Genomic DNA, 44,480 nt, shown 5'->3' with positions numbered 1-44,480 from the left:
CCTCACCTGGACGCGCGAGACCATCGATGCCGAACTCGCAGCACTGCTAAGCAGGTACGGCGCCGATTTTCAAATCAATTTTTCCTGAACACTTATCACCGCGACTACTACGCGGCATTTCTGATCGACCCGGCCGGCAATCGCGTCGAGGCCGTATGTCATGCCCCTACTAACCCCTAACTTAAGCCGCTACCTCACACCCCGCCAGCTCCAACACGGCCTGCGCCCTGTCGTGCAGATCGCCGCCAGCCAACGACGCATCCGGCGACCTGACCCACGCGGCGATCCTCAACGTCGCGCCGCCATCCGCCGGATAATCCGCAACCGACACCACCGGTGCAAGCGTCGAACCGCTCAGCACGCGCGGCTCGTCGGCCACGAGTTTCTGCAGTTGCCCGATCGCCGCATCCACGTCCTTGCGCTGCGCGAGTTCCACCTCGACCTCGATGCGCTGTGTGCCGCCACAGCTGTAGTTGATCACCGGATTGCTCCAGATCTGGCTGTTCGGCACGAACACGATGTTGCCGTCGCCGCATCGAAATCGGACCAGCACTACGAAGTGGCAAGCGAGAAAAGCGCCAGACACGCGGTGCATCGCGGTGATGCGCTAGAGCGTCTCAAAGATTGAGATGCACGGTCTGCACCTCAGTGCTGCGCGCCACGCCCGGCGCGATTCGGCGACGCTACACGCCGCGCGGCAGCGCTGCCTCGATGAACACCGCGCACAACGCTTCCATGCCCTTCGCGTCCTCCTCGTCGAAGCGCGCGACGACCGGGCTATCGACATCCCACACGCCGATCAGCGTGCCGTCGGGCGCGACGAGCGGCACGACGATTTCCGATTGCGACGCCGAATCGCATGCGATATGGCCGGGAAACTCGTGCACGTCGCGCACGACCTGGGTCTGACGGGTTTGCGCGGCCGTACCGCAGACGCCCTTGCCGAGCGCAATGCGCACGCACGCGGGCTTGCCCTGGAACGGGCCGACCACCAGTTCGCGGCCGTCGTGAAAGTAAAAGCCGGCCCAGTTCAGATCGTTCAACGAATGAAAGACGAACGACGAGAAATTCGCGGCGTTGGCGATCCAGTCCGTTTCGCCGGCCAGCAGCGCGCGCGCCTGCGCGACCAGTTCTTCATATTGCGCGGCTTTGGGCAGATGCGAGGTGGGGGAAACTTCGAACATGACGGCGTCCGTGATCAGAGCGGGATGGAAAGCGGTAAGGGGTGAAGTGTAAAGCAAGCGCAATCCCCGCGCGCGGGTGTCGAACGCTGTGACACGCGCCGCGCGTCTACGCTCGCCGTCCACCTCGGTTCTCGACTATCCCTTCCTAGTTTCTATCTTAATATAATCAATATTCATTTCGCATTAGCTTAAATCGAACGGGTTTTTTGTCGACTCTATTTTTGCTATATTACCGGCCGTGTCTTTTGCCTATAACTCGTCACGTCAGAACACACGCGACGCGTTAGGTCCCGCAAATACCGGAGACATGATAGCGGTAGCAGAAAAAATGATGCTTAATGTGATGATTACCCCGCGTGATCGCAATGGCCGAAAGATAGGTCCCGCGAAGATAAGCCGGGGACTAATGAGCCGCCGTCAACGAGAATCCGCGCCCTTCCGGCAGTCGGCACAATGACAGGCCACAAGCTTTTTTCGTATGTGGCTCTCACGCTGACCGCCTCGGCAAGCGTGTGCGCGGCACAAACACCACCACACGCTACGATTAATGATTTCATCGGCAATTGGGTCGTGACCGATGTAGTTGACTATGCCGATATTTCTGGTGGCATCCCCGAAGCAAAACGGATTCTCGGCATGACGATGACAATTACGCCGCAATCAATGAGCTTCGACAGTGAAACCTGCAAGCCCAACACAGGTTTTACCGTCAAGCGAATTGACACGCTTTCGGCGTTGAAGAAACAGTTCGACCTTCGCGTGAATGAAACCGGGTTGCCCGCTACCACCGTTGTCGTAGATAGCGACAATTGTTTTGCGATCTTCCGGATGGACGCTCACAGGATTGTTTTTGGATGGGACGGGATCATCGTTCGCGCCATCCGCGATCAGTGAGAGCTCGTTGAGTACCCGTCCCAGAGGCCCGGGCCTTTTACTGATCGACCCCAATAATCACGCTCGACGCCTTGAAAACCGCCGTCGCCGCCTTGCCGCTCGCGAGGCCGAGGCGCTCGACGCTGTCGTTCGTGATGATCGCCGCGATCTGCGCGCTGCCGGCACTGATCGTCACTTCCGAATTGACGGCGCCCGTCGTCACCGCCGCGACGGTCCCTTCGATGCAGTTGCGCGCCGACACCTGCTGCCTCGCGACATCGACCATTACGATCACCGACGATGCCTTCACGAGCGCAAACGCCTGCTTGCCGGTCGCCAGCCCGAGCGACTTCGCGCTGCCGTGCGTGATGATCGCGACGACCTCGAGACCGTCCGGCGTGCGCAGCGTGACTTCGTCGTTGACGGCACCGTGCTTGAGGTCGATGACTTCGCCGCTGAACTGATTGCGTGCGCTGGTTTTCATGGCGGACTCCCTGGCGATTGTCGCGCGTGGCGACGCGCGGGTGGACGGATGAAGCGAGTGTAGTCGAAGCCGCGCGCGCCGCCGCCAAACATCCGATGCGCCGTGCGCATCGCCGACACCGTATCATCTTGGCCGTGCACCTCATACGCCGAATCTTTATGCCCGTCGCCGTTCTCTCCCGCCGTGCCTGCCGCGCCGTCGTGCTGTGCGTCGCCGTCACGACGCTCGCCGCGTGCAGCACGCCAACGCCGCCGCGCGGCACGCACGCGTTCGTCGACAACGTCACGCTGTTTTCGCTCGCCCATTACGACCAGAACGTCGATCACTGGCTCGATCCGAACAGCCCCGACTACGATCGGCCGTTTCTCAGCGCCGCCGAGCAGCGCGCACATTTCGACGCGCTGTTCGCGCGCTACTTCGGCACGGGCGAGAACGCGCCGTCGCCGTGGAATCCCGCCTGGGTGACGACACGCGTGCTTCGCGAGCAGGGCGAGGACATTGCCGCACTGCAACAGCGCCGCATCGACAGGTTCGACAACACCGGCAAGCGTGGCGGCATCATCGGTTACGGCGAAAACTTCCGGCCGCACGACAAGGCGTGGATCGACGCGATCGCGCGCAACATCAACCTCGCGCAGTTCACGCAAACGCCGGTCTATCAGCCCGAGCGGCGCGCGATCGCGACCGGCAACCTGATGGTGCGCGAGTTGCCTACCACCGATCCGTCGTTCTACGACCATCGCCTGGCCGGCGAGGGTTATCCGTTCGACAACCTGCAGATCTCGGCGGTGCGGCCCGGCACGCCGCTCTATGTGCTCGGTAGCAGCGTCGACGGCGCGTGGCATTACGTGCAGACGCCCGACGTGCAGGGCTGGGTGCGCAGCGACGGCGTCGCGTTCGCCGACGATGGTTTCATCGATCAATGGCGCGCGGCGGCCGGGAAGTCGCTAGGCGCGGTGATCGTCGCGTCGGCGGCGGTCAACGACAGCCACGGCGTGTTCCGCTTCGCTGCCCCGGCCGGGACGATGCTGCCGCTGGTGGCGGGTGTCTCGGCATCGCCAGCCGCGACCGGCACCAATGCAGGCACACTCCAACTCCTCGTTCCCGCGCGCGACGTCGACGGCCGCGCGCTGATCCGCACCGCGTCGCTCGACGCCACGCAGATCACGCCGATGCCGCTCGCCGCGACGCCGCGCCATCTCGCCACGCTGTTGAAGGCGCTGATCGGCCGGCCGTACGGCTGGGGCAATAGCGGGCTCTACAACGACTGTTCGTCGGAACTGCAAAGCATCTTCGCCGCGTTCGGCGTGTGGCTGCCGCGCCATTCGTCGACGCAGATGAGCGCCGGCCGCATGGTCGATCTGTCGGAGTCGACACCCGCCGAACGGCTCGACTATCTGGCGCGGCATGGCGTGCCGCTGCGCACGCTGATCTACATCGGCGGCCACGTGATGCTGTACCTCGGCAACACGACGCGCAACGGCGCCACGGTCCCCGTCGTCTATCAGGACGTGTGGGGCCTGCGCCCGGCCGACAACAGCCGGCGCGCGGTCATCGGCGGCTCGGTGATCCTGCCGCTCGACGAGCGCATCCCCGAGGACGCGACGCTGCAGTCGCTCGCCGCGACGCCCACGTTCCAGATCAGCATCCTCGGCGCGCCGGCGGGCAGCACGGCGCCGTCCGCGCCGCCGGCGGACGAGGACAATCCGGCGGGATAAATGGCGGGCCGCCCTCCCCCGCGCCTGAAAATATTTTTTTCGGAGTGTCGATCCGACGGTGACCAACTCGTCGTAACGTTGAAGACCCAGCTCACGCAGCCGGTCTTTCCCCTGAGGAACCGTTACTTCAAGGAGTCACCGTCATGTCCAGTGCCGCAGCCAAACCGATCCCGGACGGGATGCACTCGCTCACGCCGTACCTGATCTGCAAGAACGCCGCCGAAGCGATCGCGTTCTACACGAAAGCCTTCAACGCCGTCGAACAGATCCGTCTGCCGGGCCCCGACGGCAAGGTGATGCACGCGACCCTGAAAATCGGGGACTCCATGCTGATGCTGACCGACGAATGGCCCGAGCACCAAACCTTCGGCCCGAACACGCTGAAGGGCACGCCGGTCACGATTCACCACTACGTACCGGACGTCGACGCGAGTTTCAAACAGGCGGTCGACGCGGGCGCGACCGTCACGATGCCCGTCACCGACATGTTCTGGGGCGACCGCTACGGCCAGGTCAAGGACCCGTTCGGCCACAGCTGGTCGCTCGCGACGCACAAGCGCGACCTGAGCGCCGAGGAAATCCAGCAGGCGATGGCCGCGATGGACTGTTCGTCCCAAGAGAAGAAGTGAGCGGCCGATGGGCGTCGGGCAATCGCACGCCCACGCCCACCGACACCAGTCCCGAAGGAGCAACGTCATGCAGAAAATCGCGCCGTGCCTGTGGTTCGACGGCAACGCGGAAGAAGCCGTGGAGTTCTACACGTCGGTGTTTTCGGCGTCGCGCATCGCCACCACGCTGCACGCCACGGACGCCGGCCCAGGACCGGCGGGCAAGGTCGTCGCCGTCACCTTCGAAATCGAAGGCCAGGAGTTCATGGCGCTGAACGGTGGCCCGCAATATAAATTCACGCCGGCCATCTCGCTGTTCGTGCACTGCGACTCGCAGGAGGAAATCGATCGCTACTGGTCGAAGCTGCTCGACGGCGGCGGCGAGCCGTGGGCCTGCGGCTGGCTGCGGGACCGCTTCGGCGTGTCGTGGCAGATCGCGCCCAACGTGCTGCTGCAGATGCTGCGCGACCCGGATCGCGCAAAGGCAAGCCGCGTGATGGCGCAGATGATGAAGATGGTCAAGCTCGATATCGCGCCGCTCGAACGGGCGTATCGCGGCGAATAGGACGGCGGCCAGCGGGCGCCCCGCCTCGCCCGCGCGATCTTTTGATAGGATCGGTCTCGACCCCAATACGGCGAGACAACCACGGTGCGCGTCAACCATCAGGCCTTCTTCTGCTCGCTGTTCATCGCGCGTCTCGCCGATCAGATCCTGCTCTTTCTGGTGCCGCTCGTGGTGTTTCAAACGACGCGCCAGGTCTCGTGGTCGGGGCTCGCGTTTTTCATCGAAACGCTGCCGCGCTACCTCGTGTTCCCGTTCTTCGGCGCGCTCTGCGACCGCTTTCCACCGCTGTGCCTGATGCGGCTGAGCCAGGCGGTGCGTGCGCTCGCATGCTTCGGCGGTATCGCCGCATATGCGCTGTTCGGCGGCATCGGCTGGCTGATCGCGCTGTCGGCCGCGTGCGGCGTGCTGACGAGCCAGGGGCTCGTCGCGCGCGAGGTGATGCTGCCGCAGATCTTCAGCACGCAGCAGATCCAGAAGGTGCTCGCGTATTCGCAACTGGCCGATCAGCTCGGCTTCGTGCTGGGGCCAATGCTCGCCGCGTTGCTGCTCGGTGTGTGGCATTGGGAATGGGTGGTCGCCGCGACCGGCGTGCTGTTTCTGTGCGCCGACGCCGCACTGTTCGTCTGGCAGCGACTGAGCGGCTTTCGCGCGCCTTCGCCGGTGTCCGCTCGATCGCTCACGCCCGCCGCTCACTGGACCACGCCGCTGCGCATCGCGCTCGATCACGTGTGGACGCTGCCGGGCCTGAAGAAGGTCATCATGCTCGCGGCCGCGGAGAACCTCGTCATCGGTGTCACGCTTGCGACGTCGGCGGCGATGGTGACGGGTTTGCATGCGCAATCGAGCCGCTACTACGCCGGTCTGCAAACGGCCGGCGCGCTCGCCACGGTGCTGGTGCTGCTGACGGTTGCGCGCGCCGGATGGCCGGCGCGCGTGCTCGGTCTCGTCGCATTCGTGACGATCTGCGCGGGCGGCGTGATCGCAGGCGCGAGCGCGTCGCCGTGGGGCTATGCGCTCGGCTTCCTGCTGATCGTCGGCTTCGACAAGATGTTCAACGTCTACATCCGCAGCGCGCGTTTGCAGATCATCCCGCCCGAGGACTACGGCAAGACCATCGGCGTCGCGATTCTGCTGAACAACCTGACGCAGCCGCTCGCCGGCCTGCTCGTCGGCGTGTTCTCGGCGCGCACCCAAACCGGCCCACTGATCGTCGCGCTGTCGCTGACGATGGGCGGCATCGGCGCGGCGGTATCGATCGGCTCGGCGCTGCTGCGCCGCAGGCGCGCGTGGGCGCTCGAAGACTAACGGCGCTTCGACGCGCGACGACACGCTCGAAGTTACCCACAGTTTTTGTTGGCAAATCTGTGCATAACTTCCCGGAAAAATCCGCAAGCCTTTGATACGCCTGTCGTTTTTTCGTCTGCATCGAAGGTGCGGCAGCGCACGGAGTTTTACCGGGGTTCATGAGCGGCCGGCTGCGCGCAGACCGTCGTCAGCGCCGTGCGCATGCGAAGAGTTTCATCAGATTTACACGCCCGTCGGCTAAACCCGGCACGCTGTAATTCGTGACAAAAATGTCACGTTCTATTGCAGCGCAATTAGCCGCATTTCTGCTTAAGAATTCACGAAAAGAAACGATCCACACATAGCCTGAATTTTTTGTATCGATGACAATGGGTCTGCATGCCCTGACGCAATCGGGGCCCACGCTTCCGCTTAGGATAAGGTAGTGAGTCAATTCGATGTGAACTCGATCCGAATATCCGCCGCAAATCATTATTAACAGATATAAATCGTTAAATCCTGATCTGCTAAATTCAATTTAAATCACATTTGTCAAATGCGTCCGGAGTACCGCATCTTTAACCAAATGCTTCGGCGAGCGCAGCAATTACGGCGCGAAACCGGCGCCGTGCCCGCGGACGTCGGCCCCGCGCTACGCGAAGACGCGGATGCTGCCGGCGTGTCGCAGGGACGGCGGCGCGCGCTGCAAACGCTCTCGGGGCTTGCGATCGCCGCGCCCGCGGGCTGGCTCGCGAGCCGCTTGCCGTGGCAGATGTGGACCGCAGAATTCCACACCGCGACTGGCGAACTGGACGACGTGCTGCTGGCGGACGGCACTCAGATCACGCTGGGCAGCGCGAGCGCGATCAACGCCGCGTTCGAGGCGAACGTTCGGCGCGTCGATCTGCTCGGAGGGGAAATCATGGTGCGGCCCGTGATCGATGTTGGCGGCGCACCGGGCGCCCGAACGACTCATGCGCCTTTGCTCGTGCAGACGGCCGAAGGCGTCGTCGAAGCGCGCGGTGCGCAGTTCAGCGTGAGGCAACGGGATGGTTTCATACGCGTGGCCGCGTTTCGCGGCGACGCGTTGGTGAGGCCGGCATCGGGCGCGGCGCTGGTGCTGACGCAAGGACAACGGTGCACGCTGACACGCTTCGGCGTCGCGACGCCGCAAGCGCTCGACCCGCGCGAGGCGATGTGGACGCGTGGCCTGCTCTACGCGAACAACATGCGTATCGCGGATCTCGTCGACGAACTCGCGCGCTATCACGCCGGCGTATTGCGCTATGCCGACGACGTCGCCGATCTGCGCGTGTCGGGCATCTATCAGCTCACCGATACCGACGCGACGCTCGCGCTGCTGCAGCGGACCTACCCGATCCGCTTGCGCTCGATCACGCCTTACTGGACCCTCGTCGAAGCGCTCGACAGCGCGAGAATCTGACGCTCAGGCCGCGACGGCCTGCGTCAACGCGAACCCTTGCTCGCCCTGCTCGCCGCCCAGCGCATCGAGCAGATCGCGCAGCATGCGGTCGAGCTCGGCCGTCATCAGCGCGACGTCGGAATCGAAGCGCTCGTCGTCGTTCTGCGCGGTCGGGTCGCTCGCTTCCTTGAGCACGTCGAGCGGCGCGACGCGCTTGATCGTCAGCGACGGCGTCAGCACGAACGACACGCGATCGTTCCACGTCATCGCAAGCCGCATGCATTGCTTGCCCGCCTCGATGTGGCGGCGCATGTCTTCGGCGTCCAGCGCATGCCCGACATAGCGCACCGTCGCGTTGCCCTCGGCGGGCGAACGCAGCTCGGTGTCCTGATCGAGCGTGAAACCCGCCGGCGCGTCGCCCTCGAGCAGCCAGCCGGTCATCGCCGCGACCGGCGACTGCGCGACGCGCACCGTCATCAGCGGCAACTGGTCGATCGACTTGACGAGCAGACCGCGCACATCGTCGGCGAGCGCCTGCGACGCCGCGTCGATCACGAGCCAGCCATTCGTGCAATCGATCCACACGCGCGTATCGCGGCGGATGCTGAACGCGCGCGGCCGCAGTTCGTCGGTGACCTGCTCCTTCAGGTCGCGCATCTGCTTGCGGCCCGGCTTGAAGCCCTGCTGCTCCTCGAGCTCGGCCGCGCGCTCGCGCGTGACCTGGGTGACGACCGACGCGGGCAGCAGTTTCTTCTCGGCACGGAACGTCAGCAGCATCTGACCGTTCATTGCGTAGACCAGCGAGTCGCCGTCGCGCGGGGGCGCCCAGCCTTGGGCCTGCATCTCGATGCTCTGGCCGGGCGCGAATGCGTACGGCGCGAGCCACTTCTGCATCTGTTCAGGGTTAACGGACCACGGCGCGGGCAGACGGTGCAGCTGAAGGTTTTTGAACCACATGAGCGAAGTCGGATTTAGGCAAAGCGCAGCATTTTATCCGAGGAGAACCAGCCGGGGCGTTCTGGCGGACGCGATCCTGCAGACCGCCTAATTTCAAAAATTAAACGAAAATCTCTCCAACTGCGGCCCAATTATCAAAACGTCGCCGATCTCAGCACAATGCGCTTCATCAACCCACTTCCCAGGAGCGCCGCCATAGTCGAAGCGGTCATGGTTTGGCCGTAGCCGGCCGCCCGCGCGTTCTGGCGGCAAATCACCTACACTTTTGGACAGGACAGACCCAGACGGAGGCGGTCATGGCCGACCAAACCGCAAGCTGGCAGACGGTGCAATACGAGGGCTTCGAGATACACGTGTCACCTGTCGCGAAGGATCCGCCCGACCCGGCGCATGCCGCCGATGCGGCCGCGAAAAACAGCCGCTACACGTATCTAGGCTACGTCTGCCATCCGGGCGCCAACCCCCAGCTTCCCGGCCAAGCGGTGCCGTTTCACGCGGACGGCGAGGAGAGCTTCGCGAGCCTCGCCGACGCGCTCTACGAAGCGGTGCACGTGGGACGCAGCATCGTCGACGGCACGCATCCGGATCTGACGGTGCTGCCGCTCGTAACGCGCGGCGTTTGACACACGCAGCGCGTCAAGCAGCCGTTTTCGGCTCGCCGCCCGTCAGCCCAACGCGCGCTTGATGCGCGACTTCAGCAGTGCACGGCGCAGCCGGCCGGTGCGCTCGGGCTCGCTGACCGCGAGCGCGCCGTCGATGGCGGTGCCGCGGCGCAGGTAATAGCGGTCGAAGGTCGCCTGTGTCATCCCCCACTTGTTGAGGAACTGGCGACGCCCGTCGTTCTTCACGATCTTGCCGGTGCTCTTCTGCTGGAAGTGATAGACGAGACTGTCGCCGACGCCGACGAACACGCGGCAGCCCGCGTCCCACAGCTTCATCGAGAAATCGTTGTCGCTGCTCATGCCGGGGCTCAGTTCGCTGCTGTAGCCGCCCACCTTGAACCACCAGTCCCGATGCACGAGCGTCGGCGGCCACGTCGCGCCGCGCCAGTCGGCGCGCACGAGACCGACCGCGGCGGCGACCAGCTCGTCGGCGCGAAACGCCTGCGCATCGCGGCCGAAGTCGCGCACGACCACGCATGGATTGCCCGAATCGACCGGCTCGATCATCGTGCCCGACAACATGAACAGGTTGTCGGCCGGCATCTGCGCGAGACGCTTGACGAGCGCGTCGTCCCAGCCGGGGCAGCAGTACATGTCGTCGTTCATGTAGACGATGTAGTCCTGCGTCGCGCGCGCCGCCGCGATATTGACCGCGTGGCAGATGCCGATATTGCCGGGCGACGCCGTGTGCTCGATGCCCTCGTCGCGCACCCACGCGAGCGTGCCGTCCGAACCGTCGTTCACGTGCACGATGAGCTGGTGCGGATGCGTCGAATGACGGCGCAGGCTTTTGATCACGAGGCGCAGATAAGGCAGGTTGTTCCAGGTCGGGATGATGATTGAGAACATCGAGTCGGTCCGTTGAGCTGGGCGCGGGGCGCGGCATGCGCCGCGCCCCGGCCATGAATGTCGCGCGATTGTACCGCCCCCGCCTGCTCGCACGACAGACGCCGCCCGCGCCCGCCCCACCCGCATGCCGCGGACCAGCGGAACCTTCCCGCGTGCGGCAGCAAGCATTTCGCAAGGAAGCGCATGGTTATAATCCGGATCGCTCTACCGTCTTGATAAACTCAAATGGTCCGGCACCCCCTGCAATTTCACCACCGGAACGGTAGTGTTTTCATCGATAACGTAGACCTATGATTTTTGCTTCCAGTCTGGTCTGGCTCACGTCGGCTCTGCTGTTTCTCGCGCCCGCGGTCAATCTGATGTGGCGCGGCGGCACCGGCTACTGCTTTTTCGCGCTCGTCGCGCTCGCGCTCGGCGCGGCCATCGTCAACCGGCGCATGCCGGGCTATTTCTCTGCGTTGCGGACTTACCGCTGGTTCACGATCGGCATGCTCGCGTTCGTCGTCGGGATCGGCGCGCAGCAGTTGGTGCTCGGCTACTGGCTGCCACGCGAATTCGACAATGCGTCGCGTTTCGTGCTCGCGCTCCTGGTGTTCCTGCTGCTGCGGCAATTGCCGTCGCGCAATCTGCGCACGATCGGCTGGGGCTGCGCGGCCGGCGCGCTCGCGGTCGGCGCATGGGCGTTCATCGATCAGCCGCCCGGCGGCTGGACCGACGCGAACCGGCTGAACAACTCGTACACGAACGCGATTCCGTTCGGCGATACCGCGCTGCTGCTCGGGTTCCTGTCGGTGTTCACGCTTGGCTGGGACAATCCGCGCGACTGGCGCGTGCTGGTGCCGCGCGTGCTCGCGCTGGTGTCGGGCGGCTACGCATCGTTTCTGTCGGGCTCGCGCGGCGGCTGGGTCGCCGTGCCGGTGTTCGTCGTGCTGCTCGGCATGCAGTACCACTGGTTCACGCACAAGAAGCGCCTGCTGATCGCGACGCTCGTCATCGTGATCGGGGCGGGCGGTCTGTTGTCGACCGAACGGGTTCAGAAGCGCTTTGCCGAGGTGCCGAACGACGTGTCGATGATGCGCAAGGGCGAGGACGACACGGCCACCGGCCTGCGCCTGCAACTGTGGAACGCGTCGCGGATGATGTTCGAGCGGCATCCGGTGTGGGGCGTCGGCAAAGGCCATCTGGTCGACGAGCTCGGCGTGATGGCGAAGCGCGGCGAAGTGAAGGCCGAGATCGTCAACGAGCGCGCGCATAGCGACTTTTTCTCGACGCTCGCCGAGATGGGCGCGGTCGGCGTGATCTGCCTGTTGCTGTTCTACTACGGGATCACGGTGTATTTCTGGCGACACCGGCATGCGACCGATCTGGCGATTCGCGCCGCGTCGTACGCGGGTCTCGCGGTCGCGGCGAGCACGGTGATCTTCGGGCTCACTATCGACGTGCTGGTGCCGATGATGGTGGCGGTGCTGCTCGCCTCGCTGGTGGCGACGCTGCTGGCGGTGATCGATGCACGCAAGCGCGAGTTGCGAAGCGAAGCGCGGACCCCGCCGGCGCCAGCCGCGGTCGTGCGCGAGACGCAGCCGCGCGATTGATTTTGATTTGACGAGAAGCGGCAACCCGAGCGCGGAGCGCCGCCCTCATCCCCGCGTGAACACCTCGTAAAGCGCCGCGACGTGCGCGTCGACGCTCGGGTCGTACACGAGGCTGTCGCGCGGCGTCGCGATGCGCGCGGCGCCGCTCTTCACGCGCTCGACCGCCTGCTCGATCGCGCGCTCGAAACTGCCCGCGGTCTGCCGCGAGAACTCGATCTTCGCGGCACCGGTCACGGTCTCCGCCGAGCCGACGTTGTCGGCGATCACGAGCGGCGTGCCGCACATCACCGACTCCACGCCGACGAGCCCGAACGGCTCGTACGCCGACCCGACGACCGTGAAATCGGCGGCCGCGAACAGTTTTTCGATCTCCTTGCTGTAACCCGCGTAACGAATTGTGTCGCCGGTTTTCGGCACCGGGCGTCCCGCGACGACGAGGCAGACCGGCAGCGTCGTGCGCGAGAAAAACGCTTCGAGCAGCGGATAGCCCTTGCGCTCGTGACTCGTCGACGAGAACACGAACATCACGCGATCGTCGGGCACGCCGAGCTGGCGGCGCACGGCCGCGCGCGCGGCGGGGTCGAGCGGCCGGAAGCGTGCGGTCTCGACGGGCGGATAGAGCACGTCGATCCGCGCGGCCGGCACGTCATAAAAACGCTGCAACTCGCGGCTCATCAATTCCGAATGCGCGACGATCGAGCGCGCCCGCGTGTAGACGCGCCGCTCGAGCTCGATCTGCCATTCGTCGCTGCGGCGCGGCGCGCGGCCCGCGGCTTCGAGCGAACCCGGATGCGTGCCGCCGCACAACGCGACGTCGGCATGCGTCGAGTGATTGATCGAGAACACGCACGCCGGACGATGCCGCTTCAACCGCTGCTTCAGACGCCAGTCGAACGCGAGGTTGCGCAGCTTGCGCGGCGCCCAGCGTACGTCGAGCGGCTGCGCATCGATCCACGCGGCCTCGGGCAGCGCGCGGTCGATCTCGCGCGCGAACAGCGTCGGGCGCAAACCCATGCGATGCAGGCCGGCGATCACGTCGCGCGTGTAGCGCTCGGCGCCACCGCTGTTCTTCAGCGCCTGGGCGGTCAGCGCGATGTCGGTGAGGGGGCGGCGGTTCGGGTCGAGGGCTGCGTCGCGGGTTGGCTCTGACAAGGATCGGTCTCGGTGAGGCGCACGCGCGGGCGAGGCCGTGGGTGCGCAGTTTTCGGGGCAGCGGCAATTGTAAAGGATGGCTTTCGCCGGCTTCGGCTCGGGGTGCCCGGGTTTGCCGCGTGCGTCGCGCGGCGCGACCGTCAGCGGCTAGAATCTAGGCCAATCGCCTTCGTCCCGACTCCATGACCGATTGCCCGCCGTCCGCCGCAACCGCCGACACCACCCGCCCGCTCGTCTCGATGCTGATGATCGCCTACAACCAGGCGGAGCAGATCGGCGACGCCGTGCGCAGCGCGCTCGCGCAAACCTACGAGCCGCTCGAAATCATCGTCTCCGACGACGCGTCCAGCGACGCCACCTACGCCGCGATCGAAGCGGCGCTCGCCGGCTACGCGGGCCCGCATCGCGTGATCGCACGGCGCAATACCGTGAACCAGGGCATCAGCGCGCACCTGTCGCAACTCGCGCAGCTCGCGAACGGCGAGCTGCTGTTCGTCGCCGCCGGCGACGACATGTCGGCGCCCGCGCGCTGCGAGCGCGTCGTCGACTGCTGGCTCGCGCATGGGCGCCGCCCCGACCTGATCGCCACCGATCTCGCCGACATGGACGAAGCGGGTCACGTGCACGAGCGCGTGAGCCCGACCGAGCTCGATCACTATCGCAGCTTCGACGACTGGCTCGTCGAGCGTCCATGGCTGATCGGCGCGGCACATACGTGGTCGCGACGCCTGATCGAGCGCTTCGGGCCGATGCTGCCGGGCGCCGCGGCCGAGGATCAGATCATGGTGCTGCGCGCGATCCTGTCGGGCGGCGCGATCAGTCTGCGCGAGCCGCTGGTGCGCTATCGGCGCGGCGGACTTTCGCGCAAGCGTCGCTACCAGTCGGTCGACGAGCTGATCGCGCGGATGCGGCAAAGCAATCGCTACGGACTCGCGGAGCTCGCGCAACTGCAGCGCGACGCTCAGATCGCCGGTGTGGGCGAACGCATGCGCGCGGCGATGGCGCCGAAGCTCGCGCGCGAGCAGTTCATCCATGCGATGTTCGAAGCGGGCAGCCTCGGCGAACGCCTCGGGCTGGTGACGCGCAGCGCCGGCGTGAAGCTCGGGCTGCGGATTCGGATGTTCCTGTATGCGAGTTGCCCGATGGTCTACGCGCCGGGCATCTGGATCAAGCGGGTCGTGCGCGGCAGAAAGGCCTGAAGACGACGATAGGGTCTGGCGGTGCTTTGCGACGCGACACGAGTCACGAAACTCTGCGCGACGCACCCCGCCGCTGCCGCAAGCGTCGCGCGAGACTCGGCCTTCGCACCTCGACGCCGAAGCTCAGCACGCTCGCGCGCAAGCGCCGCAACATCTTCACCGAGCGCACGAAGGTCTCGCCGGTGTGGCTGATCATCACGAACTCGAATGCGCCGCGCCAGCTCGCGACACCGCGCGAAAACGCATACATGTCGTGACGCGCATCGACGGGCAGCTCGGCGCCGAAGCGTCGCACGAACACCCGCACCTGATCCGCGATGGCTTCGATCTGCCGCCGCCGGCTCGCGCCGCGCCGTCGTGCCGCCTCGGCGCCGCATTCGTCGCGCGCCGCGCCGCGCTCGTTGGTCGCGCTTGCGCCGACCGCATTGCCGTCATGCTGCCGATACTTCAGATGCGGCGCCGCGACGTGGCGAATCTCGCCGAACGACGCGACCACCATCGCGAGCCACCAGTCGTGCATCACGATGCCGGGCGGGAACGGCAGCGCGCGTTCGAGCGTCGCGCGATTGACGAGCATCGCGCAGCCGGGCACATGGTTGCTCAGCAGAAAATCGCGCAGTCGCGTCGCGCAGCGCGACTTCGCGGTGATATCGAACAGCGAGCGTGACATACAGCACAGCGTCGAGTCGACGAGCTCGATGTCGCAGAACGCGAGCGCCGGCGTCGCGGCGGCGTTGCCCGCGCTTTCCACGCGGCGCAGCTCGCGCATCAGATCGGTGACCTTCTCGGGCGCCCAGACGTCGTCCTGGTCGGCGAGCGCGATGTAGTCGCCGCGGCAGCCGGCGAGCGCGCGCTCGAAATTGCCGACGATGCCGGCCCGCGTGCCATCGCCGACGAGCCGCACCGGCACGCGTCCCGTATGGGACGCGAGCAGTTCGCGGGTGCCGTCGCAGGAGGCGTCGTCGGATACCACGACTTCGAGATGGGGCCAGCTCTGCGCTTCGAGCGAAGCCAGCAGCTCGGGCAGATAAGTGCGGCCGTTGTACGTCGCGAGCGCGATGGAGACGAGCGGCTTGCTCGGATCGTCGTGAGACATGGGCAGTCGATTTCCGCGAGGCGGACCGTGATTGCCCGCCAGCATGCGATTAGCGCCGAAAAAGCGCAATAAATTGAGACTTAGACGCAACACCGGCCCGCGCTTCCGTTCGCGATGTGCCGGATCAAACCGGGCTTTGCTGGAACTGGATGCGATGCAGATGAGCGTACAAGCCGTCGTGCTCGAGCAGCTCGCGATGGCTGCCGCGCTCGACGATCCGCCCCGCCTCCATCACGAGGATGCGGTCGGCGCGCTCGATCGTCGACAGGCGGTGCGCGATCACGAGCGTGGTGCGGCCTTTCATCAGCGTTTCGAGCGCCGCCTGCACGTGGCGCTCGGACTCGGAATCGAGCGCCGACGTCGCTTCGTCGAGAATCAGGATCGGCGCGTTCTTGTAGATCGCGCGCGCGATCGCGAGACGCTGGCGTTGGCCGCCCGACAGCATCATGCCGTTGTCGCCGACGAGCGTCTCGATGCCCTGCGGCATCGCCTGCACGGTGTCCCACAGGTTCGCCGCGCGCAACGCCGCCTTGACCTTCTCCGCATCGACTTCCTGACCGTACGCGACGTTGTGCGCGATGGTGTCGTTGAACAGCACGACGTCCTGGCTCACCATCGCGATCTGGCTGCGCAGCGCGTGCAGGTCGTACTCGGGCAGCGCGACGCCGTCGACCAGAATCGCGCCGCCGGTCGGATCGAAGAAGCGCGGCAACAGATTCACCAGCGTGGTCTTGCCGCTGCCCGACGGCCCCGCGAGCGCGACCATCTCGCCCGGCGCGATCTTGAACGACACCTGGTCGAGCGTATGGCGGTTGTGCGTGGAGTTCTTGCCGTAGGTGAACGACACGTCGCGGAACTCGACCTCGCCGCGCGCGTGAGCGAGCGGCTTGCCGCCGCCTTCCGGCTCGGCCGGCTCGTCGATCAGGCCGAAGATCAGCTCGGCCGCGGTCATGCCGCGCTGCAACGGCTGGTTCACGTCCATCAGATGCTTGAGCGGCGAGATGATCAGGAGCATCGACGTGACGAACGCGACGAAGCCGCCGACCGTCGTCTGATCCGACGACGACTGCACCACCGCGATCGTGATCACGACCGCGAGCGCGATCGACGCCAGGAACTGCGTCAACGGCTGCGCGAGGCCACCGGAGACCGTCATGCGCATCGCGTAGCCGCGCAGGCGCCGGCTCATCGCGGTGAAGCGGTCCGTCTCGTATTGCTCGCCGTTATGCACCTTGACGACCTTGTAGCCGCCCACCGTTTCTTCGACGATATACGACAGCTCGTTGGTGAGCAGCTGATGCTCGCGGTTCAGTCGCCGCAGTCGGCGATTGATCTTGCCGACCAGCCAGCCGATGCCTGGCAGCAGCACCGCGACGATCAACGTCAGGCGCCAGTTCAGATAGAACAGATAGCCGAGCAGGAAGATCACCGTCAGCGAGTCGCGCACGAGCGTGACCATCACGCTCAGCAGCACGTTCAGGATCTGGTTGACCTCGAAGACGATCGCGTTGATCACCGTGCTCGCGGTTTCGCGCTGGAAGAACGCGACGCTCGTGTGGATCATGCGGTCGAACATCTTCAGACGCAGTTCGAGCAGGATCTTGTTCGACACGTACGCGAGCAGATAGCCGGACGCGTACTGCGACACGCCGCGAATCAGCGCGAGGCCGATCACCGCGATCGGCACGAGCCACTTGGTCTTGTCGACTGCGTGCGAGCCGAAGCCCTTGTCGAGCAGCGGCTTGAGCAGCGCGGGAATGGCGGCGTCGGTGCCGGCGCTCACCGCCATCGCAATGATCGCGCCGACCACCACCCACAGCAGCGGCTTGATGAAAGGCCACAGGCGCCGCAGGACGACGGCCGGCGACGACGCATCGCCTGCACCTATGGGTTTGCTTAACGTTGGCTTCGCGCTCAAGGAATCCTCTGGAAATGCGGAACGGCGAGCACGCGGCGCATGATTGGCCGGCCGCGTGAAATATCAAAAAAGAGCATTGTAATCGGTTGCAGATGACGGCCGGCGCTCGGCGCGCGACGGCATGCGCGCAACACCTGGCGGATCGGCGCCGTGGTGTGGGGCCGGATGAGATGTGTATACTCGCTGCTCGATTGCCGGGTCGCGACCCGCTCCGTCACTTCGTCCTCCACGCAACTCAGGTATGCAAGAAACCACTCTTGGCGTTGCCATCATCACCCGGAACGCGGCGGCGCGGCTGGCCGAATGCCTGCAGGCCGTGGCCTTTGCCGACCAGATCGTCGTGATCGACGGCGGCAGCACCGACGGCACCGCCGACATCGCTCGCGCGCACGGCGCGCGTGTCATCGAACAGACGGACTGGCCGGGCTTCGGCCCGCAAAAGAACCGCGCGGTCGATGCCCTGACGACAAGCTGGATCCTGTCGCTCGACGCCGACGAAATCGTCACACCGGAACTTGCCGCATCGATTCGCGCGACGCTCGCCGCGCCCGCCGCCGACGTCTATGCGGTGGACCGTCTGTCGAGTTTCTGCGGCCACTGGGTCCATCACAGCGGCTGGTATCCGGACTGGATTCCGCGCCTCTTCAAACGCGGCACCGCGCGCTTCTCCGACGACCTCGTGCACGAGCGCCTCGTGTTCGACACGCCCGCGCAACGCCTGACCGGCAAGCTGATGCACTACTCGTACGAGGACTATGAGGGCGTGCTGCGCAAGCTCGACGCGTATTCGACGGCCGGCGCGCGGCAGCGTTACGAGGCCGGGCAGAAAGGCAGCATTCGACTCGCGCTCGGGCGCGGCCTGTGGGCGTTCGTGCGGACTTATCTGCTGCGGCGCGGTTTTCTGGATGGCCGCACCGGGCTGATGATCGCGCTGTTCAATGCGGAGACGGTGTACTACCGGTTTCTGAAGCTGGCGCGCCTGGAAAAAACGGGCGGGCGCTAAAGTTAGCCGGTACACGCGGCACCGGCCCATCCACAGCGCGGACCTCGCTCAATACACGATTTCGATCGAGCTTCCCGCAAACTCGCCGCGCAGCGCGGCGAGCAGTTCATCGGTCGGCTTCACGCGCCACGCGTCGCCCAGACGCATTTCGCCTTGCGCATGCTCGCTGCGATAAACGACCTGCACCGCGAGCCCGTTCGGAATCTGCACCGCTTGACGCTGACGGCCGCCGTCGCCGCCGAAGCCGCCACGCCCACCGCCATTGCCGCGCGGCGCGGCCGCCGGCGCGGCTGTGGCGGACGGCTCGTCCTTGCCGGCGGTGTGCGCTTCGAGCACCCGGCGCAATGCCTGCGCGTCCGCGTTGCCGTTCATCTGCACCTTCAGCGAGTCCGCGTAACGGCAGCGCGCGCGGCCGAGATCCATCACCGTTTCGACCGTGAAGCGGATGCCGCCCGTGAACGCGTCGTTGCGCGCCTGGCCCTGCACGACCAGCAGCTCGTCTTCCTTGAACAACTGCTTGTGCTCTTCGAAGACCTCGTTGAACACCGTCACTTCGCACTGGCCGGTGCCGTCGTCGAGCAGCGCGATCAGCATCTTGCCGCGCTGGGTCATCTGCGTGCGCAGCGACACGATCACGCCCGCGACCAGCTTGTCGCGCCCTTCCTTCAGCTCGCCGATCTTCTGGCGCACGAAGCGACGCACTTCGTCCTTGTATGCATCGAACAGATGGCCCGACAGGTAGAAACCGAGCGCGGCCTTTTCTTCCTGCAGCTTGCGCTTTTCCGGCCACTCCGGTTCGTCGACGAGTTCGTGGCCTTGCGACGGCGCGTCGCCCATGTCGAACAGGCCGGCCTGCAGCGCATTGGCCGCCGCCTGCTCGGCCGCTTCCATCGCGAGCGACACCGACGCGATCAGCTGCGCGCGGTTCAGATGCAGCGTGTCGAACGCGCCGGCGCGAATCAGCGCCTCGATCGTGCGACGATTGACGATGCGCCGATCGACGCGGTTGCAGAAATCGAAGATGTCGATGAAGCGGCCTTCCTCGCGTGCGCGCAGGATTTCTTCGATCGCGTTCTGGCCGCTGCCCTTGATCGCGCCGAGACCGTAGCGGATCGTGCGCGAGCGCTTGCCGTCGGCTTCGGCGACCGGCTCGAAGCGATACGCGGACAGGTTCACGTCCGGCGGCAGCACGGCCATCCTGTTCGCGAGGCAGTCTTCGAACAGGATCTTGACCTTGTCCGTGTCGTCCATCGCGAGCGACATGTTGGCCGCCATGAATTCGGCCGGATGGTGCGCCTTCAGCCACGCGGTGTAGTACGCAAGCAGCGCGTAGGCGGCCGCGTGCGACTTGTTGAAGCCGTAGCCCGCGAACTTCTCCATCAGGTCGAAGATTTCGTCGGATTTCTCGCGCGTGAGGCCGTTGGTGGCCGCGCCTTCCGCGAAAATTTCGCGGTGCTTGGCCATTTCCTCGGGCTTTTTCTTACCCATCGCGCGACGCAGCAGGTCGGCACCGCCCAGCGAGTAGCCGCCGATGATCTGCGCCATCTGCATCACCTGCTCCTGGTAGACCATGATGCCGTAGGTCTCTTTCAGAACAGGTTCGACGCGCGGGTCCGGATATTCCACCACCTCGCGGCCGTGCTTACGCGCACAGAAGCTCGGGATCAGGTCCATCGGACCCGGGCGGTACAACGCGACGAGCGCGATGATGTCTTCGAAGCGGTCGGGCTGCGCGTCCTTCAGCATGCCCTGCATGCCGCGGCTTTCCAGCTGGAACACGGCGACCGTATTCGCTTTCTTCAGGATCGAGAACGACGCCGGGTCGTCGAGCGGCACCTGGGCGAGCGACCAGTCCTGCTTCGACGGATCGAGGCGGCGAATGTAGCGCTCGGCCCAATCCAGAATGGTCAGCGTGGTCAGGCCCAGAAAGTCGAACTTCACGAGGCCGACCGCTTCGACGTCGTCCTTGTCGTACTGGCTGACGACGCCGCTTTCGTCGCCCTGCGTGTACAAGGGACAGAAATCGGTCAGCTTGCCCGGCGCGATCAGCACGCCGCCCGCGTGCATGCCGACGTTACGCGTCAAGCCTTCGACGCGCTGCGCGAGTTCGAGCAGCTGGTGCACTTCGTCTTCGTTGTCGAAGCGCTCCTGCAACAGCGGCTCTTCCTTCATCGCGTCGGCGATCGTCACGTGCTTGCCCGGCTTGAACGGGATCAACTTCGCGATGCCGTCCGTGAACATGTAGCCGAGATCGAGCACGCGGCCGATGTCGCGCACCGCCGCCTTCGCCGCCATCGTGCCGAACGTCGCGATCTGCGACACCGCGTTCGCGCCGTATTTCTCCTTCACGTACTGGATCACGCGATCGCGGCCGTGCTGGCAGAAGTCGATATCGAAGTCGGGCATCGACACCCGCTCCGGATTCAGGAAACGCTCGAACAGCAGGTTGTAGCGCAGCGGATCGAGATCGGTCACGCCGAGCGCATAGGCGACCAGCGAACCCGCGCCCGAACCCCGGCCCGGCCCGACCGGCACGCCGTTGTTCTTGGCCCAGTTGATGAAGTCCGCGACGATCAGGAAGTAGCCCGGAAAGCCCATCTTGATGATCGTGCCGCACTCGAATTCGAGGCGCTGGTAGTACGTCGGGCGTTGCGAATCGCGCTCGGCCTCGTCCGGATACAACTGTTCGAGCCGCTTTTCGAGGCCCTCTTTCGACAGCTGCACCAGGTAGTCGTCGAGCGACATGCCGTCGGGCGTCGGAAAGAGCGGCAGCTTCGGCTTGCCGAGTTCGAGCGTCAGATTGCAGCGCTTGGCGATCTGCACCGTGTTCGCCAGCGCCGAAGGAATGTCCGCGAACAGCGTGGCCATTTCCTGTTGCGTGCGGAAATACTGCTCGGCCGTGAAGCGCTTCTGGCGACGCGGATTCGCGAGAATGTCGCCTTCGGAAATACACACGCGCGCTTCGTGCGCGGTGAAGTCGTCCGGTGTCATGAACTGCATCGGGTGCGACGCGACGACCGGCAGTTTCAGCGATGCCGCGAGCGCGACCGCCTGCTGCACGTACTGCTCGCCGCCAGGCTGGCCATAGCGCTGCAGCTCGATATAGAAGCCGCCTGGGAACACCTTCGCCCAATGCTGCGCGTGGCGCTTCGCCGCCTCTTCGTTGCCGGCCGCCAGCGCGAGACCGATGTCGCCCTGCTGCGCGCCCGACAGCGCGAGCAGCCCTTCGCCCAGACCGGATTCGAGCCAGCCGGCTTCGATTTCCGCGCGGCCGCGATACTGGTTCGTCAGCGAGGCCTTGCTGAGCAATTCGCAGAGGTTCAGGTAACCGCGGCGGTCCTTGACCAGCAGCAGCAGGCGGGAAGGCTTGTCGCGGTCGTCAGGATTGGTGATCCAGACGTCGCAGCCGGCAATGGGTTTGATCCCTTTGCCACGCGCTTCCTGGTAGAAACGGACGAGGCCGAACGCGTTGCCGAGGTCGGTAAGCGCGAGCGCGCCCTGACCGTCTTTGGCCGCCGCCGCGACGATGTCGTCGAGACGCACGATGCCGTCGGCAATCGAGAATTCGGAGTGAACGCGGAGATGAACGAAGCGGGGATCTGACATGGGCGACATTGTAACTCCACCCTTCTGCGGATTTCAGGTCAAAACGGCGCGTTGGCCATCCGGCCAGGACGAGGTCGGAGCGAGCGCTGTTTGCGCTAGCGCAACTCGTTAGCCATTCGGCCAGGTCGGGGAAAATGCCGGGTTGAGGGATAATAGGGGTTTCGCCTCTCTCGACGTGGCTATTTAACCGGCAAACGCGCGCGAACCCTCGCCACGCCGGCCATCTTTACCGCAGAACACATGAGTATCGTCAATCTCGCCGCGTATCAATTCGCGACCATCGAAGACACCGCCGCCTGGCGCCCGTTCGTCACCGAACGCTGCAATGCGCTCGGCCTGCGCGGCACCATCCTGCTCGCGCCGGAAGGCATCAACCTGTTCATCGCCGGCACGCGCGAGAACACCGACGCATTCATCGACTACATTCGCCACGACGCGCTGTTCGAAGGCAAGTTCGCGAATCTGCAGTTCAAGGAAAGCCTGTCGGACAAGCAGCCCTTCACGCGCATGCTGGTCAAGCTCAAGCGCGAAATCATCACGATGAAAAAGCCGGCGATCCGCCCCGAGCTCGGCCGCGCACCGTTCGTCGACGCGCCGACGCTGAAGACCTGGCTCGACCGCGGTCACGACGACGAAGGCCGTCCGGTCGTGATGCTCGACACGCGCAACGCGTTCGAAGTCGACGTCGGCACGTTCGACAACGCGCTCGACTATCGGATCACGAAGTTCAGCGAATTCCCCGAGGTAATCGAGAACAACCGTGCCGATCTCCAAGACAAGACGGTGGTGTCGTTCTGCACGGGCGGCATCCGCTGCGAGAAGGCCGCGATCCATATGAAGGAGGTCGGCATCGAGAACGTGTACCAGCTCGAAGGCGGCATCCTCAAATACTTCGAGGAAGTGGGCGGCGCGCATTATCACGGCGACTGCTTCGTGTTCGACTACCGCACCGCGCTGAATCCGCAACTCGAACCGACCGCGACCGCGCAATGCTTCGGCTGCCGCGCGGTGGTCACGCCCGAGCAACAGCAATCGCCGATGTACGTCGCGGGCAAGACCTGTCCGGCGTGCCATCCGGACAGCAAGGCCGCGTGCGCCGCGTAATGACAGCCGGGGTGCCCCGCGACGCGGGCGCCTCGCCTGTCGTCCGCAAACCATGACCTATCGCGGACGCTTCGCGCCGTCGCCGACCGGCCCGCTGCATTTCGGCTCGCTGGTCAGCGCGCTCGCGAGCTGGCTCGACGCGCGCGCGCAGCGCGGCGCGTGGCTCGTGCGCGTCGAAGATATCGACGGACCGCGCACGATGCCGGGTGCCGCCGAGGACATCCTCGCGACCCTCGAACGCTTCGGCATGCGCGCGGACGAAACGCCGGTCTGGCAAAGCCAGCGCATGGCGCGCTATCAGCACGCGCTGGAGCAGTTGAAATCGACCGGTCTCGTCTATCCGTGCGGCTGCACGCGCAAGGAAATCGCCGATTCGCTGCTGCACGCGCACGCGCGCAACACTACACTCGCCTACCCCGGCACCTGCCGCACGGGTCTGCATGGCAAGCCGGCACGCGCGTGGCGCCTGCGCGTACCCGACGGCGAGCCCGCCGTGATCACGTTCGACGACCGCTGGCAGGGTCCGCAGACGCAAAATCTCGCGACCGAGGTCGGCGATTTCGTGCTGCGCCGCGCGGACGATCAGTGGGCATATCAGCTGGCGGTGGTGGTGGACGATGCGGACGCGGGCATCACGCACATCGTGCGCGGCGCGGATCTGATGGATTCGACGGCGCGGCAGATTTATCTGCAGCGTTGTCTGGGTGTGGCAACGCCCGAGTATCTGCATGTGCCGGTCGTCACCAACGAGCACGGCGAGAAACTGAGCAAGCAGAACGGCGCGACCGCGCTCGATAGCGACAAGCCGCTCGAAGCACTAGGCGCGGCGGCACGGCATCTGGGACTGAAGTTGGGAAGCGAGCCGCCCACGACGCTGGAGCAGTTCTACAGCGCCGCGACCGCGGCCTGGGCAAAACGGATGAACATTCGCGCATCCCGATGATGCGCGCGCGCGGCGTTGCGCCCGCGCGCCAAGCCTGCAACCCGCCTTACGACGACGAAGGTGTCTTCCTCGGCATCCCGAACCCACCGAGCAACGCGGCCAACTGGCGCTTTGGCGCCTGTTTCTGCGGCGCGCCGTTCGACGCGGCCGTCTCCTCGATCGTGCGCACCGAAGCCGGCGACGGCTCGTACGGCTTCAGAAAGAAATCGTCGACCGGTTGCGCGCGATGATGATGCGCACGGTCATACGAACCCGACGCCCCGCCCGTGCGACGGCGGCCGCGCTCGTCGCGCGATTCGCTGCGATCGCGGCGCGGCGGACGGTCCTCGTGATGATGGCGCATCGGCGCCTCGACGGTCAGGCGCTGCAAGTCGAGCGGACGCTTGATCAGCTTCTCGATGTCGGCCAGTTGCTTGCGCTCGTTCGGGCTGCACAGCGACAGCGCGTCGCCCGATGCGCCCGCGCGGCCCGTGCGGCCGATCCGGTGCACGTAGTCTTCGGCGTTGAACGGCAGGTCGAAGTTGATCACGGTCGGCAGTTCGACGATGTCGAGACCGCGTGCGGCGACATCCGTCGCGACGAGCGCCTCGACTTCGCCGCGCTTGAACGCATCGAGCGCCTGCATGCGCTCGCTCTGCGTGCGGTCGCCGTGAATCGCGGTCGCGACCACGCCGTCGCGTTCGAGACTGCGCGCGAGCCGGCTCGCGCCGATCTTGCTGTTGCAGAACACGAGCACCTGCTTCAGGCCACGCTCGCGGATCAGCTGCACGACCGCGCCGGTCTTGTCGCCCTCGGCGACTTCGTAGACGATCTGCGTGACATTGGTCGCGGTCGAGTTGCTGCGCGCCACTTCGATGGTCTGCGGGTTGCGCAGATACGTCGCGGCGAGCTTCTTGATTTCGCCCGAGAACGTCGCGGAAAAGAGCAGCGTCTGGCGCTCTTTCGGCAGCAGGTTCAGGATGCGCTGCAGGTCGGGCAGGAAGCCCATATCGAGCATGCGGTCGGCTTCGTCGAGCACGAGCATCTGCACCTGGCCCAGGTTCGCGGTTTTCTGCTGCACGTGATCGAGCAGACGGCCCGGCGTCGCGATCAGGATTTCAACGCCGCGGCGCAGCTGCTCGGACTGCGGATTCATGTCGACGCCACCGAACACGACCGCGCTGCGCAGCGCCGTGTGCTTCGCGTAGGCCTGCACGTTCGCGGCGACCTGGTCGGCCAGTTCGCGGGTCGGCGTGAGGATCAGCGCGCGGACCGGATGGCGCGCCGGCGACGCGCTCGTACTGGCCTGCGGCAGCAGGCGCTGGATGATCGGCAGCGAGAAGCTCGCGGTCTTGCCGGTGCCGGTCTGCGCGGCGCCCATCACGTCACGGCCCGCCAGCACGACCGGGATCGCCTTCGCCTGGATCGGCGTGGGCGACGTGTAGCCCGATTCCTTGATGGCCTTCAGGATGTCGGGCGCGAGGCCGAATTGATCAAAAGTCTCGGTGCTGGGCGTGACGGCTGTGTCGGACATGGTGGCTTTCGCTAAAAAGGCGCGTGGCGCGATGCGCGCGACAGCGGTCGGGACCGCGGAGGGCATCAGGATGAAGGCGGAGCCACGTCGTTCCGCGCGAGACCCGTCTGAGTTCGGATAATGCGGCCGGCTCCGGCTGGCGGAAGCATCCGCCGAAAGCCGAGCATTGTAGCACTTCAGCAAAAACGCTCGTGACGGCTGGCCGGCCGGCGGCTCGCGGCCGTTGCTTCGGTCGCAGCGTAGTGCGCACAGACGACAGTGGCGTGACAGCCGGGCACTTCGGCGGGCGGCGCGCGGCGTTCGTCAGCCGTCCCCGCGCCCGCACCGGCCCCATTGCGAACGGTCGCCCGCCCCCGCTCACGTCAGATCGCCCCTCACCACGTCTCGCGCATCACCATCAGCCGCATCTCGGTCATGTCCTCGATCGCGTAGCGCACGCCCTCGCGCCCGAGCCCCGAATCCTTGACGCCGCCATACGGCATGTTGTCGACGCGGAACGACGGCACGTCGTTGATCACGACGCCGCCCACTTCGAGCGCATCCCACGCGCGATGCGCATGCGCGAGCGAATCGGTGAACACGCCGGCCTGCAGGCCGAAGTCGCTGTCGTTGACCTGTGCGAGCGCCGCCTCGAAATCGTCGAAGCGCTCGAGTATCGCAACCGGTCCGAACGCCTCCTTGCGATACAGATCGGTGTCGCGCTTCACGCCTTCCAGCAGCGTCGCCTCGAACATCGCGCCGTCGACCTTGCCGCCCGCGACGATCTGCGCGCCCGCCTGCACCGCCCCCTCCATCCAGCCAGCGAGCCGCTTCGCTTCCGATTCGGAGATCATCGGCCCGACGAAGGTCTTTTCGTTCTTCGGATCGCCCATCACGAGCGACTTCGTCTTCGCGATCAGCTTCTCGCGCAGCGCGTCGTAGACGCTCGTGTGCGCGAGAATCCGCTGCACGCCGATGCAGCTCTGCCCCGACTGATAGAACGCGCCGAACGCGAGCCGGTCGACCACGTAGTCGAGCTTGCCGCCCTGATCGCCATCGACGATCGCCGCCGCGTTGCCGCCCAGCTCCAGAATCACCTTCTTCTTGCCGGCTTTGCGCTTCAACTCCCAACCGACCGCGGGCGACCCGGTGAACGACAACAGCTTGAAGCGCTCGTCGGTCGTGAACAGGTCGGCGCCGTCGCGATGCGCGGGCAAAATCGAGAACGCGCCCTTCGGCAGATCGGTTTCCGCGAGAATTTCGCCCATGATCAGCGCACCGACCGGTGTGCGGCTCGCCGGTTTCAGCACGAACGGCACGCCGGCCGCGATCGCCGGCGCGACCTTGTGGGCGGTCAGGTTCAACGGAAAATTGAACGGCGAGATGAACGAGCACGGCCCGATCGGCACGCGCTTCACATAGCCGTGATACCCGTTCGCGCGCGGCGAAATCTGCAGATTGATGATCTCGCCGTCGATCCGCACGCTCTCCTCCGCGGCGACCTTGAACGTATCGATCAGGCGCGTGACTTCGCCCTTCGAATCGTTGATCGGCTTGCCCGCCTCGATGCACAGCGCGAGCGCGAGTTCATCGTAGCGCTCGCGAAAGCGCTTGACGCAATGTTCGAGCACCGCCTGGCGTTTGAACGGCGGGTAGGCGCGCATGGCGGGCATCGCATCGACCGCCAGGCCGATCGCCTTGTCGATCGCGGCCGCGTCGGCCATTGCGACGCGCGTGGCGACTTCGCCGCTGAATTTGTCGGTGACTTCGAGATCGGTGTTGGCGGCCACCGGCTCGTTGGCGAGGTAGTACGGATAGGTTTTCTGCAACATGTCGCGTTCTCCTAGATTCGATGCAGAGGCTCAAAGCCGCGCGGACAGCCGCTTGATCTCGCGATTGAGCACGCGCTCGTTGTCCGAATAGTCGATCGGCACGTCGATCACGTGCACGCCGGGCGTCGCGAAGCACTCGCGCAACAGCGGCGCGAACTGCTCGGCCGCCTCGATCCTATGCCCCTGCGCGCCATAACTCTGCGCATAGGCGACGAAATCCGGGTTCGCAAGCGTCATGCCGTAGTCCGGGAAGTTCATGTTCTCCTGCTTCCAGCGGATCATGCCGAACGCGTCGTCGCGCAGAATCAGGATCACCAGATCGAGCTTCAGCCGCACCGCCGTTTCGAGCTCCTGCGAGTTCATCATGAAGCCGCCGTCGCCGCACACGGCAATCACCTTGCGCTCCGGATGCACGATCTTGCTCGCGATCGCCGACGGCAGCCCCGCGCCCATCGACGCCAACGCGTTGTCGAGCAGCAGCGAATTCGGCTCGTGCGCGCGGTAGTAGCGCGCGAACCAGATCTTGTACATGCCGTTATCCAGACACACGATGCCGTCGACCGGCGTGGTCTCGTACACGTCGTTGACGATCCGCACCGGGTACATCGGGAAGCGATCGTCGTGCTGGCCCTTCACCAGATGCGCCTCGAAGTGCTCCTTGATCTCCTTGAAGCGCGTGAAGTCCCAATGCTCCTGACGCGTCTTCAGGCTTTCCTTGAGCTGCCACACCGCGTTGGCGATATCGCCGACCACTTCGATCTGCGGGAAATACACCGGATCGACTTCGGCGCCGAGGAAGTTCACGTGGATCACGGTCTTCTCGCCCGCTTCGCCGCTGCGCATGAAAAACGGCGGCTTTTCGATCACGTCGTGACCGACGTTGATGATGCAGTCCGCGAGCTCGATCGCGCGGTGCACGAAGTCGCCGTCGGAGAGCGTCGCGTTGCCGAGCCACATCGGATGCGATTCGTCGATCACGCCCTTGCCCATCTGCGTGGTGAAAAACGGAATGCCGATCTGGTCGACGAACTCGCGCAGCATCTTCGTGGTGGTTTTGCGGTTGCCGCCCGCGCCGATCATCAGCAGCGGATGCTTCGCGGCGGTGATCGCCTCGACCGCGCGCGCGACCGCCTTCTCCTCGGCGACCGGGCGGCGGCTGTAGCTCTTCGGAATCGGCTTGCCATCGCCCTCCTCGTGCGCAACGTCCTCGGGCAATTCGAGGTGCGTGGCGCCCGGGCGTTCCTCCTCGGCGCGGCGCACCGCCTCGCGCACCATCGCCGGAATATTGCCGATCGACACGATCTGCCGTGTGTACTTGGTGAGCGGCTCCATCATCCGCACCACGTCGACGATCTGGAAGTGCCCCTGCTTGCTCGACTTGATCGGCTTCTGGCCCGTGACCATCAGCATCGGCATCCCGCCCAGCTGCGCGTAGGCGGCCGCGGTCACGAAGTTGGTCGCGCCGGGGCCGAGCGTCGCCAGACATACTCCCGTGCGGCCGGTGAGCCGCCCGTAGGTGGCGGCCATGAAGCCGGCCGCCTGCTCGTGGCGCGTGAGGATCAGACGGATTTTCGAGCGGCGCAGCGACTCCAGCAGATCGAGATTTTCTTCACCGGGGATGCCAAACACATACTCGACACCTTCGGCTTCCAGCGATTTGACGAACAGGTCCGATGCTTTCATTGAGGGTCTCGCTTGATGACTCGGGGAACGGACAATCGAAGACGACAACGACGGCTGCGCGCGAAACACCGCTCCGCGCGCGCGGCATGGCAAACGGCATGGCGAACGCCATGCCGGACAGCTTACTACTCGAACGGAAACGATGCGCGCGAGCGCACGAGGCGGCGCGGGGGACAGGAAGCCAGGCGCGAGAAGAAGCAGGCGGCGGTAGGGGATGAAGCCGCCGCATGCGGTGCACGTGTCCGCCGATCAGCAAATCAGCGAATCACGGTCACGCAGTCGGAGAGAATCGGCGGCGCGTTCTCGCCGCTCGTCAGGTCGTACAGGTTGGCGCGCGGACCCTTGGTCCACCACGTATAGCTGCCAGCCTGGTACTTCGCACCGGACGCCGAGATCGTGTTGACGAACAGCATCGACGCGCCTTTCACCGGCAGCACGGCGAAGCTCTGGCCGTTCTGCGCGTTCCAGTAGGTGACTTGCAGGATCTTGCCGGTCGCGCAGGTGTATTTGCGCGTCTGATGGTTCTTGCCCTCGAAGTGCTTGAACTGCAATGGCGCGGCAGATGCGCCGCCGGAAGATGCCGCCAGCCAGGCCACCGTCCATGCTGCCGCCGTGAGGATTGCAACACGCCATGTCTTCATCGAACACCTCGATTGTTTCGGGGGTCAGGCAGGGAAGGCAACACCGGCAGCGACGCCGGTCACGGCCGAGTCACAGGCAGCTCATGGGCGATTCACGGACAGCTCGACGACGCTTCAAGGATCGATCACGCCGGCACACGCATCGGTCGGCGCAGCGGCGACGTGGCCGACCACCGGCACGATCTTCAGTCCCGCCGAAGCGATCCGGCACGGCGCGGCCGCGAGCCCGCAGCCGCTGATGCCGGCGCACAGCGCGAACGCCACGCCGAGTGCGCCGACCCGGCGAAGCGCGCCGCGCCATGGATTGCTGCGAGATTCAAGCGCCATACGATCCTCTACTCCGATCTCTTTGCTTCGATAAGCCGGAAACGAATGCGGTGGGCTCTTTCGTGTGCGTCCCGCACACTTTTGCGCCGCGCCTCGCCGCCTGCCCGTTACTTCGCCGACACCGGCCGCACCGCGGCCGCCGCCTGCCTGGCACGCGAGCGCGCTTCCCCGATGTTCTCGCCGGTCGCGAGCGCGACGCCCATGCGACGTTTGACGAAGCTTTCCGGCTTTCCGAACAGGCGCAGATCCGCATTGGGCACCGCAAGTGCGGCCGCGACGCCTTCGAACGCGATGCCGGCCTCGTCGCGACCACCGTAGATCACCGCCGACGCGCCCGCCGCACGCAGCGACGTATCGACCGGCAGGCCGAGGATCGCGCGCGCATGCAGTTCGAACTCCGAGAAGCGCTGCGAGCACAGCGTGACGAGCCCCGTGTCGTGCGGACGCGGGCTGACTTCCGAAAACCATACGTCGTCGCCGCGCACGAAAAGTTCCACGCCAAACAGGCCGCGGCCGCCGAGCGCCGCCGTCACCTTGTGCGCGATCTCGCGCGAACGCTCGAGCGCGAGCGGGTTCATCGGCTGCGGCTGCCACGATTCGACATAGTCGCCCGCGACCTGCACGTGGCCGATCGGATCGCAGAAATACGTGCCGACCGCGCCGCTCGCCGGGTCGATCGCGCGCACGGTGAGCTGCGTGATTTCGTATTCGAAGTCGATGAAACCCTCGACGATCACGCGCCCGAAATTCACGCGGCCGCCCGCCATCGCGTACTGCCAGGCGGGTTCGACGTCGGCGTCGCTGCGCAGCACCGACTGCCCCTTGCCCGACGACGACATCACCGGTTTCACGACGCACGGATAGCCGACCTTCGCGATGCCCGCGCGCAGCTCGTCGAGCGAATCGGCGAATGCGTACGGCGAGGTCGGTAGACCAAGCTCTTCCGCAGCGAGGCGGCGGATGCCTTCGCGGTTCATCGTCAGTTGGGTGGCACGCGCGGTCGGGATCACCTCGGCGAGCGCCTCGGTTTCGATCGCGGCGAGTTCGTCGGTGGCGATCGCCTCGATTTCGGGGACGATCAGATGCGGGCGCTCCTGCTCGACCAGCGCGCGCAGCGCGGCGCGGTCGGTCATGTCGATCACATGCGCGCGATGCGCGACCTGATGGCCCGGCGCGTTCGGGTAACGGTCGACGGCGATCACTTCGACGCCCAGCCGTTGCAGCGCGATGATCACTTCCTTGCCGAGCTCGCCGGCGCCGAGCAGCATCACGCGCGTCGCGGATTCAGAAAGGGGCGTGCCGATCCGTTGGCCGATCTGCATGGGAACTCCAGATAAAAGTCGGGATGAGGGTGGGATTGGATAGACCGCGATGTTAACATGCGGGCCCCTTGCCGCGCGGCGCTCAGGGTGCGCTTTCGGTGCGCTCGCGAGGCCGTGGCGGTCGAGCGGAACCGTGCTGCCGCGTCGACGTTCGCAGCCGCGATCACGTCACCGCGAGCATCGCTCGCGCACGACAAGCTTAGTACGTTACCCTTACGCCTTCGCCAGTTTGAACAGGAACGACGCCATGCTCATCCGCTCCCGCCCGCGACCTCTTGCGCGCATCATTCCGTGCCTGCGCACGGCCGTCGCCGCGTTGAGCATCGCCGCGCTGCTCGGTGCGTGCGCGATCCCGAAGCATCCGGACTCGTCGGCGCCGCCGCCTGATCCGTTCAATCCCGCCGCTGCGCAACTGCTCGACGACACCAGCTGGGTGCTGAGCTCGTGGAAGAACGCCGACGGCACGGCGCGCGCGGTGCCGTCGGAGGATCAGAAGCCGCTCACGCTGACGTTGTCGACCGAAGGCGGCCGGCGTCACGCGAGCGGCTTTTCCGGCTGCAACCGCTTCATGGGTTCGTACATGCTGAAGGACGGCAAGCTGAGCTTCGGTTCCCTCGCCGGCACACGCATGGCGTGCGTCTCGCCGGGCGGCGACATCGAGAAGCCGTTCCTCGATGCGCTCGAGCGCATCGATCGCACCGGCGTGCAGATGCGAGCGCCGCAGCAGATGCAGCTGATCCTCGACAACGGCGACACCCTGATGTTCGATCGCAGCGACAAGTGATGCGAGTTTGCGCCGCGTTCGGGATTCGCGCCGGCCTTCGAAGCCGCGCGCTGCGCCGTTTAAACTCGACGGATTGCGCTTCTCGCGCGCTCCGTCATTCGTAGACGTCTGGTATGCACACGGTAGTTTTCGGCTGGTTCGGCGGGTCGGCCGTCTGGTTCATTCCTCTTTTGTGGCGCCTCGTGAAGTCGATGCTGCCGGGCGGCGCGGGTCTGCGCGGCCCCGGCACGATCCGGCTGTGGCTCGGCTTCGTCTGCGTGCTGATCGCGAGTTGCACACTCGAGGGCTCGCTGATCGGCATCGCCGGCATCAATGGTTTCGGTCGTGCGCTCGCCGCGGGGCTTGGACATGTGCTCGGCCATGTCGGCACGCCGCTCGCGGCGCTCGCGCTGCTCGTGATCAGCCTGCCGTGGCTCGTCGACTTCCGCTGGAGCGACGTCGCCGTTTGGGCCGACGGCGCGTTCGGCCTCGGTCTGTCGCGGGGACTCGCGAAGCGCGACGAGGATGCGCGCCGCCACCGCAGCGTCGACGACGGCGCGCCGTCGCATGTGTCGCCTGCTACCAACACGATGGCGCCGCGCAATAGCAAGGGTCGCTACGCGCGGCCGACGGTGTGGCGTCCGCCCGCGAGCGGGCGCGGCGCGGGCTCCGCCGCTGCTGCCGGCACCGCGGCGGCTGGCATCGCGGGTAGCAAGGACGCTTCCGCCCGTGGCGCCGGCGCAAGCTGGCGAGCCGATGCGGCCGCCGACGCGGCGCGCGGGCCGGTCAAGCAGACCGAGCCGGTGTTACGCACGGGGTCGAGCGCGTCGCCGCGCCCGGCAACGTCGACGGCAACGCAGGCGCTGCATGCGGACAAGGCTGCGGACAGATCCGCCGCACCATTCGTGCCGACCGAGCCGGTCGCGCCGGCCGGCTGGCTGCGCACCACGGAGCCGCGCGCGGCGACGGCGGCGGCATCGCTGGGTGCGGCGGGTGCATCGGGCATGTCGGCTCGTGATGGTGCTGCGCAGGTCGGGCGGCGCTCGGTCGGAGATCAGCGTGCGGCCGCGTCGTTCGGCTCCAGTGCCGCGTTGGCGGCGACGGCCGCCAACGCGGCCGGCGTGTCGGCGCGAGCGGCACAGGCAATGGCGGCCCGCGCCGCCGCCTCGGGCGCCGGTATCGGCATCACAGCGGGATCGATGAATGCCGCGGGCCGCGCAAGCCGCCCGTCGTCGCTGTCACGTCCGGCCGACGGCAGCGCGCCGCTCAATCGCGGCGCGAGCCCGCGTCAACCGTTCCCGGCCGCTTCGCGCGCCACCGGCGCGACCTCGCCGTCGACCGTGCGCCGGCCTACACCGAACTTCACGCGAACGATGACGAACGCGTCGACGGTCGCGCCGCCCGCGAGCGTCGAGGAAACGCTGCGCAGCATCGCGGAAAACGCCGCGCGCTGGACCGACATGGCCGGCGTGAGCCTGGCGCGCGGCCGTGGCGCCGATAGCGCGAAGATTGACGATGAGCGTGCGTCGACGACGTTCGATGTGCCACCGGCGCAGCGGGACGTGCTACCTGTCGAAAACGGCGAGACGGTTGCGGCGCCGCAGGCGCAGAGCGTGGAGAGTTCGGCGCGGATGGTGTCGCCGGCGCAGTCGCAGCAAGAAACCGCACCAGTCGAGTTGCCGGCCGAGCGTGCGGTGGCCGAGTCCGAGACGTCGGTCGAGGGCGGCAACGAAGCGGTTGCGCAATGGCCGACCGAACCGCCCGTCATTCATGCGCCGCTTACGGCTGCGCCGCAGACGACGACTGCAATCGAGTCGGTGGCCGACGTGGCTGCTGCGGCTGTCGAATCCGCGGTTGTCGAGCCATCGGCATCCGCTGTGGCTGAGTCTGCCGCCACCGAACCCGCCGCAAGCGCGCCGCAACATGAGTCGCCGACGGCGACGCCATTCGAGCGCTTCGCAGCCAGCCTACGGGACGATGCTTCGCAAGAAGACGCACCGGCGGTCCAAAACGATTCGACGCAGACAGCAACAAACACCAGCGTCCCGGCATCGCAGAGGGAGGAATCCGCGCGAACCGTCGAACCGGCCACCGCCGACACCGCGACGCCTCCGCAAGCGCTGGCTCCGGCAGCCGAAATCGTCATCGACAAGATGCTCGTGCCTTGGGAGAGCAAGCTCGGCCCCGCCGCGGCTCAACGCGCGGCCGCGTCAGCGGACTCGCCGCAGACGGAGGCCGCCGCGCCGTCGAGCACAAGCGTGCCGCCGTGGTCCGGTGCGACGGTCTCGGAGCTCGCGAGCGAACGTGCGCAGTCAGGTGAGCCCGCGACGTCGCACGCCCCTGCCCTGCCCGCTGTGAACGAGCCCGCGAACACCCCCGCAAACGACCCGCCGTCGTCGACTTCGACGAGTGCGGCGAACCTCGCTATGCCGGCAACCGCACCGGCCGTCGTCTCGAACGTAGTCCGTTTCCCGGGCTTCGCCGTGCCGGCGACCAGCATCGAGCCTTCGGTCGGCGCAAGCACAACGCCTGTCGCGAACACGCCGGCCGCCGAACCGTCGCCCGCTCCGTCGTCCGCTCCGTCGTCTTTACCCGCGCTAACACCGCAACCGCAGGCCCAATCCGCCGACCAACCCACTACCGAGCCCGCCGGCCGCCCGCCGCTGCGCGGCCACGCGCCGGTCAACGGCTTCGAGTTCCACGCGCCGGCCGCATCGATGGTCGAACTGCCGACGCTCGATCTGCTCGCCCCCGCCGATGCCGACATCGAACCGATCCCGGATGAAAAGCTCCGCGAAACCGGCCTGCTGATCGAGCAGCGCCTGCAGGAATTCAAGGTGCCGGTGATGGTGGTCGGCGCATCGGCGGGTCCGGTCATCACACGCTTCGAAGTCGAACCGGCGCTCGGCGTGCGCGGCAGCCAGATCGTCGGTCTGATGAAGGACCTGTCGCGCGGTCTCGGTCTCACGTCGATCCGCGTGGTCGAAACGATTCCGGGCAAGACCTGCATGGGCCTCGAACTGCCGAACGCGAAGCGCCAAACGATCCGCCTCTCGGAAATTCTCGAGGCGAGCGTCTACCAGAACTCGCACTCGCGACTCACGCTTGCGATGGGCAAGGACATCACCGGCCATCCAGTCGTCGCCGATCTCGCGAAGGCGCCGCACATGCTGGTGGCCGGCACGACCGGCTCGGGCAAATCGGTCGCGATCAACGCGATGATCTGCTCGCTGCTGTTCAAGGCGACGCCAGAGGAAGTGCGCCTGATCATGATCGACCCGAAGATGCTCGAACTTTCGGTTTACGAAGGGATTCCGCATCTGCTCGCGCCGGTCGTCACCGACATGAAGCTCGCGGCCAATGCGCTGAACTGGTGCGTCGGCGAAATGGAAAAGCGCTACCGGCTGATGTCGGCCGTCGGCGTGCGCAATCTCGCCGGCTTCAACCAGAAGATCCGCGACACCGAGGCGAAGGGCAAGAAGCTCGGCAACCCGTTCTCGCTGACGCCCGATGCGCCCGAGCCGCTGGCGCCGCTGCCGCTGATCGTCGTCGTCATCGACGAGCTCGCCGACCTGATGATGGTCGCCGGCAAGAAGATCGAGGAGCTGATCGCGCGGCTCGCGCAGAAGGCGCGGGCGGCCGGCATCCACCTGATCCTCGCGACGCAGCGGCCGTCCGTCGACGTCATCACCGGCCTCATCAAGGCGAACATTCCGACGCGCGTCGCGTTCCAGGTGTCGTCGAAGATCGACTCGCGCACGATTCTCGACCAGATGGGCGCCGAGTCGCTGCTCGGCCAGGGCGACATGCTGTTTCTGCCGCCGGGCACCGGCTACCCGCAGCGCGTGCACGGCGCGTTCGTCGCCGACGAGGAAGTGCATGCGATCGTCGAATATCTGAAGCAGTTCGGCGAGCCACAATACGAGGAAGGCATTCTCGACGGCCCGGCCGGCGATGGCGGCGCGGCCCAGGACCTGTTCGGCGAAGCGCCGGATGCGGAAGCCGATCCGCTGTACGACGAAGCGGTCGCGTTCGTCGTACGCACGCGGCGCGCGTCGATCTCGTCAGTGCAGCGGCAGTTGCGCATCGGCTATAACCGCGCGGCGCGGCTCGTCGAGCAGATGGAGACGGCCGGCCTCGTGTCGGCGATGAGCATCAACGGCAGCCGCGAAGTGCTGGCGCCGGGGCCGGCGGAATGAGCGCCCGGTGAATCGCTAACCGGGTCGGCGATGATCCGGAAGAAAAAACGGACAGCCTCACGATGTGAGCTGTCCGTTTTTCATTTACCCGCGCGTGCCGCGCATCACGACGGTGATACCAGCTTGAAGTCGACCGGCGAGCCGAGGTCGAAATGCTGCTTCGGATTCGGATCGAGCAGCCCCGTCTGCGGATCGCGCTTGAACACATAGACCGTGTCGCTCAGCTGATTGCCGACGATCAGCCAGTTGCCGGTCGGATCGATGGTGAACTCGCGCGGCGATTTGCCGAGGCTCGACTGCCGGCCGATCTGCTTCAGGTGTCCAGTGGCGGGATCGACCGAGAAGATCACGATCTCGTTCGCGTCGCCGCGATTGGACGCATACACGAAGCGTCCGTCCGGCGACATATGGATCGCCGCCGCGCCCACCTTCCCCTTGAAGTCAGGCTCGCTCAATGGCAGCGTCTGCACGAGCTTCAGCCTGCCGTCGTGGTAGTCGAACGTGCTGACGGTCGCCGCGAGTTCGCTCGTCAGATACGCGTGCTTGCCGTCCGCGCCAAAGATCAGATGGCGCGGACCCGTGCCGGCCTTCTGCTGCGTGTAGCCCCAGTCCGTCGCGATGAATGGACCCGCGCCGGCGCTGCTCTGCGGCGCGTAGCGGTACGAGTACAGCTTGTCGGCGCCGAGGTCCTGCGCGAACAGATAGCGGCCGTCAGGCGAGAACACGGTCGAATGCACGTGCGAGTTGTCCTGCCGCCCTTTCACCGGACCGCCGCCCTCGTGATGCACGGTCTGCACCGAGGTGCCGACCCGGCCGTTCGCCTGCAGCGGAAACACCGCGAAACTGCCGCCCGGATCGGGCGCGACCGAATAGTTCGCGCTCAGCAGATACTTGCCGTCCGCCGAGATGCTCAGATAGCACGGATCATTGCCGTCCGACGACACCTTGTTCAGAAACGTCAGCTGCCCGCGCGCGGCATCGAAGCCGAACGCGCTGATGCCGCCGCGCTGCGTGGCCGGGCCGTTGTCACCGGGCAGTTCGTTGACCGAATAGACGAAGCGGCGGTCGCGGCTCACGACCAGAAACGACGGATTGACCGTCTGCGCGACCGACACCTCGGTCGCCGCGCCCGTCTTCGTATCGAAGCGAAAGACGTAGATGCCCTCGCTCTTGCCGCTGGTGTAAGTACCGACCAGCATCGTATAGACGCCGTCCGCGGGGACCGGGCCAGAATCTTGCGCATACGCGTGCGAAGCAACAATCGAAACCATGAGCGCGAAACCTCTTATTATCGAACGGGCGGCCCGCAACGGCACTGGCCGCGTTGCGCGCCGGGCGGTGCTTTCCGCCGTGCAATCCGCGGCAGATGGAGCGGCGCGGTCTGCGCCACGCGGACGGGAACCCTGAAATGCAACACTGGCAAGAACAGAAGTAAAAACGGAAGTCGGAACTGGGCGCACGGCAACACGCCCGACGGCACGGCGACTGTGAAGCATGAGACCTCCTCGACATCGGTTGTCTGGTACGGGCTCGCGTATGAGCCGGGGTACGAGCGGTTGTAACGGTGTCTGGTCTGCCGCGCCGCGAATCGAGCGTCGTTCCACGTTGTTGTTGTCGAAGTCAGTATAAGAGCGTCAGGTCGGATCATGCAGTGAATCCACCGCTGCGGCACGGTCTGCGCCAGCGGCTTGGGTCCCGCGCGGCGGGACGTTTTTCAATCGTTTTCTCAATCGCGCATCACGCGTCTCAACCACGGAGTCTCCATGAACGTCACTCTCAGCCTGGGCCCGCTCGTTTCGTTGATCGCAGGCATCCTGATCCTGATCATGCCGCGCCTGTTGAACTACATCGTCGCGCTTTACCTGATCATCATCGGCATCATCGGGATCTTCGGGGTGGGCTCGTCGCATCTGTGAGCGACAGGCGCCGCGACGCCGGGCGTGAGATTTGCGTCCGGTATCGAGGTGGTTTCGCACGAAGGGAAGGTTCGCTGGGTGCCAGCGCCACTCGCCCATGTGAGAGCGCGGCATATGTCACGCCGTGACCTATGCGGGAAGCGGGCATCGCGCGCAAGATGGACGCGCGCGACCGCCCGCGCCACGCGAACGATCGACCTGACGCGACGCGGCGTGAAGATACGGATAGGAAATGCGAAGGCGCGGTACGGAGGGATGCGGCGAATGGCCGGCGCGGATACGCCAGGAACCGGCGCTACGAACGCTCGGCCCTACCGCTCAACCGTTCGCCAGCTGTTCGAGCCGCAGGCGCCCCTGCAACGACAGCGCGCCGACCGCATAATGATCGGCATCCTGCTGATAGCGCCGGAAGCAGGCCCGCTCGACCAGGAAGGAGGCGGCAGCCAGCATGCCGTTGCGGCTCAGGCCGAGCCGGCCATGATCGAGTGGCAACATGGAGTCGCCGGCAAGCTGGCTGGCGGCCGAGAGAATCGTGATGCAATCGGATTTCGAAGGGTTCAGCATGGCTTTCGTCCTCGGAAACGGCGTCTGCAACCGCCATGAGCAAGGCCGATTCGCAGTCCGGCAGGTCGCCGGACATCGGCATGAAATTTGATTGTATGCGTGGATTTGACAATTTTCCAACCCGCGTTTTGCCGCACTGTGCGGTGAACCAAACACTGCCGATCGTGGTCCGGTAATAACACCCACTCGAAGCGCGGCTGCTGTCGCCGTCCGTAATAACGACTCGTTTTCCGACACGCTTTCCATGCCTGCACACATCGAAGACTACGCACTCATCGGCGATGGCCATACCGCCGCGCTCATCTCCCGCGAGGGTTCCGTCGACTGGCTCTGCTGGCCGCGCTTCGACTCGGGCGCCTGCTTCGCCGCGCTGCTCGGCTCGCCCGACAACGGCCGTTGGCTGCTCGCCCCCGCTACCGGGGGCGAGCACGGCGCGCCGACCATCACGCGGCGCTATCGCGGCGAAACGCTGATCCTCGAAACCGACTTCGAAACGCCCGACGGCGCCGTCACGCTGATCGATTTCATGCCGCCCGGCAACGGCTGGTCGGAGCTGATCCGCATCGTCGTCGGCAAGCGCGGCACCGTGCGCATGAAGATGGAACTCGTGCTGCGCTTCGACTACGGCTTCTCGATTCCGTGGGTCGACAAGCTCAAGCACGACAGCGGCATCAAGGCGATCGTCGGCCCCGACAACGCGGTGCTGCGCACGCCGGTCGAACTGCATGGCGAAGACATGAAGACCGTCGCGGAATTCACGGTAACCGAGGGCGAGCGCGTGCCGTTCTCGCTCGCGTACGCGGCGTCGCATCTGCGCATTCCGCCCGCGCGCGATCCGCACACGTCGCTCGCGCGCACCGAGAACCACTGGCTCGAATGGGCGGCGCGCGGCACCGTCGAAGGACGCTGGGCCGGGCCGATCCGCCGCTCGCTGATCACGCTGCGCGCGCTCGCCTACGAGCCGACCGGCGGCATCGTCGCGGCGCCCACCACGTCGCTGCCCGAGCGGCTCGGCGGCACGCGCAACTGGGACTACCGCTACTGCTGGCTGCGCGACGCGACCATCACGCTGCTCGCGATGATGCGCGGCGGCTACTACGACGAAGCGCGCGCCTGGCGCAGCTGGCTCGGCCGCGTGATGGCGGGCGCGCCGGACCAGTTGCAGATCATGTACGGCATCGGCGGCGAGCGGCGCCTGCCCGAATCCGAAATCGACTGGCTGCCCGGCTACGAGGGCGCGAAACCGGTGCGCATCGGCAACAATGCGGTCGGGCAGCGTCAGCTCGACGTCTACGGCGAGGTGATGAACGCGCTGCATCTGGCGCGCGTCGGCGGCCTGCAGGCGGACGTCACCGCGTGGAGCGTGCAGCGCGCGATGCTCGAGCACCTGAGCACGATCTGGCGCGAACCCGACGAAGGCATCTGGGAGACGCGCGGCGGCCCCGAGCATTTCACGTTCTCGAAGGTGATGGCGTGGGTCGCGTTCGACCGCGCGATCCGCTCGGCCGAAATGTTCAAGCTCGACGGCCCCCTCGACGAATGGCGCGCGATGCGTGACACGATCCACGCCGAGGTCTGCGAGAAGGCGTGGAATCCGCAGCTCAACGCGTTCTCGCAGTACTACGGCAGCGATCGGCTCGACGCGAGCGTGCTTCTGATGCCGCTGGTCGCCTTCCTGCCGCCGCACGATCCGCGCATCAAGGGCACGGTCGAGGCGATCGAGCGGGACCTGATGCACGGCGGCTTCGTGCTGCGCTACCGCACCACGGAATACGACGACGGCTTGCCACCGGGGGAAGGCACCTTTCTTGCGTGTTCGTTCTGGATGGTGGATAACCTTGCGCTGCAGGGACGCGTGCAGGAAGCCATCGAGATGTACGAGCGGCTGCTCGCGCTGTGCAACGACGTCGGCCTGCTGTCCGAGGAGTACGACCCGGTCGATAAACGTCTCGTCGGCAATTTTCCGCAGGCGTTCTCCCACGTGGCGCTCGTGCACACCGGACTGAACCTGATGAAGCACGAGCAGGAGATGGCGCAGGCGACCGGCCATCCGGCGCATAACGGCATCCGCGCGATGGTGCTTGAGGATCAGGCAAGCCCTGATAGCGGCGGAGCAGCATCGCCATTAGCATGACGCAGTGACAATTTGCGTACACTGAATGCGAATATTGTTGCATTGCACAAATTTGCCTTGTTCGATATTATCGATCTGACTGTCGGCCGACAATAATGTGCCTACAACCACAATGGCCCGCCGCAACGCCTCACGCGTGTTTGCGAAGCCCCATGCGAACCGCTTAAAACGGAGCAAACATGCTCTATCAATTTCATGAATTCCAGCGGGCGATGTTGAGCCCCCTCACCGCCTGGGCTCAGGCCGCATCGAAATCATTTGCGAATCCGGCCAGTCCGCTAGCCTATGTGCCGGGCGCCACGCGCCTTTCCGCCGGCTACGAACTGCTTTACCGGCTCGGCAAGGACTACGAAAAGCCCGAGTTCAATATTCACCAGATTGTCAAAGACGGCCATAACATTCCGATCGTCGAGCAGACGTTCATCGAAAAACCGTTCTGCCGTCTGATGCGCTTCAAGCGCTTCGCGGACGACAGCGAGGCTGTCAGCCAACTGAAAGACGAACCGGTCGTGCTCGTCTGCGCACCGTTGTCAGGACACCACGCCACACTGCTACGCGATACCGTGCGCACGTTGCTGCAAGACCACAAGGTCTACATCACCGACTGGCTCGACGCGCGCATGGTGCCGCTAGAAGCCGGCTGGTTCGGTCTGAACGACTACATCGCGTATATCCAGGAATTCATTCGCCATATCGGCGCGAAGAATCTGCACGTGATCTCGGTGTGCCAGCCGACCGTGCCGGTGCTCGCCGCCATTTCGCTGATGGCGAGCCGCGGCGAGGACACGCCGCGCACGATGACGATGATGGGCGGCCCGATCGACGCACGAAAGAGCCCGACCTCGGTCAATTCGCTGGCCACGCAGCACTCGTACGAGTGGTTCGAGAACAACGTGATCTTCACGGTGCCGCCGAACTATCCCGGCGCGGGCCGCAAGGTCTATCCCGGCTTCCTGCAGCACACCGGTTTCGTCGCGATGAATCCGGAGCGTCACGCGGCGTCGCACTGGGATTTCTACCAGAGCCTGCTGCGCGGCGACGAGGACGACGCCGAAGCGCACCGCCGGTTCTACGACGAGTACAACGCGGTGCTCGACATGGATGCCGATTATTACCTCGACACGATCCGCGTCGTGTTCCAGGAGTTCCGTCTTGCCGAGGGCACGTGGGTCGTCAACGGCGAACCGGTGCGGCCGCAGGACATCACGACGACCGCGCTGTTTACGATCGAAGGTGAACTCGACGACATTTCGGGCGACGGCCAGACTTACGCGGCGCACGACTTGTGCAGCGGCATTCCGGCGAAGAACAAGCGTCACTTCACTGCGGAGAAATGCGGCCACTACGGCATTTTCTCGGGCCGCCGCTGGCGCACGATCATTTACCCGCAATTGCGCGACTTCATTCTCGAGCACAACAAGGCAGCAAAAACGGCGAAAGAAAAAGTCGAAGCCTGAGCATCAAACTTGCACTAGCATATAAAAAGCCAACGGTCCCGTTCGAGGCCGTTGGCTTTTTTATCGCGCTTTGTTCGTCATACTGATTTTTTGCCGCGGCCATGATCACCGCGGCACTGCCCGTTACTTTCTCAACAAATACGCGAGCAGCAGTTCGGTATTCATCTGAATCACCTCGCTGCGTTCGGCGGCGCTGCTGAAATCGCGGCCGAGCGTCGCCTCGAGCGTGAAACGGTTCGACACGATGTAGTAGCCCATGCCCGAGAGCGTCACGTAAAAGCGCAGCGGGTCGATGTTCGTGCGAAACAGCCCCGCGCGCTGCCCACGTTCGAGAATGCCGCCGAGCGTGGCGACGATCGGCGAAATCATTTCGCGTATGCGCGTGGACTTCTGCATATAGCGTGCTTCATGCAGATTCTCGTTGTTGATGAGCCTCAACAACTCGGGATGATCGCGGTAGTAGTCCCACACGAAATGCGCGAGACGCGTAACCGCCTCGACCGGCGCGATTCCGTTGAGTTCGAGCGTGCGTTCCGCTTCGTTGAGCGCGCTGAACGCGTGCTCGAGTACCGCAGTGAATAGCTGCTCCTTGCTACCGAAGTAGTAGTAGAGCATTCGTTCATTGGTTTCCGCGCGGCGAGCGATCTGATCGACTCGCGCGCCGAACAGCCCTCCATTTGCAAACTCTTCCGCCGCCGCGAGCAAGATGCGGCGCCTCGTGCCTTCAGGATCTCTTTTGATTTTCGGCTGATTCATGGTGGCATCGTCTTCGTGAGCCGCGTTCTCCGGATCGCGCCGCCGGCCTCTCCTCGAGCCTTTTTGTGGCGGCGTTTAGCGGGCGCGTCGTGGTTGGGAAACACACCCTTTTCTGCGGTCTTTCGAATGAAGCGCTTCGATTATGGCACATGGATTGCGAATGGCAATCCGGGAAATCGGCGATAATGTGCTATTTAGTTCAGGTCGTGTGATCGCACGGCAAACCCCCGCGCCGCAACCGTGACAGACGTCAAAACACTCGCGGATCGCATCGAAGATCTGCTGCCCCAAACGCAATGCACGAAGTGCGGTTATCCCGCATGCCGTCCGTATGCCGAAGCCGTCGCCAATGGCGAGGCGAACTATAACCAGTGCCCGCCCGGCGGCGCCGAGGGCATCGCGCGCCTCGCCGCGCTGCTCGGCAAACCGGTGCTTCCGCTCAATTCGGCCAATGGCGTCGAACGTCCGCGTCCGTTGGCGGTTATCGACGAACAGGTGTGCATCGGCTGCACGCTGTGCATGCAGGCCTGTCCGGTCGACGCGATAGTTGGCGCACCGAAACAGATGCACACCGTGGTCGCCGAGCTATGCAGCGGCTGCGACCTGTGCGTGCCGCCCTGCCCGGTCGACTGCATCACGATGCTCCCCGTGACCGGCGAGGCCACCGGCTGGGATGCATGGAGCCAAAGCCACGCGGACGCGGCGCGGGCGCGTCATAACCGCCACGAGACCCGTCTCGCGCGCGAGCGCGACGCCGCCGAAGCGCGCGCTGCGGCGCGGCGAGCCGCAAGCGCGCCGCCGGCTGCGCCGGACGCGGTTGCGGCAAGCGGCGCGACAGTGCCGTCCGAGGCTCCCGCCGCCCCGATTGCGGACGACGCGGAAGCGAAGAAACGCGCGATCATCCAGGCCGCGCTCGAACGCGCGCGCAAGAAGAAGGAAGACTTGGCCGCGAAAGGCGAGGGACCGCTGAACACCGAGAACGTCAGCGCCGACGTGCAGGCACAGATCGACGCCGCCGAAGCGCGCCGCCGCCGTCTCGGTCTTGCCAGCGGTGGCGACACGCCCGGCTCGGAGCAGCAGTCCGACGAGTCAAACGAGTCCAATCCGCCGTCCAACTCGCCGCCAACCACGCGCTGACCATGCCGACGCAACCCGGCCCACTCACACGGACCCG

The 44,480-nt window shown here is 65.5% G+C and carries 36 protein-coding genes and 1 pseudogene; 19 read left to right on the top strand and 18 right to left on the bottom strand.

All coding sequences use genetic code 11. From position 1 onward, the window contains the following. Positions 1-180, top strand: a pseudogene (locus tag HDG32_RS36330) (hypothetical protein); the annotation flags it as partial. Between the two features lies 1 nt (position 181). On the opposite strand, the gene HDG32_RS09105 reads toward HDG32_RS36330, so the two are convergent. After that, on the bottom strand, positions 182-586 hold the full coding sequence (locus tag HDG32_RS09105; protein ID WP_311539625.1) for a mechanosensitive ion channel family protein: 405 nt from the start codon (positions 584-586) through the stop codon (positions 182-184). A gap of 97 nt (positions 587-683) precedes the next feature. Further along, positions 684-1,184 carry a GAF domain-containing protein gene (locus HDG32_RS09100; RefSeq protein ID WP_184065720.1) on the bottom strand — a complete coding sequence of 167 codons (501 nt, stop codon included), beginning with the start codon at positions 1,182-1,184 and terminating at the stop codon, positions 684-686. Between the two features lie 453 nt (positions 1,185-1,637). Here HDG32_RS09100 and HDG32_RS09095 point away from each other — a divergent pair, with 453 nt between their 5' ends. After that, positions 1,638-2,078 carry a hypothetical protein gene (locus HDG32_RS09095; protein ID WP_090803691.1) on the top strand — a complete coding sequence of 147 codons (441 nt, stop codon included), beginning with the start codon at positions 1,638-1,640 and terminating at the stop codon, positions 2,076-2,078. A 37-nt stretch (positions 2,079-2,115) separates the two neighbouring features. Here the strand turns inward: HDG32_RS09095 and HDG32_RS09090 are convergent, their stop codons facing one another. Further along, entirely contained in the window at positions 2,116-2,541 is a 426-nt protein-coding gene (locus tag HDG32_RS09090; protein ID WP_184065717.1) for a molybdopterin-binding protein, read from the bottom strand. Positions 2,542-2,699: 158 nt separating this feature from the next. Here HDG32_RS09090 and HDG32_RS09085 point away from each other — a divergent pair, with 158 nt between their 5' ends. From HDG32_RS09085 to HDG32_RS09065, 5 genes are all read left to right on the top strand, one after another. Further along, positions 2,700-4,259, top strand: a complete 1,560-nt coding sequence (locus tag HDG32_RS09085) for an SH3 domain-containing C40 family peptidase (RefSeq protein ID WP_184065714.1) — start codon at positions 2,700-2,702, stop codon at positions 4,257-4,259. Between the two features lie 143 nt (positions 4,260-4,402). Further along, complete coding sequence (locus HDG32_RS09080; RefSeq protein WP_184009671.1) at positions 4,403-4,888, top strand: VOC family protein; 486 nt, start codon at positions 4,403-4,405, stop codon at positions 4,886-4,888. A gap of 67 nt (positions 4,889-4,955) precedes the next feature. Continuing rightward, positions 4,956-5,432 (top strand): VOC family protein, encoded by a 477-nt coding sequence (locus tag HDG32_RS09075; RefSeq protein ID WP_184065711.1) that lies wholly within the window; start codon positions 4,956-4,958, stop codon positions 5,430-5,432. An 84-nt stretch (positions 5,433-5,516) separates the two neighbouring features. Next, positions 5,517-6,737 (top strand): MFS transporter, encoded by a 1,221-nt coding sequence (locus HDG32_RS09070; RefSeq protein ID WP_184065708.1) that lies wholly within the window; start codon positions 5,517-5,519, stop codon positions 6,735-6,737. 565 nt (positions 6,738-7,302) lie between these two features. Further along, a complete protein-coding gene (locus tag HDG32_RS09065; protein ID WP_260336414.1) occupies positions 7,303-8,160 on the top strand; it encodes a FecR family protein in 858 nt (285 codons plus the stop codon). Positions 8,161-8,163: 3 nt separating this feature from the next. Here HDG32_RS09065 and HDG32_RS09060 read toward each other — a convergent pair whose 3' ends face one another. Beyond that, positions 8,164-9,096 (bottom strand): recombination-associated protein RdgC, encoded by a 933-nt coding sequence (locus tag HDG32_RS09060; RefSeq protein ID WP_184065702.1) that lies wholly within the window; start codon positions 9,094-9,096, stop codon positions 8,164-8,166. A 296-nt stretch (positions 9,097-9,392) separates the two neighbouring features. On the opposite strand from HDG32_RS09060, the gene HDG32_RS09055 reads away from it, so the two are divergent. Beyond that, positions 9,393-9,719 carry a hypothetical protein gene (locus tag HDG32_RS09055; RefSeq protein WP_184065699.1) on the top strand — a complete coding sequence of 109 codons (327 nt, stop codon included), beginning with the start codon at positions 9,393-9,395 and terminating at the stop codon, positions 9,717-9,719. A gap of 42 nt (positions 9,720-9,761) precedes the next feature. Here the strand turns inward: HDG32_RS09055 and HDG32_RS09050 are convergent, their stop codons facing one another. Then, positions 9,762-10,607 carry a glycosyltransferase family 2 protein gene (locus HDG32_RS09050; protein WP_184065697.1) on the bottom strand — a complete coding sequence of 282 codons (846 nt, stop codon included), beginning with the start codon at positions 10,605-10,607 and terminating at the stop codon, positions 9,762-9,764. A 290-nt stretch (positions 10,608-10,897) separates the two neighbouring features. Between HDG32_RS09050 and HDG32_RS09045 the strand changes: the two genes are divergently transcribed. Continuing rightward, positions 10,898-12,199: an O-antigen ligase gene (locus tag HDG32_RS09045; RefSeq protein ID WP_184065693.1), complete on the top strand. Its 1,302-nt coding sequence runs from the start codon at positions 10,898-10,900 to the stop codon at positions 12,197-12,199. 45 nt (positions 12,200-12,244) lie between these two features. On the opposite strand, the gene HDG32_RS09040 is transcribed toward HDG32_RS09045, so the two are convergent. Continuing rightward, positions 12,245-13,351 (bottom strand): glycosyltransferase family 4 protein, encoded by a 1,107-nt coding sequence (locus HDG32_RS09040; RefSeq protein ID WP_184065690.1) that lies wholly within the window; start codon positions 13,349-13,351, stop codon positions 12,245-12,247. A 182-nt stretch (positions 13,352-13,533) separates the two neighbouring features. Here HDG32_RS09040 and HDG32_RS09035 point away from each other — a divergent pair, with 182 nt between their 5' ends. Then, complete coding sequence (locus HDG32_RS09035; RefSeq protein WP_184065687.1) at positions 13,534-14,550, top strand: glycosyltransferase; 1,017 nt, start codon at positions 13,534-13,536, stop codon at positions 14,548-14,550. Positions 14,551-14,593: 43 nt separating this feature from the next. Here HDG32_RS09035 and HDG32_RS09030 read toward each other — a convergent pair whose 3' ends face one another. Both HDG32_RS09030 and msbA read right to left on the bottom strand, forming a co-directional pair. Continuing rightward, on the bottom strand, positions 14,594-15,646 hold the full coding sequence (locus tag HDG32_RS09030; RefSeq protein ID WP_184065684.1) for a glycosyltransferase family 2 protein: 1,053 nt from the start codon (positions 15,644-15,646) through the stop codon (positions 14,594-14,596). A gap of 124 nt (positions 15,647-15,770) precedes the next feature. After that, complete coding sequence (gene msbA, locus HDG32_RS09025; RefSeq protein ID WP_184065681.1) at positions 15,771-17,564, bottom strand: lipid A export permease/ATP-binding protein MsbA; 1,794 nt, start codon at positions 17,562-17,564, stop codon at positions 15,771-15,773. 241 nt (positions 17,565-17,805) lie between these two features. On the opposite strand from msbA, the gene HDG32_RS09020 reads away from it, so the two are divergent. Beyond that, the gene (locus tag HDG32_RS09020; protein WP_090803668.1) at positions 17,806-18,567 is read left to right on the top strand and encodes a glycosyltransferase family 2 protein; all 762 of its coding nucleotides are present in this window, start codon (positions 17,806-17,808) and stop codon (positions 18,565-18,567) included. Positions 18,568-18,615: 48 nt separating this feature from the next. On the opposite strand, the gene dnaE is transcribed toward HDG32_RS09020, so the two are convergent. Beyond that, on the bottom strand, positions 18,616-22,182 hold the full coding sequence (gene dnaE / locus HDG32_RS09015) for a DNA polymerase III subunit alpha (protein ID WP_184065678.1): 3,567 nt from the start codon (positions 22,180-22,182) through the stop codon (positions 18,616-18,618). Between the two features lie 231 nt (positions 22,183-22,413). Between dnaE and HDG32_RS09010 the strand changes: the two genes are divergently transcribed. Further along, a complete protein-coding gene (locus HDG32_RS09010; protein ID WP_090803666.1) occupies positions 22,414-23,277 on the top strand; it encodes a sulfurtransferase in 864 nt (287 codons plus the stop codon). 52 nt (positions 23,278-23,329) lie between these two features. Continuing rightward, positions 23,330-24,220, top strand: a complete 891-nt coding sequence (gluQRS, locus tag HDG32_RS09005; RefSeq protein WP_184065675.1) for a tRNA glutamyl-Q(34) synthetase GluQRS — start codon at positions 23,330-23,332, stop codon at positions 24,218-24,220. Between the two features lie 46 nt (positions 24,221-24,266). On the opposite strand, the gene HDG32_RS09000 is transcribed toward gluQRS, so the two are convergent. The 6 genes from HDG32_RS09000 to purT form a co-directional block, all read right to left on the bottom strand. Continuing rightward, on the bottom strand, positions 24,267-25,733 hold the full coding sequence (locus tag HDG32_RS09000) for a DEAD/DEAH box helicase (RefSeq protein WP_184065672.1): 1,467 nt from the start codon (positions 25,731-25,733) through the stop codon (positions 24,267-24,269). A gap of 374 nt (positions 25,734-26,107) precedes the next feature. Continuing rightward, on the bottom strand, positions 26,108-27,544 hold the full coding sequence (locus tag HDG32_RS08995; protein ID WP_184065669.1) for an aldehyde dehydrogenase family protein: 1,437 nt from the start codon (positions 27,542-27,544) through the stop codon (positions 26,108-26,110). Positions 27,545-27,574: 30 nt separating this feature from the next. Beyond that, positions 27,575-29,227 carry an acetolactate synthase large subunit gene (locus HDG32_RS08990; RefSeq protein WP_184065666.1) on the bottom strand — a complete coding sequence of 551 codons (1,653 nt, stop codon included), beginning with the start codon at positions 29,225-29,227 and terminating at the stop codon, positions 27,575-27,577. Positions 29,228-29,484: 257 nt separating this feature from the next. Continuing rightward, the gene (locus tag HDG32_RS08985; RefSeq protein WP_184065663.1) at positions 29,485-29,868 is read right to left on the bottom strand and encodes an MliC family protein; all 384 of its coding nucleotides are present in this window, start codon (positions 29,866-29,868) and stop codon (positions 29,485-29,487) included. Positions 29,869-29,982: 114 nt separating this feature from the next. After that, on the bottom strand, positions 29,983-30,195 hold the full coding sequence (locus HDG32_RS08980) for a DUF6726 family protein (protein WP_090803657.1): 213 nt from the start codon (positions 30,193-30,195) through the stop codon (positions 29,983-29,985). A gap of 107 nt (positions 30,196-30,302) precedes the next feature. Beyond that, on the bottom strand, positions 30,303-31,517 hold the full coding sequence (gene purT, locus HDG32_RS08975) for a formate-dependent phosphoribosylglycinamide formyltransferase (protein ID WP_184065660.1): 1,215 nt from the start codon (positions 31,515-31,517) through the stop codon (positions 30,303-30,305). A 247-nt stretch (positions 31,518-31,764) separates the two neighbouring features. Here purT and HDG32_RS08970 point away from each other — a divergent pair, with 247 nt between their 5' ends. After that, positions 31,765-32,301 carry an META domain-containing protein gene (locus HDG32_RS08970; protein ID WP_184065657.1) on the top strand — a complete coding sequence of 179 codons (537 nt, stop codon included), beginning with the start codon at positions 31,765-31,767 and terminating at the stop codon, positions 32,299-32,301. A 113-nt stretch (positions 32,302-32,414) separates the two neighbouring features. Then, positions 32,415-36,479, top strand: a complete 4,065-nt coding sequence (locus HDG32_RS08965) for a DNA translocase FtsK (protein ID WP_184065654.1) — start codon at positions 32,415-32,417, stop codon at positions 36,477-36,479. 104 nt (positions 36,480-36,583) lie between these two features. Here the strand turns inward: HDG32_RS08965 and HDG32_RS08960 are convergent, their stop codons facing one another. After that, complete coding sequence (locus HDG32_RS08960; protein ID WP_184065651.1) at positions 36,584-37,750, bottom strand: lactonase family protein; 1,167 nt, start codon at positions 37,748-37,750, stop codon at positions 36,584-36,586. Positions 37,751-38,242: 492 nt separating this feature from the next. On the opposite strand from HDG32_RS08960, the gene HDG32_RS08955 reads away from it, so the two are divergent. Next, positions 38,243-38,395, top strand: coding sequence for a DUF3096 domain-containing protein (locus tag HDG32_RS08955; protein WP_013088853.1), 153 nt, complete (start codon positions 38,243-38,245; stop codon positions 38,393-38,395). Between the two features lie 318 nt (positions 38,396-38,713). Here HDG32_RS08955 and HDG32_RS08950 read toward each other — a convergent pair whose 3' ends face one another. Further along, positions 38,714-38,959, bottom strand: a complete 246-nt coding sequence (locus HDG32_RS08950; protein WP_090803648.1) for a hypothetical protein — start codon at positions 38,957-38,959, stop codon at positions 38,714-38,716. Between the two features lie 244 nt (positions 38,960-39,203). Here HDG32_RS08950 and HDG32_RS08945 point away from each other — a divergent pair, with 244 nt between their 5' ends. After that, entirely contained in the window at positions 39,204-41,093 is a 1,890-nt protein-coding gene (locus HDG32_RS08945; protein WP_184065648.1) for a glycoside hydrolase family 15 protein, read from the top strand. Between the two features lie 179 nt (positions 41,094-41,272). Beyond that, positions 41,273-42,550 carry a polyhydroxyalkanoate depolymerase gene (locus HDG32_RS08940; protein ID WP_090803645.1) on the top strand — a complete coding sequence of 426 codons (1,278 nt, stop codon included), beginning with the start codon at positions 41,273-41,275 and terminating at the stop codon, positions 42,548-42,550. A gap of 123 nt (positions 42,551-42,673) precedes the next feature. On the opposite strand, the gene HDG32_RS08935 is transcribed toward HDG32_RS08940, so the two are convergent. Then, on the bottom strand, positions 42,674-43,306 hold the full coding sequence (locus HDG32_RS08935; RefSeq protein WP_013088849.1) for a TetR family transcriptional regulator: 633 nt from the start codon (positions 43,304-43,306) through the stop codon (positions 42,674-42,676). 240 nt (positions 43,307-43,546) lie between these two features. On the opposite strand from HDG32_RS08935, the gene rsxB reads away from it, so the two are divergent. Further along, positions 43,547-44,443 carry an electron transport complex subunit RsxB gene (gene rsxB, locus HDG32_RS08930; protein ID WP_184065646.1) on the top strand — a complete coding sequence of 299 codons (897 nt, stop codon included), beginning with the start codon at positions 43,547-43,549 and terminating at the stop codon, positions 44,441-44,443. The last annotated feature ends 37 nt before the right edge of the window (positions 44,444-44,480 follow it).

This window comes from Paraburkholderia sp. CI2 (genome assembly GCF_014201055.1).
In the GTDB taxonomy this organism is placed as follows: Bacteria; Pseudomonadota; Gammaproteobacteria; order Burkholderiales; family Burkholderiaceae; genus Paraburkholderia; species Paraburkholderia tuberum.
This window is presented reverse-complemented; position numbering and strand designations above follow the sequence as displayed.

Excerpts from the sequence above, each read along its gene's own strand:
- HDG32_RS09100 (WP_184065720.1), bottom strand. The coding sequence starts at position 1,184 with ATGTTCGAAGTTTCCCCCACCTCGCATCTGCCCAAAGCCGCGCAATAT.
- HDG32_RS09095 (WP_090803691.1), top strand. The coding sequence starts at position 1,638 with ATGACAGGCCACAAGCTTTTTTCGTATGTGGCTCTCACGCTGACCGCC.
- HDG32_RS09090 (WP_184065717.1), bottom strand. The coding sequence starts at position 2,541 with ATGAAAACCAGCGCACGCAATCAGTTCAGCGGCGAAGTCATCGACCTC.
- HDG32_RS09085 (WP_184065714.1), top strand. The coding sequence starts at position 2,700 with ATGCCCGTCGCCGTTCTCTCCCGCCGTGCCTGCCGCGCCGTCGTGCTG.
- HDG32_RS09080 (WP_184009671.1), top strand. The coding sequence starts at position 4,403 with ATGTCCAGTGCCGCAGCCAAACCGATCCCGGACGGGATGCACTCGCTC.
- HDG32_RS09075 (WP_184065711.1), top strand. The coding sequence starts at position 4,956 with ATGCAGAAAATCGCGCCGTGCCTGTGGTTCGACGGCAACGCGGAAGAA.
- HDG32_RS09065 (WP_260336414.1), top strand. The coding sequence starts at position 7,303 with ATGCTTCGGCGAGCGCAGCAATTACGGCGCGAAACCGGCGCCGTGCCC.
- HDG32_RS09060 (WP_184065702.1), bottom strand. The coding sequence starts at position 9,096 with ATGTGGTTCAAAAACCTTCAGCTGCACCGTCTGCCCGCGCCGTGGTCC.
- HDG32_RS09055 (WP_184065699.1), top strand. The coding sequence starts at position 9,393 with ATGGCCGACCAAACCGCAAGCTGGCAGACGGTGCAATACGAGGGCTTC.
- HDG32_RS09050 (WP_184065697.1), bottom strand. The coding sequence starts at position 10,607 with ATGTTCTCAATCATCATCCCGACCTGGAACAACCTGCCTTATCTGCGC.
- HDG32_RS09045 (WP_184065693.1), top strand. The coding sequence starts at position 10,898 with ATGATTTTTGCTTCCAGTCTGGTCTGGCTCACGTCGGCTCTGCTGTTT.
- HDG32_RS09035 (WP_184065687.1), top strand. The coding sequence starts at position 13,534 with ATGACCGATTGCCCGCCGTCCGCCGCAACCGCCGACACCACCCGCCCG.
- HDG32_RS09030 (WP_184065684.1), bottom strand. The coding sequence starts at position 15,646 with ATGTCTCACGACGATCCGAGCAAGCCGCTCGTCTCCATCGCGCTCGCG.
- HDG32_RS09020 (WP_090803668.1), top strand. The coding sequence starts at position 17,806 with ATGCAAGAAACCACTCTTGGCGTTGCCATCATCACCCGGAACGCGGCG.
- dnaE (WP_184065678.1), bottom strand. The coding sequence starts at position 22,182 with ATGTCGCCCATGTCAGATCCCCGCTTCGTTCATCTCCGCGTTCACTCC.
- HDG32_RS09010 (WP_090803666.1), top strand. The coding sequence starts at position 22,414 with ATGAGTATCGTCAATCTCGCCGCGTATCAATTCGCGACCATCGAAGAC.
- gluQRS (WP_184065675.1), top strand. The coding sequence starts at position 23,330 with ATGACCTATCGCGGACGCTTCGCGCCGTCGCCGACCGGCCCGCTGCAT.
- HDG32_RS09000 (WP_184065672.1), bottom strand. The coding sequence starts at position 25,733 with ATGTCCGACACAGCCGTCACGCCCAGCACCGAGACTTTTGATCAATTC.
- HDG32_RS08995 (WP_184065669.1), bottom strand. The coding sequence starts at position 27,544 with ATGTTGCAGAAAACCTATCCGTACTACCTCGCCAACGAGCCGGTGGCC.
- HDG32_RS08990 (WP_184065666.1), bottom strand. The coding sequence starts at position 29,227 with ATGAAAGCATCGGACCTGTTCGTCAAATCGCTGGAAGCCGAAGGTGTC.
- HDG32_RS08985 (WP_184065663.1), bottom strand. The coding sequence starts at position 29,868 with ATGAAGACATGGCGTGTTGCAATCCTCACGGCGGCAGCATGGACGGTG.
- HDG32_RS08980 (WP_090803657.1), bottom strand. The coding sequence starts at position 30,195 with ATGGCGCTTGAATCTCGCAGCAATCCATGGCGCGGCGCGCTTCGCCGG.
- purT (WP_184065660.1), bottom strand. The coding sequence starts at position 31,517 with ATGCAGATCGGCCAACGGATCGGCACGCCCCTTTCTGAATCCGCGACG.
- HDG32_RS08970 (WP_184065657.1), top strand. The coding sequence starts at position 31,765 with ATGCTCATCCGCTCCCGCCCGCGACCTCTTGCGCGCATCATTCCGTGC.
- HDG32_RS08965 (WP_184065654.1), top strand. The coding sequence starts at position 32,415 with ATGCACACGGTAGTTTTCGGCTGGTTCGGCGGGTCGGCCGTCTGGTTC.
- HDG32_RS08960 (WP_184065651.1), bottom strand. The coding sequence starts at position 37,750 with ATGGTTTCGATTGTTGCTTCGCACGCGTATGCGCAAGATTCTGGCCCG.
- HDG32_RS08955 (WP_013088853.1), top strand. The coding sequence starts at position 38,243 with ATGAACGTCACTCTCAGCCTGGGCCCGCTCGTTTCGTTGATCGCAGGC.
- HDG32_RS08950 (WP_090803648.1), bottom strand. The coding sequence starts at position 38,959 with ATGCTGAACCCTTCGAAATCCGATTGCATCACGATTCTCTCGGCCGCC.
- HDG32_RS08945 (WP_184065648.1), top strand. The coding sequence starts at position 39,204 with ATGCCTGCACACATCGAAGACTACGCACTCATCGGCGATGGCCATACC.
- HDG32_RS08940 (WP_090803645.1), top strand. The coding sequence starts at position 41,273 with ATGCTCTATCAATTTCATGAATTCCAGCGGGCGATGTTGAGCCCCCTC.
- HDG32_RS08935 (WP_013088849.1), bottom strand. The coding sequence starts at position 43,306 with ATGAATCAGCCGAAAATCAAAAGAGATCCTGAAGGCACGAGGCGCCGC.